Origin of the sequence: Cryobacterium sp. TMT1-2-2 (assembly GCF_004403505.1) — a bacterium.
GTDB lineage: Bacteria > Actinomycetota > Actinomycetes > Actinomycetales > Microbacteriaceae > Cryobacterium > Cryobacterium flavum.
On record NZ_SOGS01000026.1, the window covers coordinates 227085 to 284755 of the forward strand.

The 57671-nt window shown below is 64.6% G+C and carries 48 protein-coding genes and 1 riboswitch (2 of these 49 cut by a window edge); of the genes, 27 read left to right on the plus strand and 21 right to left on the minus strand.

The genetic code is table 11. The features are described from left to right. The 3 genes in view from E3T35_RS17635 to E3T35_RS17645 are tightly spaced (at most 53 nt apart) and all read right to left on the minus strand, a layout consistent with a single transcriptional unit that may run on beyond the window. On the minus strand, positions 1 to 1454 hold the 5' portion of the coding sequence (locus E3T35_RS17635; RefSeq protein ID WP_134380343.1) for a hydantoinase/oxoprolinase family protein. Its footprint begins 673 nt before the window's first position; the window shows 1454 of its 2127 coding nt (coding positions 1–1454); it begins with the start codon at positions 1452 to 1454; its stop codon lies beyond the left edge, outside the window. Positions 1455 to 1456: 2 nt separating this feature from the next. After that, positions 1457 to 1900: an acetone carboxylase subunit gamma gene (locus tag E3T35_RS17640; protein ID WP_241988900.1), complete on the minus strand. Its 444-nt coding sequence runs from the start codon at positions 1898 to 1900 to the stop codon at positions 1457 to 1459. A 53-nt stretch (positions 1901 to 1953) separates the two neighbouring features. Beyond that, the gene (locus E3T35_RS17645; protein WP_134380347.1) at positions 1954 to 3810 is read right to left on the minus strand and encodes a hydantoinase/oxoprolinase family protein; all 1857 of its coding nucleotides are present in this window, start codon (positions 3808 to 3810) and stop codon (positions 1954 to 1956) included. 168 nt (positions 3811 to 3978) lie between these two features. Here E3T35_RS17645 and E3T35_RS17650 point away from each other — a divergent pair, with 168 nt between their 5' ends. Beyond that, on the plus strand, positions 3979 to 5835 hold the full coding sequence (locus tag E3T35_RS17650; protein ID WP_134346304.1) for a sigma-54-dependent Fis family transcriptional regulator: 1857 nt from the start codon (positions 3979 to 3981) through the stop codon (positions 5833 to 5835). On the opposite strand, the gene E3T35_RS17655 is transcribed toward E3T35_RS17650, so the two are convergent. Further along, positions 5822 to 7099 (minus strand): MFS transporter, encoded by a 1278-nt coding sequence (locus E3T35_RS17655; protein ID WP_166790003.1) that lies wholly within the window; start codon positions 7097 to 7099, stop codon positions 5822 to 5824. The two genes, E3T35_RS17650 and E3T35_RS17655, sit on opposite strands and share 14 nt — an antisense overlap. A 204-nt stretch (positions 7100 to 7303) precedes the next feature. Here E3T35_RS17655 and E3T35_RS17660 point away from each other — a divergent pair, with 204 nt between their 5' ends. Next, a complete protein-coding gene (locus E3T35_RS17660; RefSeq protein ID WP_134380350.1) occupies positions 7304 to 8968 on the plus strand; it encodes an ABC-F family ATP-binding cassette domain-containing protein in 1665 nt (554 codons plus the stop codon). A gap of 18 nt (positions 8969 to 8986) precedes the next feature. Here the strand turns inward: E3T35_RS17660 and E3T35_RS17665 are convergent, their stop codons facing one another. After that, positions 8987 to 9928, minus strand: a complete 942-nt coding sequence (locus E3T35_RS17665; RefSeq protein ID WP_134380353.1) for a Brp/Blh family beta-carotene 15,15'-dioxygenase — start codon at positions 9926 to 9928, stop codon at positions 8987 to 8989. Beyond that, a complete protein-coding gene (locus tag E3T35_RS17670) occupies positions 9925 to 11133 on the minus strand; it encodes a lycopene cyclase family protein (protein WP_134380356.1) in 1209 nt (402 codons plus the stop codon). Before E3T35_RS17670 ends, E3T35_RS17665 begins: the two co-directional genes overlap by 4 nt. A gap of 234 nt (positions 11134 to 11367) precedes the next feature. On the opposite strand from E3T35_RS17670, the gene E3T35_RS17675 reads away from it, so the two are divergent. Further along, positions 11368 to 12186: a bacteriorhodopsin-like gene (locus E3T35_RS17675; protein ID WP_241988901.1), complete on the plus strand. Its 819-nt coding sequence runs from the start codon at positions 11368 to 11370 to the stop codon at positions 12184 to 12186. A 98-nt stretch (positions 12187 to 12284) separates the two neighbouring features. Here E3T35_RS17675 and E3T35_RS17680 read toward each other — a convergent pair whose 3' ends face one another. Next, complete coding sequence (locus tag E3T35_RS17680) at positions 12285 to 12647, minus strand: LysR family transcriptional regulator (protein ID WP_134380362.1); 363 nt, start codon at positions 12645 to 12647, stop codon at positions 12285 to 12287. A 191-nt stretch (positions 12648 to 12838) separates the two neighbouring features. Here E3T35_RS17680 and E3T35_RS17685 point away from each other — a divergent pair, with 191 nt between their 5' ends. Further along, on the plus strand, positions 12839 to 13441 hold the full coding sequence (locus E3T35_RS17685; protein WP_134380365.1) for an LON peptidase substrate-binding domain-containing protein: 603 nt from the start codon (positions 12839 to 12841) through the stop codon (positions 13439 to 13441). A gap of 72 nt (positions 13442 to 13513) precedes the next feature. Here E3T35_RS17685 and E3T35_RS17690 read toward each other — a convergent pair whose 3' ends face one another. Next, positions 13514 to 14347, minus strand: coding sequence for an ABC transporter permease subunit (locus E3T35_RS17690; RefSeq protein WP_134380368.1), 834 nt, complete (start codon positions 14345 to 14347; stop codon positions 13514 to 13516). After that, positions 14344 to 15315 carry an ABC transporter ATP-binding protein gene (locus E3T35_RS17695; RefSeq protein ID WP_370449353.1) on the minus strand — a complete coding sequence of 324 codons (972 nt, stop codon included), beginning with the start codon at positions 15313 to 15315 and terminating at the stop codon, positions 14344 to 14346. The genes E3T35_RS17690 and E3T35_RS17695 overlap by 4 nt, the downstream gene beginning before the upstream one ends. 77 nt (positions 15316 to 15392) lie before the next feature. Between E3T35_RS17695 and E3T35_RS17700 the strand changes: the two genes are divergently transcribed. From E3T35_RS17700 to gcvP, 4 genes are all read left to right on the plus strand, one after another. Continuing rightward, complete coding sequence (locus tag E3T35_RS17700) at positions 15393 to 16019, plus strand: DNA-3-methyladenine glycosylase I (protein ID WP_134380371.1); 627 nt, start codon at positions 15393 to 15395, stop codon at positions 16017 to 16019. A gap of 31 nt (positions 16020 to 16050) precedes the next feature. Further along, positions 16051 to 16146, plus strand: a riboswitch (glycine riboswitch). A 170-nt stretch (positions 16147 to 16316) separates the two neighbouring features. After that, positions 16317 to 17465 (plus strand): glycine cleavage system aminomethyltransferase GcvT, encoded by a 1149-nt coding sequence (gene gcvT / locus E3T35_RS17705; RefSeq protein ID WP_092340727.1) that lies wholly within the window; start codon positions 16317 to 16319, stop codon positions 17463 to 17465. A 54-nt stretch (positions 17466 to 17519) separates the two neighbouring features. After that, entirely contained in the window at positions 17520 to 17891 is a 372-nt protein-coding gene (gcvH, locus tag E3T35_RS17710; protein WP_134380374.1) for a glycine cleavage system protein GcvH, read from the plus strand. Positions 17892 to 17897: 6 nt separating this feature from the next. Then, positions 17898 to 20798, plus strand: coding sequence for an aminomethyl-transferring glycine dehydrogenase (gene gcvP, locus E3T35_RS17715; protein ID WP_134380376.1), 2901 nt, complete (start codon positions 17898 to 17900; stop codon positions 20796 to 20798). Positions 20799 to 20806: 8 nt separating this feature from the next. Here gcvP and E3T35_RS17720 read toward each other — a convergent pair whose 3' ends face one another. After that, positions 20807 to 21598, minus strand: a complete 792-nt coding sequence (locus E3T35_RS17720; protein WP_134380378.1) for a CPBP family intramembrane glutamic endopeptidase — start codon at positions 21596 to 21598, stop codon at positions 20807 to 20809. A gap of 323 nt (positions 21599 to 21921) precedes the next feature. On the opposite strand from E3T35_RS17720, the gene E3T35_RS17725 reads away from it, so the two are divergent. The 7 genes from E3T35_RS17725 to E3T35_RS17755 all read left to right on the plus strand — a co-directional run bounded on the left by E3T35_RS17725 (position 21922) and on the right by E3T35_RS17755 (position 32160). After that, complete coding sequence (locus tag E3T35_RS17725) at positions 21922 to 23580, plus strand: ABC transporter substrate-binding protein (protein WP_241988902.1); 1659 nt, start codon at positions 21922 to 21924, stop codon at positions 23578 to 23580. Between the two features lie 143 nt (positions 23581 to 23723). Continuing rightward, entirely contained in the window at positions 23724 to 24653 is a 930-nt protein-coding gene (locus E3T35_RS17730) for an ABC transporter permease (protein WP_134380384.1), read from the plus strand. Continuing rightward, complete coding sequence (locus E3T35_RS17735) at positions 24643 to 25590, plus strand: ABC transporter permease (RefSeq protein ID WP_134380387.1); 948 nt, start codon at positions 24643 to 24645, stop codon at positions 25588 to 25590. The genes E3T35_RS17730 and E3T35_RS17735 overlap by 11 nt, the downstream gene beginning before the upstream one ends. Then, positions 25587 to 27335: an ABC transporter ATP-binding protein gene (locus tag E3T35_RS17740; protein ID WP_134380390.1), complete on the plus strand. Its 1749-nt coding sequence runs from the start codon at positions 25587 to 25589 to the stop codon at positions 27333 to 27335. The genes E3T35_RS17735 and E3T35_RS17740 overlap by 4 nt, the downstream gene beginning before the upstream one ends. Before the next feature lie 326 nt (positions 27336 to 27661). Then, positions 27662 to 29449 carry an ABC transporter family substrate-binding protein gene (locus tag E3T35_RS17745; RefSeq protein ID WP_134380393.1) on the plus strand — a complete coding sequence of 596 codons (1788 nt, stop codon included), beginning with the start codon at positions 27662 to 27664 and terminating at the stop codon, positions 29447 to 29449. Positions 29450 to 29586: 137 nt separating this feature from the next. After that, positions 29587 to 31119, plus strand: coding sequence for an ABC transporter permease (locus E3T35_RS17750; RefSeq protein ID WP_134380395.1), 1533 nt, complete (start codon positions 29587 to 29589; stop codon positions 31117 to 31119). Beyond that, positions 31120 to 32160 (plus strand): ABC transporter permease, encoded by a 1041-nt coding sequence (locus E3T35_RS17755; protein ID WP_104089293.1) that lies wholly within the window; start codon positions 31120 to 31122, stop codon positions 32158 to 32160. Between the two features lie 20 nt (positions 32161 to 32180). Here E3T35_RS17755 and E3T35_RS17760 read toward each other — a convergent pair whose 3' ends face one another. Next, complete coding sequence (locus E3T35_RS17760; protein WP_134380397.1) at positions 32181 to 32789, minus strand: PH domain-containing protein; 609 nt, start codon at positions 32787 to 32789, stop codon at positions 32181 to 32183. Positions 32790 to 32839: 50 nt separating this feature from the next. Between E3T35_RS17760 and E3T35_RS17765 the strand changes: the two genes are divergently transcribed. From E3T35_RS17765 to E3T35_RS17780, 4 genes are all read left to right on the plus strand, one after another. Beyond that, positions 32840 to 34627, plus strand: a complete 1788-nt coding sequence (locus tag E3T35_RS17765; protein WP_134380400.1) for an ABC transporter ATP-binding protein — start codon at positions 32840 to 32842, stop codon at positions 34625 to 34627. Positions 34628 to 34975: 348 nt separating this feature from the next. Further along, positions 34976 to 36778, plus strand: coding sequence for an ABC transporter family substrate-binding protein (locus tag E3T35_RS17770; RefSeq protein WP_134380403.1), 1803 nt, complete (start codon positions 34976 to 34978; stop codon positions 36776 to 36778). A 97-nt stretch (positions 36779 to 36875) separates the two neighbouring features. Next, complete coding sequence (locus E3T35_RS17775; protein ID WP_134380406.1) at positions 36876 to 38408, plus strand: ABC transporter permease; 1533 nt, start codon at positions 36876 to 36878, stop codon at positions 38406 to 38408. After that, complete coding sequence (locus tag E3T35_RS17780; RefSeq protein WP_092340742.1) at positions 38408 to 39472, plus strand: ABC transporter permease; 1065 nt, start codon at positions 38408 to 38410, stop codon at positions 39470 to 39472. The genes E3T35_RS17775 and E3T35_RS17780 overlap by 1 nt, the downstream gene beginning before the upstream one ends. A 17-nt stretch (positions 39473 to 39489) precedes the next feature. Here the strand turns inward: E3T35_RS17780 and E3T35_RS17785 are convergent, their stop codons facing one another. Beyond that, positions 39490 to 40098, minus strand: a complete 609-nt coding sequence (locus E3T35_RS17785; RefSeq protein ID WP_134380409.1) for a PH domain-containing protein — start codon at positions 40096 to 40098, stop codon at positions 39490 to 39492. Positions 40099 to 40148: 50 nt separating this feature from the next. On the opposite strand from E3T35_RS17785, the gene E3T35_RS17790 reads away from it, so the two are divergent. From E3T35_RS17790 to E3T35_RS17800, 3 genes are all read left to right on the plus strand, one after another. Beyond that, complete coding sequence (locus tag E3T35_RS17790; RefSeq protein WP_134380412.1) at positions 40149 to 41855, plus strand: ABC transporter ATP-binding protein; 1707 nt, start codon at positions 40149 to 40151, stop codon at positions 41853 to 41855. Positions 41856 to 42000: 145 nt separating this feature from the next. Continuing rightward, complete coding sequence (gene typA / locus E3T35_RS17795) at positions 42001 to 43911, plus strand: translational GTPase TypA (protein ID WP_134346280.1); 1911 nt, start codon at positions 42001 to 42003, stop codon at positions 43909 to 43911. A gap of 93 nt (positions 43912 to 44004) precedes the next feature. Beyond that, the gene (locus E3T35_RS17800; protein WP_092340746.1) at positions 44005 to 44463 is read left to right on the plus strand and encodes a hypothetical protein; all 459 of its coding nucleotides are present in this window, start codon (positions 44005 to 44007) and stop codon (positions 44461 to 44463) included. 7 nt (positions 44464 to 44470) lie between these two features. Here E3T35_RS17800 and efeB read toward each other — a convergent pair whose 3' ends face one another. From efeB to efeU, 3 genes are read right to left on the minus strand one after another with little or no spacing between them, the layout of a single operon-like run. Then, a complete protein-coding gene (gene efeB, locus E3T35_RS17805) occupies positions 44471 to 45778 on the minus strand; it encodes an iron uptake transporter deferrochelatase/peroxidase subunit (RefSeq protein WP_134380415.1) in 1308 nt (435 codons plus the stop codon). Positions 45779 to 45798: 20 nt separating this feature from the next. Beyond that, positions 45799 to 46968, minus strand: coding sequence for an iron uptake system protein EfeO (gene efeO, locus E3T35_RS17810; protein WP_134346278.1), 1170 nt, complete (start codon positions 46966 to 46968; stop codon positions 45799 to 45801). A gap of 28 nt (positions 46969 to 46996) precedes the next feature. Beyond that, entirely contained in the window at positions 46997 to 47866 is an 870-nt protein-coding gene (gene efeU, locus E3T35_RS17815; protein ID WP_134380418.1) for an iron uptake transporter permease EfeU, read from the minus strand. A gap of 162 nt (positions 47867 to 48028) precedes the next feature. Here efeU and E3T35_RS17820 point away from each other — a divergent pair, with 162 nt between their 5' ends. From E3T35_RS17820 to E3T35_RS17835, 4 genes are all read left to right on the plus strand, one after another. Next, a complete protein-coding gene (locus E3T35_RS17820) occupies positions 48029 to 49042 on the plus strand; it encodes a PIG-L deacetylase family protein (RefSeq protein ID WP_134346276.1) in 1014 nt (337 codons plus the stop codon). A gap of 59 nt (positions 49043 to 49101) precedes the next feature. Continuing rightward, on the plus strand, positions 49102 to 49425 hold the full coding sequence (gene fdxA / locus E3T35_RS17825) for a ferredoxin (protein ID WP_134380421.1): 324 nt from the start codon (positions 49102 to 49104) through the stop codon (positions 49423 to 49425). A 9-nt stretch (positions 49426 to 49434) separates the two neighbouring features. Next, entirely contained in the window at positions 49435 to 50535 is a 1101-nt protein-coding gene (gene dapC / locus E3T35_RS17830) for a succinyldiaminopimelate transaminase (RefSeq protein WP_304997037.1), read from the plus strand. A gap of 232 nt (positions 50536 to 50767) precedes the next feature. Then, the gene (locus tag E3T35_RS17835) at positions 50768 to 52054 is read left to right on the plus strand and encodes a citrate synthase (RefSeq protein ID WP_092340800.1); all 1287 of its coding nucleotides are present in this window, start codon (positions 50768 to 50770) and stop codon (positions 52052 to 52054) included. A 25-nt stretch (positions 52055 to 52079) separates the two neighbouring features. Here E3T35_RS17835 and E3T35_RS17840 read toward each other — a convergent pair whose 3' ends face one another. From E3T35_RS17840 to E3T35_RS17865, 6 genes are all read right to left on the minus strand, one after another. Beyond that, on the minus strand, positions 52080 to 52388 hold the full coding sequence (locus E3T35_RS17840; RefSeq protein WP_134380424.1) for a hypothetical protein: 309 nt from the start codon (positions 52386 to 52388) through the stop codon (positions 52080 to 52082). Positions 52389 to 52510: 122 nt separating this feature from the next. Next, positions 52511 to 52840 carry a metal-sensitive transcriptional regulator gene (locus E3T35_RS17845; protein ID WP_134346273.1) on the minus strand — a complete coding sequence of 110 codons (330 nt, stop codon included), beginning with the start codon at positions 52838 to 52840 and terminating at the stop codon, positions 52511 to 52513. A 245-nt stretch (positions 52841 to 53085) separates the two neighbouring features. Next, a complete protein-coding gene (locus tag E3T35_RS17850) occupies positions 53086 to 53289 on the minus strand; it encodes a YHS domain-containing protein (protein WP_134346272.1) in 204 nt (67 codons plus the stop codon). A 53-nt stretch (positions 53290 to 53342) separates the two neighbouring features. Beyond that, positions 53343 to 55661 carry a cation-translocating P-type ATPase gene (locus E3T35_RS17855; protein WP_134380427.1) on the minus strand — a complete coding sequence of 773 codons (2319 nt, stop codon included), beginning with the start codon at positions 55659 to 55661 and terminating at the stop codon, positions 53343 to 53345. A 64-nt stretch (positions 55662 to 55725) separates the two neighbouring features. Then, positions 55726 to 56520, minus strand: a complete 795-nt coding sequence (locus tag E3T35_RS17860) for a hypothetical protein (RefSeq protein ID WP_241987831.1) — start codon at positions 56518 to 56520, stop codon at positions 55726 to 55728. 131 nt (positions 56521 to 56651) lie between these two features. Further along, on the minus strand, positions 56652 to 56864 hold the full coding sequence (locus E3T35_RS17865) for a heavy-metal-associated domain-containing protein (RefSeq protein WP_134346269.1): 213 nt from the start codon (positions 56862 to 56864) through the stop codon (positions 56652 to 56654). Between the two features lie 155 nt (positions 56865 to 57019). Here E3T35_RS17865 and E3T35_RS17870 point away from each other — a divergent pair, with 155 nt between their 5' ends. Continuing rightward, positions 57020 to 57671, plus strand: partial view of an MFS transporter gene (locus E3T35_RS17870; RefSeq protein WP_134380430.1) — the 5' end (the start) only. It continues 788 nt past the right edge of the window; the window shows 652 of its 1440 coding nt (coding positions 1–652); the start codon lies at positions 57020 to 57022; its stop codon lies off the right edge, out of view.

Here is a 57671-nt window from a genome sequence, read left to right on the forward strand (position 1 = left end):
GGAAACAGGATGCGGCTGATACCGGCGCTCGCCGCGATACCGCAGGCGTGCAGCGGGCCGTTGCCGCCATAAGCCAGCATCGTGTAGTCCTCGATGAGGCCGCCGCGCGAGCGCAGCTCTTTCTCGATACCGATCGCCATCTGCTCGTCGACGGTCTTCTTGATCACCTTGGCCACCTCGACGGCGTCGAGGTCGAGCTCGTCGCTGAGCGTCTCGTCGATCACATAGATCGATCGCTTCTTGTTGAGCTTGATGTGCCCGTTGGCGTAGTTGTCGGGGTCGAGGTAGCCGAGCACTAGGTCGGCATCGGTGACCGTTGGACGCAAACCGCCACGGTCGTAGCAGGCCGGTCCGGGGTCGCTTCCGGCCGATTCGGGCCCGATCTGGATCGCGTGGTGAATGCGGTTGTAGGCGGCGATCGAGCCGCCACCAGCACCGAGGGTGTTGAGGTGGATCATCGGTGCCGAGACCATCCAACGCCCGATGGTGGGTTGGAAGTCGTAGTGCCGTACCCCTCCCTCGGGTACCAGCCCGATGTCGAACGAGGTACCACCCATGTCCATCGACACGACGTCGCCGAGCCCGGTCGATTCGGACAGGTGCTGGGCCGCGCCGACGCCGGCGATCGGTCCGGAGTGAATCGTCTGCAGGGCATCCGTTGAATTGGGCTGCGCCATGCCGCCCGAATTGTGGATGACGAGCATCGGCTTCTCATAACCGGAGTCACGCAGGTTGTTGGAGAGTTGGTTGAGCGCGTGAAACATGGTCTGGTGCAGAAAGGCATCGACAATGGTGGCCATGGCCCGCACGTATTCGCCCTTACGGCCAGATACCTGGCTGCTCAGCAGCACGGGAATCGACCCAAGCTCGTGCGTGGGGTACTCGTCAAGGATGATCTCCAGAATGCGATCCTCGTGTACCGAGTTCTCGGTGGCGTTGGTCAGCGCAATGACGATGGCTTCGGCACCGTTGTCGACGAGTTCGCGTACCTGGGTGCGCACGTCGTCGTACATCAGCGGCACGAGCACCTCACCGACCGAGTCGATGCGTTCTTTCACAGAGCGGATGAGCCGGCGCGGCACGAGCGGGTCGGGCCTCTGGGCATCGGGCATATCGCCCTGCTTGACCCCGTCGAGTCCCTCGCCGTAGCCGCGGCCGCGGGAGAGTGGGATGGTGTCTTCGAAGCCGTGGGTGACGATGGCCGCGACCCGTGGCCCCTTGCCCTCGATCAGGGCGTTGGTGCCGAGGGTAGTGGCGTAACGCACCGAGTCGACCTCTTTGAGCGCGGTCTCGCGGCTGATGCCGGCCCGATCGCAGGCCCGGTCGAGGGCTTCGTTGAAGCCGAGAGCGAGGTTGTGGTGGGTGGTCAGCGCCTTCGACTCGATGTAGACGTCATCCCAGACGAAGAAACAGTCGCTGAAGGTGCCGCCAATGTCCACGGATATGCGTTTCACGGTCAGCGCCCTTCGGTGCGGTGCGAGTGGGAGTGTGCGGACACGGAATCGAACCGAGCGCTGAGGTCGGTCTCAGCGTTTTCGCCCGGACCATAGTTGACGACCTCTTCGGGGTTACCACCGTGGGCCTCCCACTTTTCACGCAGCGAATCGATGTCCCAGAGCATGTCGACGGTCGGCGGGTGCCCTGGCGGCAGGTATTCCGCCTCGATCTGCGTGCCGCAGGTGGGGCAGTAAAACTCCAGAATGCGGCAGAAGGTGGGGTCGGGCGAGAAAGTGAACTCGTACTTTTCCGGGTCAATCACCGGGGGGTGAATTTCCCGGGGGTCCCGGTCGTAGACGAGGGTGCCTTCCTTGTAGTTGCCGCGGGCGTCGCCGAAGTCGTGGGCGCAGACGCGGCAGATCCACCGCTCCGTGTCGAGGTCGATGAGCAGGTATTCGGTCATGGGAACGCGCATTGTGTTTGTACCTTCCTTGGGAAACACGAGTGGGTTGAGGGTCAGAGCGTGTCGGCGAGTTGCAGATCGCCGGCGGTGGAGACCGTGAGAGTCCAGCCGAGCGGCACGCGCGCGGTGAAGAACGGTCCCTCGACAATGGCCGGTCCGGCCGCCGTGGCACCGGGCTTCTGGTCGTCGAGTTGGTAGACGGCAACGCTGTCGATCTGAGTGGAAGTCGAGCGCACCTGCCGGGTTCCGGCGGCGACGGCGGCGCTCGCCGCAGCGGGCACCCCGCTGGCGATCGTCGGGTGCGGCAGCCGGAAGGTGGCCTTGAGCGTCAGGATCTCTTCTTCATCTTCGACGATCGTCGACCAGTCGAGTTCGCACTCACTCAAATCGTGCCCCTCCTGGAACATGTCCTTTCCGGCATCCGCTTGCATTGACATGCGCACCGCAGCGACCTCGGCAGCGGAGAAACCCGTCACGCTGGTTTCGTAGGACTGCGCGATGTCGGAAAAGCTGATGCCGTAGGCGGAAAACACCGCGGCGAGCCTCGGCACAAGCACCCGGTGTGCCCCGGCAATGCGTGCGGCGCTGCAGGCGTTCATCGGTCCGCCACCGCCGAACGCGGCGACGGTCGTCTCGCCGGTTGGGCTGACCAAGTCGGCGAAGGACCGGGCCAGATGGCTGGAGTAGCTGGCCTCCATGCGAATCAGCGCTCCCTCGAGACTGATTCCGAGCGGATCGGCAACGGTCTTCGCGATGACCGCCCGCGATCGTGCGGCGTCGAGGGCCATCTCACCATTCAGGTAGGTGGCCGGGTCGAGCACGCCGAGCAACAGGTTGACATCGGTGATCGTGGCCGACGTTCCGCCGAAACCGAAGCAGGCCGGCCCCGGCGCGGCGCCGACACTCTCCGGTCCGACGGTGATCTCGCCGTCGTGCACGGCGATGATCGAGCTGCCGCCGACGCCGGTTGAACGCACATCGCTCATCTCATAGGAGATGTCGACTCCCTGGATCGATCCGCGCCGGTCGACGGCGATAGTGGAATTGGCGACGGCGCCGACATCCGTTGTGGTCCCGCCGACGTCGATCATGAGCACGTTGTCGAGCCCGTAGGCCTCGGCGAGGGCGCGCGTGCCCTCGAGTCCGCCGCGTGGTCCGGAGGAATAGGTCTTGAGGGCGACCGACTTGGCCACGCGGGAGGAGGCACCGTCGTTGCGGTAGATCAGCAGCGGGTTCTTCACCTTGTAGGCGCGCAGCCGGTGTTCGGCGCTGTACAGAAAACGCTCGACCGTCGGGTGCAAGAAGGAGTTGAGAATGCCCGACCAGACCTGGCGCTGGCGGGAGGTGTCCGAAGCAAACTCACGCGAGAACAGAATCGGCACCGAACCGAGCAGGTGGCGGGGAAAATTCTTGAGCATGGTGCGCTTGAACAGGTGCTCGCGCTCGGCGCTCAAGCCGGCGACGACGAGCCGCTCAGCGCCGGCAGTGGTCAGCCGGTTGATCTCGGCGACGAATTGCTGGGCGAGGTCCTCCGGAGCGCCTTCGGCGGCGATAATACCGACGCGGGCGCCGATCAGATCCAGAAACAGCCCCGCCGTGTCAACCGACGTGCCGAGCGCGCCCGGCAGGGAAGGATCGTCGGTGATCAGCCCGATCATCGGGCCCTTGCGCTGCACGAGCGCATTCGTGCCCTGTGTCGACGAATAGCGGATGTGCTGGGTCGAGTGCAGCAGTTCGGCCAGGTTTGCGTCGCCGAACAGCTGAGCGGATGCCTTGGTCATCGCGTCGAACAGACACTGCGACAGGTCGACCGGGGTGGTGAGGGTCTTGGTGAACGTGAAATCCGTGCCGCTGGCGACGACAATGTCGGTGAGGGTTCCACCGTTGTCGATGTTGATCAATCGTTCCATGAGCGCTCCTTTGCGATGCAGTTGTGAGTGTCCGATGCTCCCTGGGGAGTCACTCCAGCAAGAATGACCCCGCAGTCACAACGTGGCGTGTCCCACATTGGGACACCGCACCGCTAGCGCTCGGGGGGTCGCAGAGGGCATGCTTGCAGAGTCCACAAGGGAGTAGATATGCATAGAGTCGCCGATCGGCGAATCAAGATTGCCGCTGCTCGCGCCAATTTTCTGCGCTTCGGCCATGCCGAAACCCAATCGGTTCCCGGCCCGGTGGCAGCTTCCTGGCAGCGATCCGTCTCGGCCGGCGTTGATGCTGCCTCGTCGCACGCGGTGTTTCACAGCGACCTCGATCTCACCGGTCGGCTCATGCGCTGCTCGGCCCCGGTCATTGCGCGACTGAGTGACGAGATGGCAGAGATGCCGCTGTCGATCGTGCTGACAGACTACAAAGCGAGAATTCTGAGTCGTTCCGAAACCGACAAGACCATCGGAACCCTGCTCGACGAGGTGTCGCTTGCGCCGGGTTTCAACTATGCCGAGGCCAGCGTGGGCACGAACGGCATCGGCACCGTGCTCGAGTCGGGTCAGTCGCTGTACATAGTGGGACCTGAACATTTTCTGGAGCACCTGCAGCCGTTCGCGTGCGCCGGCAGCCCCATTCGGGACCCGCTCACCGGCCGCGTCGAGGGGGTGCTTGACATCAGCTGTCTGAGCGAAGATTCCAGTCCGCTCATGCATTCCCTGGTACGGTCCGCCGCGCGTGAGATCGAGCGCAACCTGCTCGTCGACCGCAGCCAACGGCAGCAGGCACTGTTCGAGGCATATGTGCGAGTCGATGCCCGCACCCGCGGAGCCGTCATGGCGATCGGTGGAACCGTGGTGATGGGCAACGCCGTAGCGCAGAGCCTATTCTCTCCCGACGAACAGTGGACCATTCACGAGCATGCCCGGTACTTGATGATCGCCCCGGGGCAGCCGGTCGACCAGATCGAACTCTCATCGGGCAAGGTCGTGCAGATTCGGGGCAAGCGCGTCGTGGTGGGACCTGACGTTGCCGGCGTCGTCGTCGTCGTCGACATCCTGTCCGAGCCGGCGCCGGTACCCGCATCCAGGCTCACGCTGCCGCAGCTGCGTGAGCAGCGGGTGACCGAACCGGCGCCTGGCGGCGTTGCCGCGTCATCGGCGATCCTCCGCGATGTAGCTTCCTTGCTCGGCAAACGCGCCTCGAGCAGCATAGTTACTGCGATCACCGCTGGCGCCGCGCTGCTTGTTCTGGGTGAAGCTGGCGGCGGCAAGGTATCGCTGCTCGCCGAACTCTACGGCCAGATCGTTCCGCTGGGCCGTAAAGTCGTGTTCCGCGCTGACGAGCTCAACGAGCGCGGCCTGCACTCGATCATGGACACCGACCTGGCCACTGGCGACGCCCGGCCGACGCTGTACATCTTTCGCAATTTCGACCGCTTGAGCGAGTCGGTCGCTGCGGAACTGGACGCATTTCTGGTCATTCGAGAGGCGACGGCCGCCTCGGGCGGCATCGCCGCTACGGTGTCCCAGCCAGACCTGCAGGCAGATCTGGCTGCTGCCCGCCCCTACACGACCCTGCTGCACCATTTTGAGACTTCCGTCACGGTCGCGCCGCTTCGGCATCGCATCGAAGACCTGCCCGACATTGTCACCCGGGTGCTCGCGCGGCGGGCCGGACTTCGCCCCGCCACCGTGAGCGCGGGCGCGATGCGGGTGATCTCCCGCTATCCCTGGCCGGGCAACATTCGTCAGCTCGAAGAGGCGCTCGACACCGCCCTGCGAACACGCCCGGTAGGTGCCATCCAGGCCGAAGACCTGCCCGCCTACTGCCACGGCGGCGCACCCCGGCTGTTGTCGGCGCTCGAAGCGGGGGAGCGCGACCTGATCGTCGGCGCTCTGCACAAAGCCGACGGCAACCGGATGCGCGCCGCCGAGTCACTGGGAATCGCCCGGTCGTCCCTCTACCGCAAGCTCAAAAGCTTCGGCATCAGGGTCACCGACTCGTAGTCGCGGCTGGCCGCATCCGCTTGATCGACCAGACCACCACGACGGCGACGAGCGCCATCGCGAAGAGGCCGAGAGTGGAATACCCGGCCAGCGCCAAGATTGGCCCGGCGATCGCGCCGCCGAGCGCGCCGGCCGCGTTCATGGACAGGTCGGAGAATCCCTGCAGCGAGGAGCGATCCTCAATGTCGACGGCCTCCGACACGAGCGCCGAACCCGCCACAACGGATGCCGACCAGCCCAGTCCCAGAAAGATGAGGCTTACGGTCATGGTGCTCTGCGATCCGTCGCTGAGCCAGGCCACAGTGAGGGCCACGAGCAGCAGGGTTTGTCCGGCGAGAATGACCGGCAGGCGACCGAGCCGGTCGGAGAGCGCGCCGAATACGGGGGAGAGGGCATACATTCCGGCCACGTGCAGGCTGATGGTCAGCCCCACGATCGTGAGGGTGGCGCCGTGGTCACGCAGGTGCACCGGCGCCATCGACATCAGGGCCACCATCGTGGCGTGACTGAGGGCAATGACCAGCACCGCATAGCGGGCCGCCGCGTTGCTCCGCAGAATAGCCAGGCCGCCACTGGCCCGGCGGATTCCCGCGCTCGTCGTGCGCGCTGCCAGCGCCGTCAGCAGGGGGTCGGGTCGCAGGCCGAGAGCGTAGACGAAGGCGGCGGCGACCGTGGCCGCGAGGGAAAACGCGAACGCGCCCGTCATGGCCGGAAGACCGAGGGCGGCGCCGAGCGCTTCGCCCGGTCCGAACAAGTTGGGGCCGAGCACGGCACCGATCGTCGTGGACCAGACCACGACGGAGAGATCCCGCGCTCGAAAGCGCGAGGTCGCGAGGTCGGTGGCGGCGAAGCGGGCCTGCAGGTTGGTGGCTGAGCCGGCGCCGAGCAGCATCAGAGCCAGCAGGAGCAGCGGAAAGATGTCGATGGACACCGAGAGGATGGCGAGTATCGCGCCGGTTCCCGCAATGAGCGAACCCGTTGCGAGCGACACGCGGCGCCCGCGCGCTTGCGCCAGGCGGGCCAGTGGTACGGCCACGATGGCCGCGCCGAGGGTGCTCATGGTGGCAGCCATACCCGACCAGGCGCTCGATCCCGACAACTGCGCGGCGAGGAGCGCGCCGAGCGACAGCGTTGCTCCCATTCCGATGCCCCCGAGAATCTGGCCCGTGATGAGTACCCGCACGACGCGCTTCTGCAGGGCGGTGTGCCCCACTGGAAGCGGTAGCGGTGCCGTCGATTCGGCGGGCGTCGTGTCCTGTGTCATCGTCTGCTCCCCCTGGTACGGCATCGGAAGGCCCGCGTTGCCGTGCACCTGAGGTTCACTCTATCGAGCAGCCCGCGTAGCCCGGTTTGCATCATCGCAGTATACCTCCTAGGGTATAAGCGATTCCGGCCGGTGAGCAGCGCACCTGCCGCTAGCCTCGCGCATTCGGCAATGGGAACCTGCGGTCAATGAGACTATGGAGCAATGACCGGAACACTCGTGGCCAAGGGCCTGGCCGGCGGCTACGCGCACCGCACCCTCTTTGAATCGCTCGACCTCACCGTCGCCCCCGGCGACGTCATCGGCGTGGTCGGTGCTAACGGGGCCGGCAAGTCCACGCTGCTGAACCTGCTGGCGGGGCTCGGCGAGCCGCAGGCCGGCACCATCACGCTCAGCCCAGCGGATGCCTTCGTCGGCGCGCTCCCGCAGGAACACGAACGTGTGTTCGGCGAAACGATCGCCGGCTACATCGCCCGGCGCACCGGCTGCGCCGAAGCGACGCTTGAGCTGGATACCGCGGCATCCGCTCTCGGAGACGGGCAGCCGCGCGCTGACGGAATCGACCCGGCCGACACCTATTCGACCGCGCTCGGGCGCTGGCTGGCCAGCGGCGCCGCCGACCTCGACGAGCGGCTGCCCATCATGCTCGCCGATCTCGGTCTCGCCCTCGGCGAGAACCTCAGCGCAGGCAGCCTGATGACCGCGCTTTCTGGCGGACAGGCCGCGCGCGTCGGGCTCGCGGCCCTTCTGCTCTCCCGTTTCGATATCGTGCTGCTCGACGAGCCCACCAACGACCTCGATCTTGACGGACTCGAACGCCTCGAAGCCTTCGTCACTGGCCTTCGCGGCGGCGTCGTGCTGGTCAGTCACGACCGCGAATTTCTCGCCCGCTGCGTCACACGGGTGCTCGAACTCGACCTCGCGCAGGGCGCGAACAAGGTGTTCGGCGGCGGCTACGACTCCTACCTCGAGGAACGCGAAACGGCCAGGCGGCACAACCGGGAGAACTACGACGAGTTCGCCGCCAAGAAGGCCGACCTCGTCGGACGAGCCAGAACCCAGCGCGAGTGGTCGAGCCAGGGCGTGCGCAACGCCATCAAGAAGGCGCCGGACAACGACAAAATCCGGCGCAAAGCCTCCGTCGAGTCGAGCGAGAAGCAGGCGCAGAAGGTGCGCCAGATGGAAAGTCGCATCGCGCGCCTCGACGAGGTCGAGGAACCCCGCAAGGAGTGGCAGCTCGAGTTCACCATCGGTTCAGCCCCGCGCTCGAGCGCGGTCGTGGCTACCCTGAACAACGCCGAGTTTCGGCAGGGCGACTTCGTGCTCGGCCCCGTCTCCTTGCAGGTCAACGGCGGCGAACGCATCGGCATCACTGGTCCCAACGGCGCCGGCAAATCCACCCTGCTGCGCGCCCTGCTCGGCCGTCAACAAGCGGATACCGGCAGCGCCCTCCTCGGTGCCAGCGTTGCGATCGGAGAAATTGACCAGGCCCGGGCGCTTCTGGTCGGGACACGGCCCCTCGCCGCGAGTTTTGAAGTTCTTGTGCCCGAGCTCTCGCCCGCGGAGGTGCGCACCCTGCTGGCCAAGTTCGGCCTGAAAGCCGACCATGTGAACCGCCCGGTCGACGACCTGTCGCCGGGGGAGCGCACGCGGGCCGGACTGGCGCTGCTGCAGGCGCGTGGTGTGAACCTGCTCGTGCTCGACGAACCGACCAACCACCTCGACCTCGCGGCGATTGAGCAACTGGAACAGGCGCTCGAGCGCTATGAAGGCACGCTGCTGCTGGTCACCCACGACCGGCGCATGCTGGCCAACGTGCGCACCGACCGGCACTGGAATGTCGACGCGGGCCGGGTTCTCGAAGTCTGACGGTCACGTCCTGACAGCTCACCGGGGCAGGGCCATCAACTTCTTTTGGTGCCGTTTTTCGTGGGTAACCACGATCATGTGCGGTACTGTGAGGCCGGCCAGGCCGATGAACAGCACCTGCAGAATCTGTTCCGGTATATCGCCGCTGGGGCCGATGACGAACAGCAAAGCACCGACCGCGAGGATTGGCACCACGGTGTACACCGCCACGATCAGGGTGGGTAGTCGCCCGCCGCCACGTTCCTCGGCAAACCCCGCCCTCAAATGCCGAAAGCTGTGCAGAGCACAGAAATACACCAAAAAGAACACCAGCGGTTCGCAGGCCAATGCGAGCACCGATGCCAGCACGATTTCCACGCTCTCATGCGGCCGATGCCGCACTGCGGCGACGGCCGCCACCAGCAGCCCGGCCAGAGCGAGCGGTGCCAGCCCTGCCTGCACGCCCGACACCATCGCGCCGCCAGCACCGGCAAGTACCACGTAGGCAGCGCCCACCTGATCCGGATGTGAGAAGGCCGGTACGCTCAGCAGCCCGAATCCGGCGAGAAAGCGTAGCCACACGCCACGATCAGCGTTCCAATCAGACCCGAAATGCAGCGCCGACACGATCAGGAACGCAACCAAGCTCAGCACCGGGGCGACCAGCCAGAGCAGCACGACACCGACCACAATCACGATGTATACCGTGTTGAACGCGGCAAAACCCAGCGGGGTTCGCCAGAGCCCGGCGCGACGCGCGATCAGTGGATCGAGGGCACCGTGCGGCAGACCCAGCACGGCGACGAGCACGCCGAGAAGTACGACCTGAAGCATAGGTGAGGGCATCGGCAGGCCGAACGCGAGCAGGGCCAGCGTGGTCAGTGCCAGACCGGAGAACACCATCGTTTCGATGGGGACGTGGCGGAGCCGGGCCGTTGCGCGGGCGGTACCGACTCGGGGCGCGGCGACCTGCTCCATCATTGCGTCTCGCCCGAGCCTGTGGTCGCAGTGGGCGTGGCGACCGGTATGGCCTGTGCAGCCGATGCAGAGGTGAAGACTGTGGGTGCGGCAACCTGGGCGATGAACGGGCTCCAGGGCAGGCTTAATATGATTTTGGCATAGTCACTGGCCCGGGCGCCGTCGCTGAGGAAACGCACCAGGGTAGCCGGCGGCACACCGCGGGCCAGAGCGAGAAAATACTCTGCAGTGCGTTCCGGGTGCGCGCGAACGGCCTGGAGAAAGATGCGGTCGAAGGTGCGTCGTAGCCATGGTTCTTCGGGATGCCCCACCGCTTCCTGCCCCGCCAGGAGACGATCCGTGCACATTTGCGCCCACCGTTGAATACGCAAGAATCCATAGCCTGAGGCGGCTCGCAAAGCGCCGCCCGCATTGCCGGCAAGCACCACCCCGGGTATCTCCGGCACGGTCTGGCGGCCCAGTCCCATGGCCAGTACCCCACCCTCGGTGCGCGCCCGACGAACGTCATTTAGACCCAAGCCCGATAAAACGTGGTCCAACTCACCGGCCAGAAGTTCCCGTTTGATCGGCGCTGTGCCGAAGCGGGTCCACTCCACGATGGCCCGGTTCGGACCCAATGGCAGCGCGTACACGAAGCTCAGGCCTTGCTCGTCGGTGGCAAGCGACCCCATCAACGTCACCTCGGTCGGGTCGAACGGATGCTGCCCGCCACACTCGAATTCAACGCCCACAAAACTCTGATAAAGCATCGCCGCAGCGGGCCGTGGTCGCGTATCGATCACCTGACGGGCCAGCAGCGTGCCGGCGCTGGTTTCGACCCGCACACCGTCCGGCACGGCACTTACCATTTCGGCGCGCACGCCGAGACGCAGGTCTACACGCGGCGACTGAGCGATGTCGGCCTGCGCGCTGGCATAGAAGTCGATGCCACGAATGTACTGGTAGAACAATTCCGGAACCTGGTGCCGAACCGCGCTACCTGCGGCATCAGAAAAGCTCCACGTCGTCCAGCGATGTGAAACCAGGTGCGAGAGTTCATGTTGTTCTGGCTGCCAAAAGCACCAGCTGCGGTCATCCTGGTACGCGGTGCGCGGTTCGACGACGACCACGCGCGGGCCGGATGGCGCGCGCGCCAGCCGGGCCGCCAAGCTGAGCCCCGCCAGTCCCGCACCGAGCACCACAACGTCAGCGTCTTCGACAGAGTTCATTTGTGCTCTATTTCTCTTAACCACATGCTGAGGTGGGGTGAAACTGTTGCACGATCGAGTCGGCTGCGACAGCTGAAGAAATCTACGGATGAATAGCTACTACCTATGGAGGAGGATTTGGAGTAGGTTTCCTAATATACCTAGCTAGGTTACCTAATTAGGTGCTTTATCTCCGTTACAATCAGCGATTCTCGAGCATCAGAGGCCATTTTGATACCTGATTCACTAACCCAAGTGCAGTACGACACCATCTACAACATCTTCTCCCTCGTGATTGCCTCGCAGCTTTTCACCTCCATCTTTCTGGTCATCAGCCTGCCGCGCGTATTGCCGCGATACCGTCAGGCACTGACTGTCGCGGCGATCGTTTGTGGTATCGCGGCATATCACTACTTCCGCATCTTCAATTCCTTCACCGAAGCATTCGTGACCGAGGCCGTCGGCGGCCGCGGTGATTATGTTCAGGTCGCCGGAGCGTCATTCAACGAGGGATACCGCTACGTCGACTGGCTGCTGACGGTTCCCTTGCTTCTTCTTGAACTCGTGGCCGTTCTGGCCCTGGCCCGCAAGGTGCAGAGCAGCCTGCTCACGCGACTCATTCCTGCTGCTGCCCTTATGATCGCTCTCGGCTACCCCGGCGAAATGGCGTCGGACAACCTCACCCGCGGCATCTTCGGTCTGCTCTCTTCGCTTCCCTTCGCGTATATCCTCTACGTGCTCTTCGTTGAACTGACCAAGTCGCTCGACCGCCAACCCGCCACGGTGCGTAAGACCATCAGCCTGCTGCGACTGCTCTTGCTGGCAACGTGGGGCGTCTACCCGATTGCCTACCTGCTGCCCGGACTTGGTATCGACGGGTCCGACGCATGGGTCGGCCTCCAGATCGGCTACTCCGTAGCAGATATCCTGGCCAAGTGCATCTACGGCCTGATCATCTTCCGGATCGCGCGGATGAAGTCCTTCTCAGATGACCAAGCCTTTGCCGAGGTCGAACTGACTCTGGAGGAGGCGACGAGCCTCAAGCAGCCTATCGTTCAGAATCGGCGGAAATAGCCGCGAACCCTTCGATACGAACGGGGCCTGCTAGACCGGTAATCGGTCCTGCAGGCCCCTTTTGGGCGCCACGTGCATCGCCAAACGATCGTCTCTGATCAGCGCGACTGGCGCTTCTTGCCGAGCTTCGGCTGTCCCTTCACCGCGGGGGCGCGGCCCTTGCCCTTGTTGGCCTTGGCTTTGCCGCCGCCACCTGAACCACCTGAACCGCCGCCAGCCTGCGGGCCTCGACCGGCAGCTTGCGCCAGCTCGAGCCGCGCGTCGTCCAGAAAGGCGACCCCGATCTCGGTGAGGGTCGTGCTCTCGGCGGCACGGTCGAACAGGGCATAGCCGAGTTCGGCCTCGACCCGCTTCACCGAGGCGCTGAGGGTGTCGCGGGAGACACCGAGTGTCTGCGCGGCGCGGGCGAAATCGGGCGCCTCAGCGGCCGCCACGACATGTGCCAGCAGGGTGATGTCCACGTGAAGCCTCTCGTCGGTTGCGCGGGTTGCGCGCAGCCCTTCTAGGCTACGCGCCGAAACCGGCCGAACCCACCGCTGCCCCACGGATGTCCGCACCCGGTGGAATCACGGATGCCAGCATCCGGCGATTCGTAACCGCGAACACGGGCCGGGGGCTAGGCGCGGCGCCGTCAACGTGGTTCGCTGGGAGCATGACGACCCTGCCGATGTTCCCCTTGGGATCCGTGCTGTTCCCTTATATGCCGTTGCAACTGCGGGTGTTCGAGGAACGCTACCTCGTCATGCTCGCGCGCGTGCTCGATTCCCCGCCGGCTGAGTTCGGCATCGTGCTGATCGAGCGCGGCCAGGAGGTTGGTGGCGGCGAACGTCGCTTCAGCATCGGTACCGTAGCCCGCGTCACCCAGCTGGAGGCGCCGGAGGGGTACCTCGGCTTGGTCGTGCAGGGCGAGCGCCGAATCGAGGTGACCGAGTGGATGCCGGAGGACCCGCATCCGCTTGCCACGGTGCGTGAGCTGCCCGACCTGGAATGGGACGATGCCTTGTTGCCGCGGCGGGAACAGGCGGAGCAACTCGTGCGCCGAACCCTTTCGCTGGCGAGCGAATTCGCCGACCAGGAGTGGTCGCCCGAGGTGGAGCTCTCGCACGATCCGACCGCGGCCGCCTGGCAGCTCGCCGCGATCGCCCCGGTGGGACCGCTCGACCAGATCGCTCTGCTGCGCTCTGACAGCATGGCCAGCCTGCTCGACAACATCATCGAGCTGACCGAGGCTGCGGCCGAATCCCTGGCCTGGTGACGGTCACCGAGGTGTGAGTTTCGCGCCGAAAAGTCGAGGAATTTGCCCCGAACTCACACCTCGGCGGCGAACCTAGACGCCGATGTCGCGCTGGCGCAGCGCTAGCGCGGCGGAAGCGGCCAGCACGAGCGAGATCGCGTAGAACACGACAATCGTCGTGACGCTCGCGCCCGTACTGAGCGGGCTGGTGCCGAACGCCCAGTAGTACGGGCTCAGGTTGTGCAGCCATTCCAGGCTCGCGCTCTGGCTGCCGAGGGCGTTGAATACGTAGCCGAGCACGGCCACAGCGGCACCGGCAGCGATGCCGCCGATGCGTCGCCCGGTCAGCGCTCCGCCGAGCAGCGCGGCGGATGCCGTCAGCAGATTCACCCCGCCGAACAATAGGCACATGCCGAGCAGGTTTCCCACTTCAATCTGCAGTTTCGACGAATCGTTGAGCAGCAGCACGACCAGGAACAGCAGCGCGGAGAGCGCGAGGATCTTTACCGCGATGGCGCAGAACCGGGCCACGGCTACCCGTACCCGGGTGACCCCGTGCGCGAGGGTGAGCTCGAGCCGCCCGGATTCCTCGTCGCCGCCGAGAGCGCCCGCGCCCCAGCTGGTCGCCGCAATGCTCAGGAGCAGAAACCCGATCAGCCCAAACAGGGTCGCCTGGGTATAACCGGCGCCGGTGCCGATCTGGTCATAGTTGAGCGTTTTCACCAGTTCCGGCGGCAGCTGGTCGATGAGGGCCTGCATGCCGGAGGCACCGCTCATGCTCGGGTAGAGCGGAAGATACAGAAAAGCGGCCGCAGCCAAGCCCGCACCCCAGCCCAGCAGGCCACGCCACGAATCGGTGAACACCTTGCCGAACAGCGGCAGCGGCGCCCGGCGCACGTTCAGCGGGCGGTCCTGCACGATGCTCATTTCGCCACCGCAGCAGGCGCTGAGTAGAGCTTCAACACGGATTCCTCCAGATCGGGTGCCTCGAGTACGAGGTCCCGCAGGTACAGGGTGGAGATCGCCTGCACGAACGGCGCGATCTCACCGCTCAGGGTGGCGACGGCTTCGGCGTCCCCGGTTGGCGTGAGGGTGCAATCGAGCGTGGTGACGCCGTCCAAACCGCCGAGTACGGCAGCCAAATCGGTGGGGCGAATGCCGCCAGCGACCAGGCGCAGGTGGCGGATGGCCGTGGCTCGCAACTCCTCCACACTGTTGATCGTGACGATGCTGCCGCCCCGCAGAATGGCGACCTCGTCGGCCGCCTGCTGAATTTCACTGATCACGTGCGAGGAGAGAAAGACGGTCTGGCCGCGGTCACGGGCTTCGCGCACCAGCCGAAGGAATTCCTGCTGCATCAGCGGGTCGAGGCCGCTCGTGGGTTCGTCGAGCACGAGCAGCTCGGGCTGGTGCATGAACGCCTGCACGATGCCGAGCTTCTGCTTGTTGCCCTTCGACAGCTTTCGTACCGGGCGGTCCAGGTCAAGCCGAAGCCGTTCGGCCAGCTCCTGCACGTGACCGGCGGCAACTGGCCCCGAGATATCGGCGTAGTGCGCCAGCAGGCGGCGCCCGCTCGTGCGCCCCTCCAGAATCAGCTCGCCCGGCAGATACCCGATGCGGCGCCGCAGTTCCGGCCCCGCATTGCGCGAGCGGGTACCGAGCACGGTCGCCTGCCCCGACGTCGGCCGAATAATGTCGAGGAGCGCCCGCATGATCGTGGTCTTGCCGGCCCCGTTGGGCCCGATCACCCCGAACACCGTGCCGCGCGGCACCTGAAAGGTCACCCCGTTTAGCGCCCGATTGTGGCCGAAGTGCTTGACGAGGTCGACCACGTCGATTGCGGCGCCCGGTGGGGTGACTCCATCGCGAACGTGCGTGGACCGACCGAGTGCAATGTGGCTCACGAAGACTCCTTGGCTCTCGCTGCGAATTTAGTCCTCGACCGTGAGGCGGGCAGTGTCTAATGGTTTAGATGATAGAAACTTCACCAGCGGATGCCCCACCGTCCGCTTCCGGCGCGATCATCGGCCCCGACGGCCTCAGACGCCCGGCCTGGGCCGCGGTCGACCCGATGCTGCGCGACTACTACGACACGGAGTGGGGCGTTCCGGTACGCAGCGAACACGCCCTGTTCGAGCGCATCAGCCTTGAGGCGTTCCAGTCTGGGCTGTCCTGGGCCATCATTCTGCGCAAGCGCCCCGGGTTTCGCGCGGCCTTCGCCGACTTCGACCCCGATCGCATCGCCGCCTTCGACGACGACGACGTGGCCCGGCTGCTGAACGACGAGAAGATCGTGCGCAACCGCCTGAAGATTCGCGCCACCATCACCAACGCCCAGGCCACCATCGCCCTCCGTGAGCAGGGCGGTCTGGTCGACTTCGTCTGGTCGTTCCAACCCGACGAAATCCCCGAGCCGGCAACGCAGGCCGACGTACCGACTCGCTCCGCGGCATCCGCTGCCCTGTCGAAGGCCCTGAAGAAGGTCGGCTTCGTCTTCGTCGGACCGACCACCATGTTTGCGCTGATGGAGGCGATCGGCATGATCGATACCCACCTGCAGGGCAGCCACCGTCGCGGCAGCAGCGGGGTGTGGGGCTAGGCTGGGCGCTACCAACTGAATATCGGGCCGAATGGTCGATGCGGGAGAGTTCGGCGCGAGCGCGTACGAACACCGAAGGAGCAATCCTCCCCGACAATCTCTCAGGTACTCGTACCGCATCGAACTGGCCACTCTGAAAAGAAGACCGGGCGCTTACCGGTCTCGCCCACGGTGAAAGTCAGCGTCCGCGCTGGTGAAGCTCTCAGGCACGAGCGACAGAGGGGGAGTTCCCACGCGGCTCAATCGAGTCGCGAACACCGCCGCGGCCGGCTCTCGGCCCTGTCACCCGGAGAACTCATGACCTCGGCCGATTCCAGCACCCCCGCACCGATCGAGCGGTTCTCGCCCCTGCACCAGGCGCACGTCGATGCCGGCGCCAGCTTCACCGACTTCGCCGGCTGGCAGATGCCGGTGCGCTACTCGAGCGACCTTGCCGAGCACCACGCTGTGCGCACCGCGGCCGGCCTGTTCGACCTGTCGCACATGGCCGAGATTCTGATCGAAGGACCGGATGCCGCCGCCTACCTCGACTACGCGCTGGCGGGCAAGCTTTCGATGATCGAACTCTGGCAGGCCAAATACAGTCTGCTCCTGGCCGAGAATGGCGGCATCATCGACGACCTGGTCGTCTATCGTCTGGGCGACACCAAGTTTTTGGTCGTAGCCAACGCCGGCAACCGGTTCGCCGCCTTCGAGGCGCTCGCGGAGCGAGCCACAGACTTCGACGTCGCCGTGGTCGACCAGAGCGATGACTACGCGCTCATCGCTGTGCAGGGCCCGAACGCCCTCGCCATTCTGGACGCGACCGTGGGCGTCACCGACCTGGGCACCGACCTGCACTTCATGAAGTATTACCGCATCACGGATGCCTTCTTCCGCGGCCACCCCCTGCTGGTCGCCCGCACCGGTTACACCGGTGAAGACGGCTTCGAGCTCTACCTCGCTGCCGAGCACGCCCGCGAACTGTGGGACGCACTGGTCGTAGCGGGCGCCGACCAGGGACTCGTTCCGGCCGGGCTCGCCAGCCGCGACACCCTCCGGCTGGAGGCCGGCATGCCGCTGTACGGTCACGAGCTGACGCTCACGACCTTCCCGGCCCAGGCCGGCCTCGGCCGCGTCGTCAACCTGAACAAAGAGAACGATTTCGTCGGCCGGGCCGCGAGCGTTGCGGGGCCGGAGGGTGGGGCATCCGTTTTGGTGGGCCTGATCGCCGCCGGCAAGCGCGCCGGTCGCGCCGACTACGAGATCTTCCGCAGCCTCGATGCAGCGCACAGCGACGGCGTCATCACGAGCGGCGCGCTCTCGCCGACACTTGGCTACCCGATCGCCATGGCCTACGTCACCCCCGACCTGGCCCGCCTCGGCACCGAGGTGTACGTCGACGTGCGCGGTACCCGCCTCCCAGCAACCGTCACCTCGCTTCCCTTCTATAAGCGCGTCAAATAACTCTTCCCTGTTGAACCAATTCTGAAATCCGTGCAACCTGCGAAAGGCAACACCATGACAGACACATCGAAATTGCAGTACACCGCCGAGCACGAGTGGGTTCTGGTCGAGGGAAACGTCGCGACCGTCGGCATCACCGCCTACGCCGCGGAGAAGCTCGGCGACGTCGTCTTCGTTGAACTGCCCGACGTGGGCAGCACCGTCGCCGGCGGCACGGTCGTCGGCGAGATCGAGTCGACCAAGTCGGTCGGGGAACTCTTCGCACCGGTGAACGGCACCGTCACGGCCACCAACGACGCCGTGGTGGATAGCCCCGAGCTCGTCAACAGCGACCCGTTCGGCGAGGGCTGGCTGATCAGGGTGGAGTTCGAGACCCTTCCCACCCTGCTCACCTTTGCCGAGTATTCAGCCCTGATCGGAGAGTAATCAGAGATGAGCCACGCTTTCGCGCAGCGTCACATCGGAACGGATGTTGACGCCCAGTCCCACATGCTCGCCACGCTCGGCTACGCCTCGGTCGACGACCTCGTCTCCGCGGCCATGCCGGCGTCGATCCACGCCGACCTGTTCCGCCAGGACGGCGACAGCACCCTGCCGCCCGCCGCGACCGAGAACGAGGCCGTTGCCGAACTGCGCGCCCTCGCCGGCCGCAACACGGTCAAGCGCTCCATGATCGGCCAGGGCTATTACGACACGTTCACGCCCGCCGTGATCAAGCGCAACGTGTTCGAGAACCCCAGCTGGTACACCGCCTACACGCCCTATCAGCCCGAGATCTCGCAGGGCCGGCTCGAAGCGCTCATCAACTTTCAGACCATGATCGCCGATCTCACCGGGCTGACCACGGCCAATGCGTCGATGCTCGACGAGTCCACCGCGGTCGTCGAGGGCATGCTCCTCGCTCTGCGCGCCTCCAAATCCGGGTCGCGTCGATTTATCGTCGACACGGATGCCTTTCCCCAGACCCACGCGCTGCTCGTCAATCGCGCCGCCACCCTCGGCATCGAACTCGCTCAGGTCGCACTGACAGAGCGGACCACCGCCGAGGACCTCGGCGACTACTTCGGTGTCTTCGTGCAGTACCCGGCGGCCTCCGGTCGCGTCTGGAACCCATCCACCGTCATCGCCCTCGCCCACGAACATAAGGCGCTCGCCGTTGTGGCCGCGGACCTGCTCGCTCTCACCCTGCTGAAATCGCCCGGCGACCTCGGCGCCGATGTGGCCGTCGGCACCAGCCAGCGTTTCGGCGTGCCGATGGGCTTCGGCGGACCGCACGCCGGCTACATGGCTGTTCGCAAGGGACTCGAACGCCAACTGCCTGGCCGCCTGGTCGGGGTGAGCGTCGACGCAGCCGGCCACCCGGCCTACCGCCTCGCCCTGCAGGTGCGCGAACAGCACATTCGCCGCGACAAGGCCACCTCCAACATCTGCACCGCCCAGGTGCTGCTCGCCGTCATGGCCGGCATGTACGCGGTCTACCACGGACCCCAGGGCCTGAAAGCGATCGCCACCCGGGTGCACGAGCGGGCCGGCGCCCTCGTTGCCGCCCTGCGCGCCATCGACGTCGACGTACTAACCGACGCCTTCTTCGACACCATCCAGGTCAACGTGCCGGCCGGCGCCGCCGAGGTCGTCGCGAAAGCCGCCGCCAGTGGCTACAACCTGCGCCAGGTCGATGAGAACACGATCAGCGTGTCGGTCGACGAGACCACCACTCTCGCCGACCTGTCTTATGTCGTCGGCGCGTTCGGTGGCCGCTCGGCGTTCGGCCACGTGGACTTCGACGCCGTGCAGCACGGGCTGCCAGCGGAGCTTGATCGGACGAGCGATTTTCTCACCCACCCGGTGTTCAACACGCACCGGTCGGAAACCAGCATGATGCGCTACCTCAAGCGCCTCGCCGACTACGACTACGCGCTCGACCGCGGCATGATCCCGCTCGGATCCTGCACCATGAAGCTCAACGCGGCGAGCGAGATGGAAGCCGTCAGCTGGCCCGAATTCGCCGGAATCCACCCGTTCGCTCCCAAAGCGGATGTCGAGGGTTACCTTCACCTCGTGCGCCAACTCGAAACCTGGCTCACCGATGTCACCGGCTACGACTCCGTATCGCTGCAGCCGAACGCCGGCAGCCAGGGCGAACTGGCCGGCCTGCTCGCCATTCGCGGGTTCCACCAGTCGAACGGTGAAACCGGTCGCACGGTCTGCCTGATCCCGTCGAGCGCACACGGCACCAACGCGGCATCCGCTGCACTGGCCGGCATGCGCGTTGTGGTCGTGGCCTGCGACGACCTCGGCAACGTCGACCTCGACGACCTCCACGCCAAGATCGCCGAGCACGCCGAGAACCTTGCTGCCCTCATGATCACCTATCCGTCGACCCACGGGGTCTACGAGCACGAGGTCGCGACGATCTGCAAGGCAGTGCACGACGCCGGCGGCCAGGTCTACGTCGACGGCGCCAACCTCAATGCGCTGCTTGGTTTCGCCCGCTACGGCGATTTCGGCGGCGACGTCTCGCACCTGAACCTGCACAAGACGTTCTGCATTCCGCACGGTGGCGGCGGTCCCGGTGTCGGACCGGTCGCGGCCAAGGCGCACCTCGCGGCGTTCCTGCCGGGACATCCGCTCGCCCAGAGCGACGAGCACTACCTGCTCGGTGCTGCTGGAGCCACCGCCACCGTCGTGCACGGCGGTGGGCCGGTCTCGGCGGCGCCCTACGGCAGCCCGAGCATTCTGCCCATCTCCTGGGCCTACGTGCGCATGATGGGAATCGACGGCCTCAAACAGGCCACCGCCGCCGCCGTGCTGGCCGCCAACTACGTCGCCAAGCGCCTGGAGAACAGCTACCCGCTGCTCTACTCGGGCGAAAACGGCCTGGTCGCGCACGAGTGCATTCTCGACCTGCGGCCGCTCACCGCGGCCACCGGCGTGAGCGTCGACGACGTGGCCAAACGCCTCATCGACTACGGCTTCCACTCGCCGACCATGAGCTTTCCGGTGGCCGGCACGCTCATGGTCGAACCCACCGAGAGTGAAGACCTCGGCGAGATTGACCGCTTCATCGACGCCATGATCGCGATCAAGGCCGAAGCGGATGCCGTCGCCGCCGGCCGCTGGCCCGCCGACGACAATCCGCTGCACAACGCCCCGCACACCGCTCAGTCCGTGATCGAGGGGGAGTGGGAGCATCCGTATGACCGGGCCACCGCTGTCTACCCGCTCGCGTCCCTGGTGCGGAACAAGTACTGGTCGCCGGTGCGCCGCATCGACAACGCCTACGGGGACCGCAACCTGGTCTGCGCCTGCCCGCCGCCCGAGGCCTTCGAGTAGGGGGTATCTCAGCTGGCCGGGGCGAGCAGCCCCGGCCACCAGGCCAGCGCGAGCGGATAGCCGACGAAGGAGAGAATGTCGAGCAGCCAGTGTGTCACCACGAGCGGCATGGTGCGCCCCCAGCGGGTGTAGCACCAGCCGAACACGACGCCCATGGCCACGTTGCCAAAGAATGGTCCGACACCCTGGTAGAGGTGGTAGCTGCCGCGCAGCACGGCCGAGCTCACAATGATGGTCCAGGTCGACCAGCCGAGCTCGCGCAGCCGCGTGAACAGGTAGCCCACCACGATGAGTTCCTCGAGCAGCGCTGCCTTGAGGGCGGCGAACACCAGAATCGGAATGGTCCACCAAAAGGTATCGAGCGGCGAGGGCACCACGGCCACTGTAAAGCCGAAGGCGCGGCCGGCCAGGTAGAGCGCGAGCCCCGGGATGCCGATAACAAGCAGCAGCCCGAACCCGCCGAGCAGATCCTTGCCCGGTCGGGTGAAGTCGAAGCCGAGGCGGGTGAACGGGCTCTGGCCGGGCCGCCACAGCAGAAACAGCACCAGCGCTACAGCGGCGAGGCCGAACGCAATGCCGAGAAATTGGTAGGTGAAGTCGAGCCACTCTCGTGGCGACTGCGACCCGTTGAGCGTTGCCGACTGGTCGGCGAGGGGGGTCGTATCGGTCAGGCGGGCCACGATCGACACGATCGAGTACACGGCGGATGCCCCGAGCGAGAGCCCGAGCACGATGCCAATCTCCCAATACAACGGTGAATTACCGAGCCGGGAACGGTGCGGGGCGGATGCTGGCGGCATGGCCCTATCTTGCCACCCCGGCATCCGCAGACGCTCGCGTCGCGATCGCGGGGGAAGCATCCGTTCGAAACCCGCCTCGCAACATATGTGCAAAATGACAGTGTGTGACGCTCAATAGTTGTCAGATAGATCGCGCGTCTGTAACATTTTTCGCTGTATTGCCCAATCTGGGTAAGTAACAAACTAGGGTCGTAACAACCCCCCAACGTTGAGCCGGGTTTTTTGCGGCCAAAATTGGGTTGACTCTACTGGCGCGTGACACGGTCAAGAGCTGTGTCAGGCGCCCTTTTGTGCATTGGAGCAAAAAATTGAAAATCAGGAGAATGGGCATTGTCGCCATCGCTCTCGCCTCGACCGGAGCTCTCATGCTCTCGGGCTGCGCGGGCGGCGCAGAGACCTCCGCTGAAGGCAGCGCGATCATCACCACGAACGGCACCGAGCCGCAGATGTCGCTGATCCCCACCAACACCACCGAGGTCGGCGGCGGAAAGATCATCACGTCGATCTTTGCCGGCCTGGTCTCCTACTCGGCCAGCGGTGAAATTCAAAATGAGGTCGCCAAATCGATCGAGTCCGACGACGCCACCAACTGGACCGTCACGCTCAACGATGACTGGACTTTCACCAACGACGAGCCGGTCACCGCGCAGTCGTTCGTCGACGCCTGGAACTATGGTGCCCTCTTCGATAACGCACAGGGGTCCTCTTACTTCTTCGACAACATCGTCGGTTTCTCCGACGTGCAAAACTCCATGGACGACCCCTCCGGCGCGGTCGGCGAAGATGGAGCCCCGCTGCAGGTTGGCGATCCGCTAACCGACGGCATGTCCGGCTTGAAGGTCGTTGACGACACCACGTTCACCGTGGAACTCGCTGGCACCGAGGCCGACTGGCCGCTGCGCCTCGGCTACTCCGCCTACTCGCCGCTGCCCTCCGTGGCCTTCGAGGATATGGACGCCTTCGGTCAGAACCCGATCGGTAACGGCCCGTACATGCTCGCCAGCGCGGATGCCTGGCAGCACGACGTGCAGATCGACCTCGTCACCAACCCGAATTACGCGGGCGTGCGCACCCCGAAGAATGACGGTTTGACCATCATCTTCTTCGCCTCTTTCGACGCCGGCTACGCTGCCGTGCAGGGCGGCGACCTCGACGTGCTCGACCAGATCCCCGAATCCGCACTGGCGAGCTACGAATCCGATTTTCCGGACACGTTCGTAAACGAGCCGGCCGCGGTTTTCCAGGCGTTCAACATGCCGTACTACCTCGAGCACTGGTCCGGCGAGGAGGGCAAGCTGCGTCGTGCAGCCCTCTCTATGGCAATTGACCGCGCCGAGATCACCGATGTCGTCTTCCAGGGCACCCGCACCCCGGCCACCGACTTCACCTCCCCGGTCATCGCCGGCTACTCCGACTCCCTCAAGGGTTCCGAAGTACTCGAGTACAACCCGGAAGAGGCCGTCGCACTCTGGGCTGAGGCCGACGCGATCTCTCCCTACACCGGCACCTTCGACATCGCCTACAATTCCGACGGGCCGCACCAGGCCTGGGTCGACGCAGTCGTGAACAGCGTCAAGAACACGCTCGGCATCGACGCGGTTGGCAAGCCCTACCCGACCTTCGCGGCCGCAATCGATGACCGCGACACCCAGGCGTTGACCGGCGGCACCCGCGCCGGCTGGCAGGCCGACTACCCGTCGCTGTACAACTTCCTCGCGCCGCTGTACAAGACCGGTGCCGGCTCGAACTACGAGGGCTACAGCAGCGAGGCATTCGACACGCTCCTCACCGAGGGCGCCGCGGCGTCGAGTGTTGAAGAGGCCACGGCCAAGTACGTCGAAGCACAGGAAGTTCTGCTGCAGGACCTCCCGACCATCCCGCTGTGGTACCAGAACACCTCCGGCGTTTGGTCTGACACGGTGAGCAACGTTGAGTTCGGTTGGGATTCTGTGCCGCTCTACCACGAGATCACCAAGAACTAACCATTCGTTCCTAGTACGTCGTTACGAGAGGCCCGGGGTCATGCCCGGGCCTCTCGAGTTCCACTTAATGATTGCGACTTTTTCATGCACTCGACTTCTCCCGTGCCGACCAGCACCGTGTCAACTGCGCCGACGGGTAGCTGATGCTCTGGTATACCGGCAAGCGCCTGCTCCAGATGATCCCCGTGTTCTTCGGCGCCACTTTCTTGATCTACTTCATGGTGTTCTCCCTGCCCGGAGACCCCATCGCTGCCCTCTATGGCGAGCGGCCCCCGTCGCCCGCCGTCATTGCACAGATTCGTTCCGAATACAACCTCGACAAGCCGTTCATCATGCAGTACCTGCTCTACATCGGTAACTTCTTTCAGGGTGACCTCGGCACCACGTACTCCGGTCGCTCCGTCTCGGACGTCATGGCTTCTGCCTTTCCGATCACGGCACGACTGGCCATGCTCGCCCTCGCCTTCGAAGCCTTCTTCGGCATCCTGGTCGGCCTCGTGGCAGGTCTCCGCAAGGGCAAACTGTTTGACGCGAGCGCCCTCGTGGTGAGCCTGCTGCTGATCAGCGTGCCGACCTTTGTGATCGGCTTCGTGCTGCAATTCGTGTTCGGTGTTCAGCTCGGCTGGGCTCGCACCACGGTGAGTGGGGCGGCACCGCTCGACGAACTGATTTTGCCAGCGCTGGTGCTGGCATCCGTTTCGTTTGCCTATATTGTGCGGCTCACCCGGGCGAGCGTGTCGGACAACCTCAACGCCGACTTTGTGCGCACCGCTACGGCCAAGGGCCTCTCCCGACCCCGCGTCGTTACCGTGCATGTGCTACGCAACTCGCTGGTTCCCGTGGTGACCTTTCTCGGCGTTGACATCGGCTCGCTCATGGTCGGTGCCATCGTCACAGAGGGCATCTTCAATATCAACGGGGTCGGTGGCACCGTCTTTAAGGCCATTCGCCTCGGCGAAGGACCGACAGTGGTGTCGTTCATCGCCGTGATGGTCGTGATCTTCGTACTCGCCAACCTGCTCGTCGATCTGCTGTACGCAGCTCTGGACCCAAGGATCCGTTATGCCAAGTAAGAATCAGGGCGCGCAGCCGCACTTTGTTGCAGCGCTCGAAGACACCCCCCTCGTGGCCATCGACCGCCTCGATGAGACCGCGAAAGCGCGCAGTACTTGGGCGGATGCCTGGGACGCGATGCGACGCCGGCCCAGCTTCTGGATCTCCTCCGGCCTCATCCTCCTGATCGTTCTGGTGGCGCTGTTTCCCACCTGGTTCGCCTCGGTATCGCCGACGCAGTGCCAGTTGTCGGACAGTAACGGGGTGCCGCAGTCTGGGCATCCGCTCGGATTTACCTTTCAGGGCTGCGATGTCTACGCGCGGATTATTTTCGGCACGAGTGCCTCGGTGACCGTCGGCATGCTGGCTGCCGCCATCGTTACACTGTTCGGTCTCATCGTCGGTGCCCTCGCTGGCTACTACGGCGGTTTCCTCGACGCCGTCGTCTCGCGCATCGGCGACATTTTCTTCGCCGTTCCGACCGTGCTCGGCGCCATCGTGCTGCTCTCGGTATTGCCAGACCGCACCCCGGTCGTGATCGCCCTCGTCATCTCGATCTTCGCCTGGCCGCAGGTCGCCCGCATCATGCGCGGCGCCGTGTTGACCGCGCGAAACTCGGACTATGTCGTGGCCTCGGTCGCGCTCGGTGTCTCGAAGTTCAAGATTTTGCTGCGCCACGTCGTTCCCAACGCCATCGCCCCCGTGATCGTCATCGCGACGGTCTCCCTCGGCACGTTCATCGTTGCGGAGGCCACGCTTTCGTTCCTGGGCATCGGCCTCGGCCCCGGCACCATGTCGTGGGGCCGCGATATCGGCGAAGCACAGACGACCATCCGCACGAGCCCGCAGGTTCTGCTGTACCCCTCGATCGCGCTGTCTCTAACCGTGCTGGCTTTTCTCATGCTCGGTGACGTGCTGCGCGACGCGCTCGACCCCCAGGCGAGGGCACGCCGATGACTCAGTTAGCGACCGAAACCGTGAACCAGATTCCGTCCACCGACTCAGCACCCCTCCTGGAGATCAAGAACCTCGAGGTCGGGTTCCGTACCCAGCGCGGCATCGTGCCCGCCGTGCGCGGCGTGAGCCTCACTCTCTTCCCCGGCCAGACCCTCGCGATCGTGGGGGAGTCCGGCTCGGGCAAGACCACTACCGCCCAAGCCATCATCAAGCTGCTGGCCGGCACCGGCCAGGTGACCGGCGGACAGATTTTGTTTGAGGGCCGGGACCTGACCACCCTGAACGCCGCCGAGATGCAGGCCGTGCGCGGTCGTCAAATCGGTTACGTTCCGCAGGACCCGATGAGCAACCTCAACCCGGTCTGGAACATTGGGTTTCAGGTGTCCGAAGCCATCAAGGCTAATAGCGGCCTCCGTGGCAAGCCACTGAAGGCGCGCACCATCGAAGTGTTGCAGGAGGCCGGCCTGGCGGATGCCGCCGACCGGCTCAAGCAGTACCCGCACCAGTTCTCCGGCGGCATGCGTCAGCGCGTGCTCATCGGCATTGGGCTCTCGGCCCGGCCGAAGCTGCTCATCGCCGACGAGCCCACGAGCGCGCTCGATGTCACCGTGCAGCGTCAGATTCTCGATCACCTCGCGACCCTCACCCGGGATTACGGCACGAGCGTGCTGTTCATTACGCACGACCTCGGTCTCGCCGCCGAGCGGGCCGAACAGCTCGTGGTGATGTACAAGGGCAAGGTCGTCGAATCGGGGCCGTCGCAAGAGATTCTGGCCAACCCGCAGCACCCGTACACCCAACGCCTCGTCGCTGCGGCTCCCAGCCTCGCCTCACGACGCATTCAGGCCAAGAAGAATCAGGATGCCCCGACGTCCGAAATCTTCTCGGCCGGCGGTACCGATACGGCGCTGATCGCCCGCGCCACCGAACGGGAGCTGGCGGCGACCGGCAAGGACCTCATCTCGGTCGAGGGCATCACCAAGATGTACCGCATCCGTAAGTCGGGGCTGAAATATGACGAACTCCTCGCCGTGAACGACGTGTCGTTCGGGGTCAAGAAGGGCACCACCACGGCGATCGTGGGGGAGTCCGGGTCGGGCAAGTCCACCGTGGCCAAGCTCATTCTGCAGCTGGAAAGCCTCACCAGCGGGCGGATTGAATTCGATGGACGCGACGTTGCCGGGCTCAAGGGCCGCCGGTTGCTGAACTTTCGCCGCCGGGTACAGCCGGTGTTCCAGGATCCGTACGGCTCACTCGACCCGCAGCACAACGTGGGGAACACCATTGCGGAGCCGCTGCTGGCGCACAAGGTCGGCACCAAAAAGGAACGCCAGAAGCGCGTGCTGGAGCTGCTCGACCAGGTCTCGCTGCCGGCCTCGACCCAGTTTCGCTACCCGAGCGAGCTCTCCGGCGGCCAACGCCAGCGCATTGCCATTGCGCGGGCCCTGGCGCTCAAGCCCGATGTACTCGTGCTCGACGAGGCCGTCTCCGCGCTTGACGTGCTCGTGCAGGGGCAGATCCTGAACCTGCTCACCGAACTGCAGACCGAGCTGGGGCTGACCTACCTGTTCATCACCCACGACCTCGCGGTGGTGCGTCTCGTTGCCGACAACGTCTGCGTCATGCAGAAGGGGCGCATCGTTGAGGCGGCGTCGACCGATGACGTGTTCGACAGCCCCCGCGAGCTGTACACGCAGGAGTTGCTTGCTGCCATTCCCGGTGGCGACTTCGAGTTCGGTCGCTAACCGTAGGATCCATCTCCTGAAGGCCCGACCGGCATGACCGGTCGGGCCTTCATTGTCGTGCCCAGCGCCCGGAGCCGCACGTGGTTGGGCTGACAGGTGGTGATATTTGTGGCTGGGCTCGGTCAAACGGCTCCCCTGCCGCGCGCGTGCCGCGCAGACGCAGGTTTTGTGCAGAATGCCGGTCTCTGACGAAAAAATGGACCTATTTGATAACAGTTCCAGCATTTGCTTGTCACTGCTGAGGACTTCTCTCTATTGTCATAGCTAACCACGCTCGACCCGCGGCCTCACGCCGGGAGTCGACGAACATTCGCCCAGGAGGAATCTTGTCCATCAGAGGAAAACTGTTCAGGAAGAGTCTCAGTGGGGTCGCCGTTCTTGGCGTCGCCGCCCTTGCCCTGACCGCATGCACCACATCCGGCAGCACCGGCACGAATACGGATACCGCGGCCACCGGCGGCACGGTCACGGTCGCGGTGGTCAACGACTTCACGTCGTTCAATAACCAGACCCCCCAGTCGAACCTCGACACCAACGGCCAGGTCGGTTACCTCATGGGTAACTACGGCTCCGCCTTCTCCTACATCGATAAAGACTTCAAGATCGTGCACGAAGACAAGTTCGGCACCTTCGAAAAAACCAGCGACGACCCGCAGACGGTCACCTATACGCTGAATCCCGGCAACAAGTGGTCGGACGGTGAGCCCGTCACGGCCGACGACATGGTTCTGGCCTGGGCGACCGGTGCCGGCTATTACAACAGCTCAACCACCGACCCCGACAGCGGCGACGTGGTCTCTGGCACCCAATACTTCGAGATCGCCGCGAGCACCGCGGGCCTCGACACGACCGCCTTCCCCACGGTGAGCGATGACAACCTGTCGATGACCCTGGTCTACGGCACCCCCTACGTGGACTGGGAGCTGGTCAACCCGATCGGCCAGCCGGCCCACATCGTGGCCAAGAAGGCCGGACTCAGCTCCGCCGCCGACCTGACCGCCCTGATGAAGAGCCTGCCCAAGGGCGACCCGGCCAACCCTGCTGCGGTCGACCCCACGCTGAAGGCCGCCGCCGACTTCGTGAACACCGGCTACGACGTGACCGCGTTCCCGACCGACCCCGACCTGCTCGTCTCGAGCGGCCCGATGGTGCCGACCGGCTGGACCCCCGGCCAGTCCTTCACCATGGAGCGCAACAAGTACTACGTGGGTGGCATGATTCCCAAGATCGACAAGATGATCCTTCGCGTCATTCCGGACGCCAACGCCCAGGTCACCGCCCTGCAAAACGGCGAGGTCGACATCATCAACCCGCAGGCATCCGCTGATACGCTCACCGCTCTGGAGAATACCGGAGCCGACGTACTGACCGGAGACCAGGTGTCGTATGACCACCTCGACCTGCGCTTCGACCAGCCGGTCTTCGCCGACATCAAGGTGCGCCAGGCGTTCCTGAAGACCATCCCGCGTCAGCAGATCCTCGATTCCATTGTGACGCCGGTCAACCCCGACGCCAAGGTGCTCAACTCGCAGATCTGGGTTCCCGCCAACGAACCGTACGCAGATTCCGTCGCCAACAACGGCTCGAAGGACTATGCCGATGTGGACATCGAGGGTGCCAAGGCCCTGCTGGCCGGCGCCACCCCCTCGGTGCGTATTTTGTACAACACCAACAACCCGAACCGGGTCGATGAGTTCCAGGCCATCCAGGAATCGGCCGCCAAGGCCGGCATCACCGTCGTTGACGCTGGGTCTCCGGACTGGAGCAGCCTGCTCTCGGGCGGCGACTATGACGCTTCACTATTCGGCTGGATCAGCCCCGGTGTCGGCTCGGCCGGCATCTCGCAGATCTTCTCGACCGACGGTGGTGGAAACTACAACCACTACACGGGAACGAATGACGACGCGATTGCGACCCAGACCACTCTGGATCCCGACAAGTTGATCACCCTGGAAAAGAAGATGGACAAGCAGATGTTCGCGGACGCTTACGGCCTGCCGCTCTTCCAGCTGCCCGGTGTGTTCGGTGTCGCCAAGCGCGTGAGCGGTGTGGAGTACATGGGTAACCAGACCGGTCCGTTCTGGAACTTCTGGCAGTGGTCCGTCAGTAAGTAGCACGACCGAGATAGCTCGTTCGATCGCGCCGTTGGGCTCCTGGGTTCGCCCAGGAGCCCAACTGGCGGGTCGGGCGGCATCCGTTTTCTTGTCGTACCCGAGGTACGAACCAACTCCTACAGTGAGGTAGCCACGGCATGGTGAGCTTCATCCTGAGACGAATTCTCGTTTCCATACTCATCCTGATCGCCGCATCGTTTCTGATGTACGTCATGGTGGGCTACTCGGCCGATCCGCTTCAGGACCTCACGAGCAGTAATTCGCCCAATAAGCAGCAACTCATCAATGCCCGCGTCTCGCTCCTCGACCTTGACGTTCCGCCGCCCCTGCGCTGGGTGCTCTGGCTCGGGGGCGTGGCCAAGTGTGCCATTCCCTTCGCCAACGCCTGCGACCTCGGCTCGACCGTCTCCAAGGCGCAGGTCGTCGATATTCTGCCCAACGCCCTGGCCGCAACGGTGCAGCTCGTGACGTTCGCGCTCGTGCTGGCCATTCTGCTCGGCGTCACGATCGGCATCATCACCGCCCTCCGCCAATACAGCGGCCTCGACAATACGGTCACCTTCGTCAGCTTCTTTCTGTACTCGCTACCCGCCTTTCTGGTGGCCGTGCTCCTAAAAGAATTCGTCGCCATCGGCTTCAATGACTTTCTGCGCGACCCGGTGATCGGTAGCGTCGCGCTCGTGGTCATCGGCCTCGTCATCGGCGCCATCTGGCAGTCGCTCCTCGGCGGTGACGGGCGGCGTCGCCTCGTGGTGTTCCTCGTGTCAGGTCTGGCGACCAGCGGTGTTCTGCTGCTGATGAGTGCGACCGGGTGGTTCATGCACCCCGGGCTCGGAGCGATCCCGATCATTGTGCTGGTCGCCGCGATCGCCCTCGGCTCGGCCACTCTGCTGGCCGGGCTGCGTAACCGTCGGGCCCTCATCACGGCGGGGATCAACGCCGCGATCGCCATTGTGGCGTACTTCACCCTGCAGCCCCTGTTCGACATCTCGAGCGCCGGCACGCTGTTCATCCTCGCGCTCGCCACCGCTGCCGTGGGCCTGGTCAGTGGTTTCCTCGCCGGCGGCTACGACCGCGGCCAGAACATGCGCGTCGGCCTCATCACGGCCCTGCTCTCGGGCGCCGTCGTGCTAATGGACCGGTTCATGCAGTCCTGGGGCGATCTGCTCACCGCCACCAACGGACGCCCGATCGCGACGGTGGGCTCGAAGACCCCGGGGTTGAGCGGCGATGTCTGGCTGGGCGGGCTTGACGCCTTCGCCCACCTCACCCTGCCGACCATCGCGCTGCTGCTGATCTCCTTCGCCGGGTACACCCGGTATTCCCGCGCCGGCATGCTCGAGGTGCTCAGCCTCGATTACATTCGCACCGCCCGCGCCAAGGGGCTGCCCGAGCGCACCGTGATCGTGCGCCACGCCTTTCGCAACATGCTCATTCCGCTCACCACCCTGGTGGCCTTCGACGTCGGCGCCCTGCTCGGTGGCGCGATCATCACCGAGAAGGTCTTCGCCATCCCCGGGATGGGCAGCCTGTTCAATGCGGGACTCCAGCGCGGTGACCTCAACCCGGTAATGGGCTATTTCCTGATCGTGGCCGCCATGGCGATCACCTTCAATTTTCTGGCCGACATGGCCTATGCCGGGCTCGACCCCAGAGTGAGGATCCGCTAGATGTCCACACCAATTGGCTTGGGGCCGACCCCGCCCGAGATCCCCGCCGACGAACTCGCCGTCGCGAGCGCGATCCCCGAAAGTCAGGGACGCCTGATCTGGCGTCGCTTCGTCGGCAACAAGGTGGCCGTCGCCTCCGTCATCATCCTCCTGCTCATCATCCTGTTTTCCTTCTCCGCCATCGGCATCGGCCCGATCCCCGGCTGGTGGCAGTACGGGTACAAAGCGCTCAACCCGCAGGTGAACGGCGGCAACCCCACCCTCTCGCTGGTGCCACAGTTTCTCGGCGGCAACGGTATCTCGCTGGGCGAGCATCCGTTCGGCCAGGACCGTATCGGCAAGGACTACTTCGCCATGACCATGCGCGGCATTCAGAACTCCGCGCTGGTCATGGTGGTTCTCGGCCTCATCGCGACCGTCGTGGGCGTGGTGGTCGGGGCCATCGCCGGCTACTACCGCGGCACCGTCGACGCCATTCTCATGCGGGTCACCGACGTCTTCATCGTGATTCCCGCCCTCGTGATCGGCTCCGTCGTGGGCCACTGGTTCGGCGCTCTCGGCGCCCCGGTACTGGCGATCATGCTCGGCTTCTTCTCCTGGATGGGCATCGCCCGCCTGGTGCGCGGCGAATTCCTGTCGCTGCGGGAACGCGAGTTCGTCGAGGCCGCCCGGGTCGCCGGGGCGAGCGACATGCGCATCATCTTCAAGCACATCCTGCCCAACGCCATGGGTGTCGTCATCGTGTCGGCGACGCTCATCATGGCCTCGGCCATTCTGCTCGAGACGGCGCTGAGTTATCTCGGCTACGGCATTCGCTCTCCCGATGTGTCGCTGGGTCTGCTGATCAGCTCGAATCAGTCGGCGTTCCAGACCCGGCCGTGGCTGTTCTGGTGGCCCGGCGCGTTCATCGTGTCGCTCGCGCTGCTGGTGAACTTCGTCGGCGACGGCCTGCGCGACGCCTTCGACCCGCGTCACCGCCGGTTCAAGCTCAGCAAAATGCGCGAAACCCGGCCCGAACCGGAGCTGGAGGCGCAGCCGTGACCCCGCTAGGCCAGCAGGCCTTAGGCCAGCAGAATTGCGACAACGGATGCCACGGCGCCCGCCGCCAGCACGCCAGCGCGACTCCAGGCCCACACGACCACAACGGGCGTCTGCGCGGCGAGCCCGCCGTCGATCAGACCGCTTCGCTGCAGGGCGTCCCAGCGTGCGCGCACCAGTTGCGCCGCCTCGCCGGACTCACTCCCCGGCAGGTCGCCGGGGCGTGGGGAGCCGCTGACGTAGGGCACCGGGTCTGTGCTCTTGCGGCGCCCGGAGCTGGTCAGGCTGCGGCCGGGGGCCGGAGCGCAGTACACCGCGAACTTGCGCCCCGGCGTGTAGAGCGTGAGCGCGAACTTGGTGTCGACGTGCACGAGCGCCGCCCACGGCACCACGATGGTGCGCAGCGGATTGCGAATGGTCACGGCCGTGTCGCTGACGCGCAGGTCGGGGCGCCACAGTACCTCCCAGACGAACAGAACCACGAACAGTGCCGGAACGACCAGCCACCGGTTCGACAAAGTCGGGAGCAGAAACACGCTCACCGCGCTAGCGGCGGCAACGCTCGCGAACACGGCGGCGATGATGCGGTTGAACCGCGAGTAGAAGAGATTCGGGTCGGCAGCGACGGGCATGCAGCCATGCTGCCAGAAATTGAACTCACCCACAGCGAAAGCAGGACTTCATGACCGACCAGGTGACGACCACATTCTCCGGCCCCGTACTGCAGGTCACCGACCTCACCGTGCACTTCGGCGTCGATAACGTCTGGGTACCGGCCGCCCTCAAACTGAACTATTCGATCGAGCGGGGCAAGGTGCTCGCCATCGTCGGCGAGTCCGGCTCTGGCAAGAGCGCGAGCTCCATGGCCATCCTCGATCTGCTCCCCGACAACAGCCGCATTTCCGGAAGCGTCAAGCTCAGCGGCCGGGAACTCATGGGCCTGAAGCCGGCGCAGATGCACAAGGTGCGCGGCGGCCAGATCGCCATGATCTTCCAGGAGCCGATGACGGCACTCAACCCGGTCTACACGATCGGGTTCCAGATCATCGAGACCCTGCGCGCCCACTTCGGCATGTCACCCTCGCAGGCCAAGACGCGCGCCCTCGAACTGCTCGACATGGTCGAGCTGCCCGATCCGCTCAAGGCCTTCAACTCCTACCCGCACCAGCTGAGCGGCGGCCAACGCCAGCGCGCCATGATCGCGCAATCCATCTCCTGCGACCCGCAGCTGCTCATCGCCGACGAACCAACCACCGCCCTCGACGTGACGGTGCAGGCCGAGATCCTCGACCTGCTGCGGAGCCTGCGCGACCGACTCGACAGCGCCATCCTCTTGATCACCCACGATATGGGCGTGGTCGCCGACCTCGCCGATGACATCGCCGTCATGCGCCGCGGTGTCATCGTGGAGCGCGGCGCGGTCGACCAGATCTTCAACGAACCCACTCACCCCTACACGATCGCCCTGCTGCAGGCGGTTCCGCACCTGGGCCAGCGTGGTGACGAAGCGATCGACATGACCGCGGCGCTCGCCATCGGCACCGACATCGTGGTGGATGCCGTGCTCGCCGCCCGTATCGAGGTCAACGAGCGACTGGCGAATGAGGCGGCCAGTGCTGCCCGCAACGACAGCCGCGAAGTGGTCGTCAAATTCGACGATGTGGTCATCGATTACCCCAAACACGGTCGCGTCGCGGCATTCCGCGCCGTCGACAAGGTCAACCTCTACGTACGGCAGGGCGAGGTACTCGGGCTCGTGGGGGAGTCCGGCTCCGGCAAGACCACCCTCGGACGCGCCGCCATCGCACTGCTGCCGATCACCGAGGGCTCATTACACGTGGCCGGCCATGACATCTCCAAGGCCAGCCGGGAGGAGATCCACCGGCTGCACAAGAGCGTCGGCATCGTCTTCCAAGACCCGTCCTCCTCGCTCAACCCACGGATGCCCATCGGTGAGAGTATCGGGGAACCCCTCAAGCTCGCGAAGGGGCTGAAGGGGGCCGGACTCAGCGCCGAAGTGGAACGGTTGCTCGACAGCGTCGAGCTGCCACGCGCCTACCGCAGCCGCTTTCCGCACGAACTGTCCGGCGGGCAGAAACAGCGCGTCGGGATCGCCCGCGCTCTCTCGCTCGAACCGAAGGTGCTCATCGCCGACGAGCCCACCAGTGCGCTCGACGTCTCGGTGCAGGCCCGAGTTCTGGAGCTGATTCAGTCGCTGCAGAAGCAGATGAACTTCGCCTGCCTGTTCATCACCCACGACCTCGCCGTCATCGATGTGCTCGCCGACCGCATCGCGGTCATGCACCACGGTCGCATCGTGGAAACCGGCACGCGGGATGAGATTCTTCGCTATCCGAAAGACCCCTATACCCAGCGTCTGCTGGCCGCCGTGCCGATCCCCGACCCCACCGAACAGCGTGCCCGCCGCGAGCTGCGCCGCGAATTGTTGGCCGCCGGTATCGACGAATAGGCGAATTACCGAGCCATCCCAGATTCTGCGACAGATTCCCGTCTTGTTGCAGAGCCTGCAACATAGCGCGTGCCGCTCGTCGATGTCGACGAGCTGCGCGCTAAACGTGCGCCCATCATAGCTGAGCACGTCTAATTTCGGGCTGCACTTTTGAGCAATATGCGGCTAATTAACCCCTATATTGAGCAATACTCATGCTATTTGGGCAATTGCGTTACCAGTGTGTAACGTTTGGCGACTTTACCGTCAGGCGTCCTTCCCCCGACCTAGGGTCGAATCACCACCATGGCGGCGGCGTGACAAGAAATTACGCCGTCGCCATTTGCACACGATCGCACAGGAGGAACAATGAGATTCAGACGTATCGGGGCAGTAATTGCCGCGGTTGGCGCCGCAACGCTCGTCTTATCCGGCTGCTCGGCCCCCACGGCCGAGTCCGGGCTCGATGAGGGAACGAGTGTCGACGTCGCGTGGAACCAGCCGTTCTTCTCGTACAACGGCTTGACGTCGTTCGGCAACGCCACAGCGAACAACAACATCACGTACATGACGAACGACTGGTTCAACTACTACGACAACACGCCGGAGTTGAAGCAGAACGAGTCGTACGGCAGCTATGAGCTGGTGTCGGAAGACCCTCTCACTGTCAAGTACACCCTCGCTGACGACGTTAAGTGGTCAGATGGAACCGCAGTGGATGCGTCCGACCTTCTCCTGAGCTGGGCCGCCAACTCACGCGCGCTCGACACCCCAAACTTCGACTCCAATGATTTCGTCGACCCAGACACCGGTGAGTTCACCGACGCGTTCCCGGACGACGTCGTCTACTTCGACTCCGGTGCCCAGGCCGACTCCGGCCTCGGACTCGTGCACGACGTGCCAGAGATCAGCGACGACAACCGCTCGATGACCATGGTCTACTCGGCGCCCTACGTCGACTGGGAACTCGCCCTCTACGCCCCGCTCCCGGCGCACGTGGTCGCGAAGAACGCCCTCGGCCTCGACGACAATGAGAAAGCCAAGACCGCTCTCGTCACTGCCATTCAGGACAACGACACCGCGTCGCTCGCCAAGATCTCTTCCTTCTGGAACTCCGGCTTCAACTTCACCTCGCTGCCGGACGACCCCGAACTGTATGTGGGGACCGGCCCGTACACGATCTCAGCTTTCGTGGCCGATCAGTACATCACTATGAAGGCCAACCCGGAATACACCGGCGAGAACAAGCCGTCGATCGAAGAGGTCACCGTGCGCTTCATCACGGACCCGCTCGCATCCGTTCAGGCTCTCGAAAACGGTGACGTCGATGTCATCTCTCCCCAGTCCACCTCTGACCTCGTCACCGCGCTCGACGCGCTTGACAAGGTCACCGTGCTCAAGGGTGCAGAAGGCACGTACGAGCACATCGACCTGCAGTTCGACCAGGGCAAGAGCGGCGTCTTCAATGACCCGCTGGTGCGCGAAGCGTTCATGAAGGTCGTTCCCCGGCAGGAGATCCTCGACAAGCTGATCAAGCCCATCGTCGGTGACGACGCAACCCTGCGCGGTTCACAGATGATCGTTCCCGGTGCCGAAGGCTACGACGATTCCATCGCCGGCAACAGCTCGGACGACTACGCCGACGTCGATGTGGAGGGTGCCAAGGCACTGATCGCCCAGTCCGGTGCGACCAACCTCGACGTGACGCTGCTCTACGCATCGACCAACCCGCGTCGTGTCAATGAGTTCGCGCTGATTCAGGCCAGTGCGGCCCTGGCTGGCTTCAATGTGCTCGACGGCGGCAGCGCCGAGTGGGGCGGAATTCTTGGCACCCCCGGTGCCTACGATGCTTCCCTGTTCGGATGGCAGTCGACCAGTCTCGGCGTCTCGAGCGCCGGACCGAACTTCGAAACCGGTGGCATCAACAACCACAACTTCTTCTCCAACGCCGAAGCCGACGCTGTGATCAAGAAGCTCAACGTTGAGTTCGACCCCGCAACGCAGATCGAGCTGCAGCAGGAGATCGACAAGATCCTCTGGGAGAATTTCTACGGTGTGACCATCTTCCAGTTCCCCGGAGTGACGGCATTCAATGACAGCGTCACGGGCATCGACCCGTCGATTCTGGCGCCGACTATCTTCTGGAACATCTGGGATTGGAAGCTCGCCTAACCACGAGAATTTCTCGTTGGTTTGACGTGCTTTTGAGGCGCTGGGACCACTCGGTCCCAGCGCCTTCCACCCGACTATAGGCAGGTAGCCACCGCTCATGGCTTCATTTGTATTCCGGCGCCTCATTGCCGCCGTCATCGTTCTTCTCGCAGCCACTTTTTTGATGTACATGTTGGTCGCCCTCTCTGGCGACCCGCTCAAGGAACTCCGCGAGAGCAGCGCACCCAACAAGCTCGAACTGATGGCGTCGTTGAGCCAGAGGCTCAACCTCGACGTCCCCCCCTTCTTTCGCTACTTCTTGTGGCTCGGCGGCGTTGGTCAATGTTTTGTCGGTGCCTGTGATTTCGGCGTCAACGTTCAAGGCCTTCCCGTCGTAGTCCTGCTTCAGCAGGCCATGGGATCAACACTGCAGTTGGTCACCGGCGCCCAGATCATCGCCATCATCGTCGGTCTGATCGTTGGTATCACCACGGCGCTCCGCCAGTACAGCGGCTACGACTACACCATCACCTTTGCTTCGTTCCTGTTCTTCTCCCTGCCCATCTTTTGGGTGGCAGTGCTGCTCAAGCAATACATCGCCATCGGGTTCAATAACTGGTTGGCCGATCCCCTCATCGGAATACCGGTCATGATCGGCATGTCGATCGTGTCGGGACTGCTCTGGATGTCGCTCCTCGGCGGTGCCGCGCGGCGCCGCTGGATCACCCTCGGGGTAGCGACCGCCTCGACCCTGGCATTGCTGGCCTACTTCGAGATGTCCGACTGGTTCACGACGCCGAGCGTGGGCATCGTCGGTGTTTCGGTTACCGCCATCGCCGCAGCCCTCGGCGTCACGGCCGTCTCGGTCGGCCTCAAAGACAAGAATGCCCTGCGTGGCGCTCTCGTCACCGCCGCCCTGGGAATCGCCCTGTACTACCCGATGACCTATTTCGTTTTCAGGAGCATGTCACTTCCGCTGTTCTTCGCCCTCGCTCTCGGCGCGGTCGTTGCCGGCGGTGCCATTGGCTACTTCCTTGGCGGCCGCGATCGCTGGCAGTCCGCGCGCACCTCGGCCATCGTCGCCGTAATCATCGGTGCGGTGATCGCCATCGACGGCCATCTGCTGTATTGGAACGACTACATCAATTCCAGCCGGGTCAACGGCCGGCCGGTGGCGACCATCGGCTCCGTCACGCCGAACCTCGGCGGAAATTTCTGGATTCAGGGCATCGACACCTTCACCCACTTGCTGTTGCCGACCATCGCGATTATTCTGATCTCCTTCGCCAGCCTTACCCGCTACACGCGGGCGAGCATGCTCGAGGTGATGAACCAGGACTATATCCGCACGGCCAGGTCCAAGGGACTCACCCAGCGCACCGTCGTGGTGCGCCACGCCCTGCGCAACGCCCTCATTCCGATCGCGACGGTGATCGCACTTGATATCGGAGCACTCATCGGCGGAGCGGTGATCACCGAGTCCGTGTTCGGATGGAGCGGCATGGGCCGACTGTTCCAAAACGGTATCGACCACGTTGATCCGAACCCGGTGATGGCGTTCTTCGTCGTGACCGGTCTCCTCGCCGTGATCTTCAACCTGCTCGCCGACCTGCTGTATGCGTCCCTCGACCCGAGAATCAGGGTGTCCTAATGACCGATTCCACGCCCTCCCTGCACGTGCAGCCAGGCCCGCCCGACGAGACCTCGATTGAGCAACGCGAAACGGTCGGGCTCAGCCAGGGCCAGATCGTTCGCAAACGCTTCTTTCACCACAAGGGTGCCGTTGTCTCGATCTTCGTTCTCGCCTTTGTGATCGTGCTCGCGTTCAGCTCGGTCGGCCTCCACGTCTGGGGTCTGAACACGGCCGGCTGGTGGCCCTGGCACTGGAACGCCACGCCGCCGCTGGTCAACCGTGGATTTCCGACCCTGAACCTGATCCCGGGTCCCGGTTTCGGCATCGGGCCGCACCCCTTCGGCCAGGACGAGATCGGCAAGGATATCTTTGCCCTCGTCATGCGCGGCACGCAGCAATCCATCATGATCATGGTGCTGGTCGGACTGGTCGGAACCGGAATGGGCGTTCTGATCGGCTCCCTGGCCGGCTTCTACCGCGGAATCGGCGATGCCCTCCTCATGCGCTTCACCGACGTGATCATCACCATCCCGTTCATCGTGGTGGGTGCGGTGATCGGCCGCTCGGTCGGAGCTGCCGGTCTCGGCGCTGCCATTCTGGGCCTTGCCCTGGGCCTCTTCGCCTGGACCGGGCTCGCCCGGCTGGTGCGTGGGGAATTCTTGTCCCTGCGCGAACGCGAGTTCATCGACGCGGCCAGGGTCTCCGGGGCGAGTGACGCCCGCATCATCTTCAAGCACATCCTGCCCAACGCGGTCGGTGTGATCATCGTGAGCGCCACCCTGCTCATGGCCGGAGCCATCCTCGCTGAAACCGCGCTGAGCTTTCTGGGCTACGGCGTGCGTAATCCCGACACGTCGCTCGGCCTGATCGTGGCCCAGAACGTGGCCGCGTTCGCGACCCGCCCCTGGCTGTTCTGGTGGCCGGGTGTGTTCATCATCGTCATCGCCCTCACCGTGAACTTCATCGGTGACGGTCTGCGCGACGCCTTCGACCCGCGTCAGAAGAAGATGCCGTCCGCGAAGGCGCTGCTGAAAGCGGATGCCCGTCGGGCGCGCGCCGCGCGCGCCTCCAGCACGGTCTAGCGCTCATGTTTCGGGTTCTACAGAACGAGACCGAGCACCGAGGCGGCGAGCAGTACGGTGAGTACCGCGATGGTGACCCGGTGGGTGGTCACGCGGAGGGCATCCGGATCGATGGCGGTTCCATCCAGGTGTCCGGCGTCCCGCAGCTGTTCCCATCGTTGCCGCAACACAAACGCGACCTGCCCGGATGCGGTCGTCACAGAGTCTCCCGGCCGAACACTTCGGCCGGCCCCATAGGCGGAATCGCCGAGGTTCTTCACATCGGAGCGCTCGATCGCGATCGCACCGCGGATGCCGGGGCTCGGCGCCGCCCAGACCGGAATTCGCCGCTCGGCGGTGAACAGGGTCAGGGTGTAGCGGGTGTCGATTCGCTGCACGTGCGGCCACGGCACGAAAAATGTGCGGAACACGTTGACGACCGTGATGCCGTGTTGCGCAATCACAATGTGCGGCTGCCAGAACAAAGCTCCGGCTGCTGCGGCGAAGAACAGCAGCAGCGGCACGGTGCGTACCAGATTCTCCAGGTCGTTCGCCAACACCAGGCCGATGCACCCCGCCAGGCACAGCACGGCAACAACGCCGGCCAGAACGCGGCCAAAAACAGGACGAAATGTGAAGATCGACATAGGTCCATTTTCACAGACGACGCGCTCGACACAGACAGGACCCCCCTTTCATGAGTAACGAAGCAACCATTTCAACCGGCGACGGCTCTACTTCTCGGCCCGTCACCGAGGCCGTACTCGAGGTCGCCGACCTCAATGTGGATTTCTGGGTCGAGGGGGAGCTCTACCCGGCGGCCATCAACATGAATTACCAGGTGCGCCGCGGCGAGGTGCTCGCCATCGTGGGGGAGTCGGGCTCGGGCAAGAGCACCGGGACCATGGCGCTGCTCGGACTCCTGCCGCAAAACGCACGCACGACCGGGTCGATCAAACTCCTCGGTAAAGAGATCTGCGGCATCCCCGAGTCGGAAATTCGCAAGGTGCGCGGCAACGACGTCGCAACCATCTTTCAGGAGCCGATGACGGCCCTCAACCCGGTCTACACGGTGGGCTTCCAGATTGTAGAAGCCCTGCGTTCGCACTTCGACCTCTCTCCGCACGAGGCCAAAGCTCGCGCCATCGAACTGCTGACGCTCGTCGAAATGCCCAACCCCACACTGTCGTTCGACAAGTATCCGCACCAGCTGTCGGGCGGACAACGGCAGCGGGCCATGATCGCCCAGTCGATTTCGTGTGACCCGGTCTTACTAGTTGCCGACGAGCCGACGACCGCGCTCGACGTCACCGTGCAGGCCGAAATTCTCGACCTGCTGCGCAATCTGCATACGCGGCTCGACAGCGCCATCATCCTGATCACCCACGACATGGGCGTTGTTGCCGATCTGGCCGACTGGGTCATGGTCATGAAGAACGGGCTCACGGTCGAGGCCGGGCCCATCGACGACATCTTCAATCGTCCCCAGCATCCGTACACGCAGCAATTGCTCGCCGCGGTGCCGCACCTCGGTCGCGGCATAGAAACGGTCGCCCGGGAACAGGTGGCTCACCCGGTCGGGGTCAAACCGGTCCTCGATTTTCAGAATGTCTCCATCGACTATCCAAAGCGTGGGCGTATTCCCGCGTTCCGGGCCGCCGATTCCATCGACTTTCAAATTTTCCCCGGGGAGATCGTCGGCCTGGTCGGCGAGTCTGGTTCGGGCAAGACAACGCTCGGACGCGCCGCCGTCGGACTGCTCCCAATCGCCGACGGCACGCTCATCTCCTGCGGGATCGACATCTCGCACGCGAAAATGCGCGACCTGCGACCCCTGCGCCGCAAGGCGGGCATCGTCTTTCAGGACCCGGCGTCATCGCTGAACCCGCGGATGCCGATTGGAGAATCGATCGGGGAACCCCTCTATCTGTCCGGCGAGGCGCGTGGCCTCGACCTCGACAAGCGTGTTCAAACGCTCCTGGAACAGGTGGAACTCCCGACGAGCTACCGCAACCGCTTTCCGCACGAGTTGTCCGGGGGGCAGAAACAGCGGGTCGGCATTGCGCGCGCGCTCGCCCTGCATCCGGACCTGTTGGTTGCCGACGAACCGACCAGTGCGCTGGACGTCTCGGTGCAGGCTCGTTTTCTCGATCTGTTGCACGAGCTTCAGGAACGGCTCGGCTTCGCCTGCCTGTTCATCAGTCACGACCTCGCGGTGGTCGACGCGCTCGCCCACCGGATTGCGGTGATGCACACCGGCAAGCTGGTGGAGCAGGGCACGAGCGATGAGATCCTGCGTGCGCCGAAGGATCCGTACACGCAGCGACTGATCAGCGCGGTTCCGGTGCCGGACCCGGTGGAACAGCGCATCCGCCGGGAGGCTCGTCAGGCCGCCAAGGGGTAAGAGGAACGGGACGCGCGCCACTCCCACCGATCCGGTGGCGTGGATACGGTAGGATAGTACTTTGGGTCACATTATGACCCCTGGTATCCATTCTTCGTCGCGCGCGAGACTCTGCGGCACTCATTCTTCGTAAGGATCTATTTTTATGGCGATTGCTACACGCAATAACCTCCGAAATGTTGCAATCGTTGCTCACGTTGACCACGGTAAGACGACGCTGGTTGACGCGATGCTCAAGCAGACCGACTCCTTCGCTGACCACTCTCACGTTGAAGAGCGCGCGATGGACTCGAACGAACTCGAGCGCGAAAAAGGCATCACGATTCTCGCCAAGAACACGGCGGTTTCGTACAAGGGCATCCACGCCACCGACGGTCCCATCACCATCAACGTGATCGACACCCCGGGCCACGCTGACTTCGGTGGCGAGGTCGAGCGCGGACTGTCCATGGTTGACGGCGTTGTTCTCCTCGTTGACGCATCAGAGGGCCCGCTGCCGCAGACCCGTTTCGTGCTCCGCAAGGCGCTCGAAGCCAAGCTCCCCGTCATCCTGCTGGTCAACAAGACCGACCGTCCCGACGCGCGCATCGACGAGGTTGTGGCCGAGAGCCAGGACCTGCTCATCGGCCTCGCGAGCGACATGGCCGACGACTTTCCCGACCTCGACCTCGACGCCGTGCTCGACGTGCCCGTCGTCTACGCGTCCGGCCGTAACGGTGCCGCCAGCTGGAACAAGCCCGAAGACGGCACGCTGCCCGACAACGACGACCTCGAGCCGCTGTTCGACGCCATCCTCAAGCACATCCCGGCACCGACCTACGATGACACGCACCCGCTTCAGGCGCACGTCACCAACCTCGACGCCTCGCCGTTCCTCGGCCGCCTCGCGCTGCTGCGCATCTTCCAGGGCACCATCAAGAAGGGCCAGACCGTGGCCTGGGTGCAGCAGGACGGCACCGTCAGCAACGTGAAGATCACCGAGCTGCTGATCACCAAGGCGCTGGACCGCTACCCGACCGAGAGCGCCGGCCCCGGCGACATCGTTGCCGTTGCCGGTATCGAGAACATCACCATCGGTGAGACCCTCGCCGACCCCGACGACGTTCGCCCGTTGCCGACCATCACGGTCGACGACCCGGCCATCTCGATGACCATCGGCACCAACACCTCGCCGCTCATGGGCAAGGTCAAGGGCCACAAGCTCACCGCCCGCATGGTCAAGGACCGCCTCGACCGTGAGCTGGTCGGTAACGTCTCGCTCAAGGTCGTCGACATCGGACGCCCGGATGCTTGGGAGGTGCAGGGTCGTGGAGAACTGGCCCTCGCCATCCTGGTCGAGCAGATGCGCCGCGAAGGCTTCGAACTCACCGTCGGCAAGCCGCAGGTAGTTGTGAAGCGCATTGACGGCAAGGTGCACGAGCCGTTCGAGCACCTCACCATTGACGCGCCCGAGGAATACCTCGGCGCCATCACGCAGCTGCTCGCCGCTCGCAAGGGTCGCATGGAGAACATGGCCAACCACGGCACCGGCTGGGTTCGCATGGAATTCATCGTTCCGTCGCGCGGCCTGATCGGCTTCCGCACGCAGTTCCTCACCGACACGCGCGGTACCGGTATCGCCAACGCGATCCTGCACGGCTACGAGCCCTGGGCCGGCACCATCAACACCCGTACGAACGGTTCCATCGTGGCCGACCGAAGCGGCGCGGTCACCCCGTTCGCGATCATCAACCTGCAGGAGCGCATGTCGTTCTTCGTGCAGCCGACCAGCGAGGTGTACGAAGGCATGGTCATCGGCGAGAACTCGCGCGCCGACGACATGGACGTGAACATCACCAAGGAAAAGAAACTGACCAACATGCGTCAGTCCAGCTCCGACACGTTCGAGTCGATGACACCGCCCAAGCAGCTGTCGCTCGAGCAGTGCCTCGAATTCGCCCGTGAAGACGAGTGCGTCGAGGTCACCCCGGCCGCCGTGCGTATTCGCAAGGTAGAGCTGACGGCATCCGCTCGCTCGCGTCAGGTTTCGCGCGTGAAGAAGATGGACGCGAACTAGCCCTTCGCACCACGATGCCCTCTCGGTTCGCCGAGGGGGCATTGTTGCGTGCGGAGGCCGCATTAGAATTCAGACGAACCTGAAGGACTTGACATGACTATTTCCTCCCGTAGCCGCCGCCTCGTGCTTGCGCTCATGATCGCCGCCACTCTGCCCGCGCTGGCGGCCTGTTCGATCGGCGACACCGTGCAGCAGACCGTGAACGGGGTCGTGCAGGATGCGACCGGGGGCGACGTCAGCCTCGATGGCTCGCTCCCGAAAGACTGGCCGGCCGAAGTGCCGCTCATCGACGGCGAGGTTCTGTTCGCCACCGGCGGCATCGGCGAGGGCGAGGTCGGTGGTTGGGTCGTCACGATCAAGGCAACGTCGGCCACGCCGATCGAGGATGCCCGGGCGCAGCTTCTCGCTGCCGGGTTCAGCGTGGCTGTAGGTGTTCCGGGTGCCGACTCCGAAGTGGTGACCGTGACGAACGCGACCTACGGCGTCGTGGTCGCGGGGAACGCCGATGGCATTTTGTACACGGTGACGCCGCTGCCTGACGCGCTGAAGTAATCGCGCGTTACGCGAAGAGGGCGGACCCGACGTAGGCTCCGTCGGCGGCTCCGGCCGGAACCACGAACAACGCACTCCCGACGTGGCGAATGTACTCGTTGAGCGCATCGTGCTTGGCGAGGTTCAGCTGCACGGTCGTGAACTGGGCCGGCGAACGCTGGAAGCTGATGAAGAACAGCCCGGCCTCGAGGCGGCCGAGGTCATCGTTGCCGTCGACGAAGTTGTAGCCCCGGCGCAGCAGCTTCATACCCTTGTTCTGCGTGGGATGCGCGAGCCGCATGTGGGCAGCGGCGCCGATGAGTGGCTGGTTTTCCCGACCGGCGATCGTGAAATCGGGCTCGCTGAACTCGGTTCCACCGGAGAGCGGTGCGCCGGCACCTTTGGTGCGGCCGAACACCGTTTCCTGCTCACTGAGAATGGTGCGATCCCAGGTTTCAATGGTCATGCGGATGCGCCGCGCCACCAGGTAGGAGCCGCCGGCCAGCCAGGCCGGCCCATCGGAGGACGACACCCAGACCTGGCCGTTGACCACGTCGGGCTGCTCGGCCTTGATGTTGGCGGTGCCGTCCTTGAATCCGAACAGGTTGCGCGGGGTGGCCTGGGTCGTCGAGGTCGACGAGGTGCGCCCGAAGCCGAGCTGCGACCAGCGCAGGGCTGCCCGCCCGAAGGCGATGCGGGACAGGTTGCGAATGGCGTGCACGGCCACCTGCGGGTCATTGGAGCAGGCCTGGATGCACAGGTCACCATCACTGCGGCCGGTATCGAGGTCGTCGCCGGGAAAGTGCGGCAGCGACGTGAGGTCTGCGGGGCGGCGGGCGGCAATGCCGAAGCGATCGACGCCATCCGCTGTTTCAAACAGGGTCGGGCCGAAGCCGAACGTGATGGTGAGGCCAGCCGTGGGCAGTCCCTGGGCCTCGCCGGTGTCTTCGGGCGGGGCGTCGTAGGGGCCGCTGACGGCGCCGTACTCACCGATATCCTGGCCGGCGGTCATGGCGGCGGCGGCGATGGTCCAGTCCTGCAGCAGCTCGATCAGCTCCGCCCGCGTCGTGCCGGCCGAGACGTCGAACGCGGCGAAGTGCAGGCGATCCTGCGCGGGCGTGACGATGCCGGCCTGATGGCTGCCGTAAAACGGGTAGACCGCCGAAGCGGATGCCGCCCCCGGCGACGCAGACGCCGCCAGCGCCACCCGGTCCCCGGCTACCCCCAGCCCGATGCCGGCCACGCTGGCCCCGGCGAGGCCGAGCAGACCGCGCCGGGACAGGCCGCGGGCTGGCACGGCCAGATCGGTGGACCCGGTGCGCTTATCGCGCTTCACGGAGCGCTTCGCGGAGCGACTCACAACACGAGCGCTGCGGTGAGCTGGTTCAGCGGCTCGCCAAGCGCGTTGACCTGGTCGGCGAGGGCGCGAATCTCGGCCGGAGTGAGGTCGGTGTAGAGCGTGAAGCCGTCGCCGACCCGCTGGGCGTCGAGCAGTGCCTGCAGCGAGCCGAACTCGGTGTCGAGCGACGCGGCCAGGTCGGCATCCGTTTTCAGCAAAATGGGACGCACCCCGTCGTAGAGAACTTTGGCGCCGTCAACGTTGGCCTGGAAGTCCCAGAGGTCGGTGTGCGACCAGATTTCTTCCTCGCCGGTGACCTTTCCGGTGGCGACCTCGTCGAGTAGGCCGATGGCCCCGTTGGTCTGCTGCGACAGGGTGAAGGTGAGTCCCTCGATCTTCTCGTGCAGGGTCGCGGTGTCAGCGACGAGTTGTTCGGTGAGTGCCGCACGCTGGTCGGCGGTGTAGGCAACGAAGCCGGCCTCAGCGTCCTGCGGCCAGAGGTCCTTCTCGATGGCGTGCCAGCCGGTCCAGTTTTGGCCTTCTTCGAGGTCGGCCTCGCGCAGGTCGAGCTTGGGGTCGAGGTCGCCGAACGATTCTGCGATGGTCTCCACGCGCTCCCAGTGCACCCGGGTGGAGGCGTACAGGCTGCGTGCGGTGCCATCGTCCCCGGCGGAATAGGCTGCGGCGAACGCGTCGGTGCCGGTGACGAGCTGGTCGATCTGGTCGCTCACGTAGGAGCCGTAGTTGGTGTTGGCGGTGACGATCTGGGCGGCGAGGTCAACGTCGACGGTGGCGGCGGCATCCGTTTTGGTGGCGGTGAACTCGGCCTTGCCGACACCGTCGCCGGTCATGCCCGGCTTGCACGCGGTGAAGTAGCTGCCGGCATCGAGCTGTACCACCAGGTCGCGGCTGAGGCCGGGGCCGATATTCTCGGCCTCACCGACGATGCGCAGGCCGTCCTCGGCCAGCAGGTAGAACTCGGTCACCTGGTCACCGGAATTGGTGACCGAAAAACGGATGCTGCCGGCCGGCGCCTCGTTCGCGCTCACCGCGCAGTCGGTCGCGCTGCTGTCCACGGTGAGGGCCGTGTGGGTGGCTGCCGGGTTGTTGGCGACACAGCCGCTCAGGAGGCCGATTCCGAGAACACCGAGGCCGAGCAGGCTGGCGGAACGTAAGACACGGGGCATGGAGATCCTTTGAACTGGGCGAGAAAAGTCAGTGCGCGGCGACGGGCGTGGGCGCCGGCGCGGTTGGTGCTGCCGGGGCTGGGCGGGCGCTCGTGCGGCCGTGACGGCTCTTTCTGATGAAGACCGTCAGGGTGGGCACGGCATAGGCCAGCCAGGCGAACATCTCCAGCCAGGTGGTGGCGGGGGAGAAGTTCAGGGTGCCCTTGAGGAGGGTGCCGTACCAGCTGTCCGGCGGCACGGCGGCGCTCACGTTGAAGGCGAGGGCGTTCAGCCCGGGCAGGAGACCGGCCTCCTGCAGGTCGTGCACACCGTAGGAGAGCACGCCAGCGGCCACAACGATGAGGATGGCACCCGTGTAGGTGAAGAACTTCGACAGGTTGATCTTGAGCATGCCGGCGTAGATCAGAACGCCCAAGCCGATCGCCGTCAGGATGCCGAGGGCAGCGCCGAGCAGCGGCATGGTCGTTGCGCCGGTCGCCTGCACTGCGGCCCAGATGAACAGGGCCGTTTCAATGCCCTCCCGGCCGACGGCGAGGAAGGCCACGAGTACGAGCCCTAGGCCGGCACCGACGAGGTGCTTGTCGATGTTGCCCTGCAGGTGGCCTTTGAGGTCGCGTGCGGTGCGCAGCATCCAGAACACCATCCAGGTCACCAGGCCGGTCGCAACGATCGACAGCACGCCGCCGATGGTCTCCTGGGCGGTGAACGACAGCCCATAGGTGCCGAAGGTGAGCAGCGCGCCGATGCCGAGGGCGAGCAGCACGGCCAGGGCCACACCGAGCCAGATGCGCGGCAGCACGTCACGTCGACCGATTTTCACGACGTAGGCGATAAGAATCGTCACGATCAGTGCGGCCTCAAGGCCTTCGCGCAGGCCGATCAGATAGTTTGCGAGCACAGGGTCCCTCGAACAATTCGGGCAATGGTTTTGGGCGAAAAAATTTGGTAAGGCTAACCTTACCGAAGATGACTCTAGTCCGAACCGCGCGATCGTGTCTAGTTATGATTTGATTCGGGCACAGCTATTACCCAGCAACGAACAGCCCGCAGAGCAGAAACGGTGCGTACGCCCATGGTCATGTCCGGCAGCGGCGAGCGAATCCTGTTCGTGCATGCCCGGCCTGGCGATGAATCCGCCCTGACCGGCGGCACGATCGCACGGCTCCGCGCCGAGGGGGCGCGGGTGGTCGTGCTCTACGCCGCCGCGCCGGCCGAAACGGATGCCGCCGCGCTGGCCGCTGCCCCGACCGCCGCGTGGGTCGCAACCGATGATGCCGCTGTCTCCGGCGCGCTGGCCGAACTGGGAGCGCGTAGCTGGCACCGCCTGCCGCCAGAGCCCGACCTCACCGAGGCGTTGCACACTGCGATTGACGAGCTCGGTGCGACGGCCGTGGTCGTAGGAACTGTCACGGATGCACTGCGCGAGATGGCGACGACCGCCGCACACGAGGCCGGGCTGCCGGTGTTCCTTGCCCGCACGGTGCGGCAGGCGCCCGGCCAGCGCCTCATCGCGATCGACGTGGGAGACCACCTCGACCAGAAGCTGCGCGCGCTCGCCCACTTTTCCGCGCGCTGGGGCGTGACCGAGCGCACGCGCACCCTCGCCGACGGCAGCACCGACCTGATCACCGACACGGAAACCTTCCTCAGAACGGATGCCCCGCGCCGCGCCCTGCCGCCGCCCCCGCCCCGCCCCGCTCGCCTCACCATCGCGAACCGGTCGCTGGCCGGTCTCGGGGGCTTGGCTGCGGGCATCCTCTTTGGCGTGCTGGGTACCATCGCGCACCAGGCCACCCTGACAGTGTTCGGCGCGGAGCTGCCGATCGGCCTGGCCATCGCGTTCGTCGGCATCGGCGCGCTGCTGCTCGGGCTGCGCCTCGTGGTGGGGGACCGCTTCGTGGTCGGACTGGCCGCGGCTGGGCTGCTCCTGACCATTTTCGTGCTGTCCCTTCGCGGCTCAGGCGGATCGGTGCTCGTGCCGGCTGGCCTGCCGGGAACCCTGTGGACTGTCGTTCCGGCGCTCATCGCGGCGTTCGTGCTGGCCTGGCCGAAACTGCCACCGCGCCGCCGATAAGGGGCGCCGACCGAGGGGCGTAGAATCAGGAGTCCGCTCTCGAAGGGAATCCCCAGCCTGTGACGTATGTGATCGCTCTTCCGTGCGTCGATGTGAAAGATCGTGCCTGCATCGACGAATGCCCGGTGGACTGCATTTATGAGGGCGAACGCTCCCTTTATATCCATCCAGACGAGTGCGTCGACTGCGGAGCCTGCGAACCGGTCTGCCCGGTCGAGGCCATCTACTACGAAGACGACCTGCCCGAACAGTGGGCCGACTACTACAAGGCCAACGTCGAATTCTTCGACGACCTCGGCTCCCCGGGCGGCGCCGCCAAGGTCGGCGTGCTCGCCAAGGACCACCCGGTAATCTCCGCACTGCCGCCGCAAGTTCAGCACTAAGCGATCTTCGTGCTGAAGCCGCTGCCGGATTACCCCTGGGATCAGATGGTCCCTTTTGCCGCTCAGGCCCGGCAGCACCAGGGCGAAATTGTCGACCTGTCGATCGGTTCGCCGGTCGACGCCACGCCCGACGTGGTGCAGCAGGCGCTTCGGGTGGCAACGGATGCGCACGCCTACCCGCAAACCGTCGGTACGCCCGCTCTGCAGCAGGCGATCATCGCCTGGTATGCCCGGCGCCGCGGCGTCACCGGGCTTCAGCCGAAGAACGTGCTGCCCACGATCGGTTCCAAGGAACTCGTTGCGCTCATGCCGTTCATGCTCGGCCTCGGCGAGGGCGACACGATCGTGCACCCGCGAGCCGCCTACCCGACCTATGCGATCGGCGCCGCCATTGCCGGCGCCACTGCCCTGGCCTCCGACGATCCCGCCGAGTGGCCGGAGTCGACCCAGCTGATCTGGCTGAACAGCCCCGGCAATCCGGACGGCCGGGTGCTGTCCGTCGACGACCTGCGGGCCGCCGTTGCCCGCGCCCGAGAACTCGATGCCGTCATCGTGAGTGACGAGTGTTATGCCGAGCTCGGCTGGGACGCCCCCTGGGATTCCGAGCCGATCCCGAGCATCCTCGACCCGCGAGTGATCGAGGGAGACCGCCGCAACATCGTGGCGATCTATTCGCTCAGCAAGCAGTCCAACATGGCCGGATATCGCGCGGCCTTCGCGGCGGGCTGTGGCGGCGTGCTCGGGCGGCTGCTCACCGTGCGCAAGCACGCCGGACTCATGCTCCCGGCGCCGCTGCAGGCGGCCATGATCGCCGCCCTCGGTGACGACGAGCATGTCGCCGTGCAGAAGGAGCGCTATCGTGCGCGCCGCGCTGTGCTGCGCCCCGCCCTCGAACAGGCCGGCTTTCGCATCGATCGGAGCGAAGCCGGGCTCTACCTCTGGGCAACCGAGGGACGACCCGCGTGGGAATCCATTGAACGGCTGGCGGCACTCGGCATTCTGGCCGGCCCGGGGCCGTTCTACGGCGATGTTTACCCGGAACACGTGCGGTTCTCGCTGACCGCGACGGATGAGCGCATCGCTGCTGCCGCATCGCGCCTTCTGGCCTGAAAAAGCCCCCATCTGGGGAGGACCTCTGTGGACTATCACCAACGAACCGCCCGAACTCTTAGCTGATGCAACAGTAGGCGGTCAGGCCGATTAGGCTGTAATCGCGACAGAATCGACCACAGCAGTTTCACCACTGGCCGATTCAGTGACGCGTCGCCACATTTCATCCGGCAGTGATACCCGAGGAGGCTCCGTGACCAACGTCGCGCAGCAGACAACATCCGGCGAACCGATGAGCGCTGACCCCAACAAGGTCACCCTCACTTTCCCCGGCGGGAGCGCAGAATTCCCGATCCTGACCAGCGTGGACGGTGTGTCGAGCATCGACATCTCCACCCTGACCAAGAAGACCGGCCTCACCACGCTGGACTACGGTTTCGTCAACACCGCGGCCACCCGCTCCGCGATCACCTACATCGACGGCGACGCGGGCATCCTGCGCTATCGCGGGTATCCGATCGAACAGATCGCCCAGAACTCGAACTTTCTCGAGACGGCCTGGCTGTTGATCTACGGCGAGCTTCCCAGCGCAAGCGAACTGGCCAACTTTGACGATCGCATCCGTCACCACACGCTTCTGCACGAAGACATGCGCCGCTTCTTCGACTCCCTGCCGCACAAGGCGCACCCGATGAGCGTGCTCGCCTCCGGCGTATCGGCCCTGTCGACCTTCTATCAGGACTCGCTCGACCCGAAGGACCCGGAGCAGGTCGAGATTTCGACCATCCGCCTGCTCGCGAAGCTGCCGGTCATGGCCGCCTACGCCCACAAGAAGAGCGTCGGCCAGGCTTTTCTCTACCCCGACAATTCGCTGAGCTTCGTTGACAACTTTCTCAAGCTCAACTTCGGCAACATGGCCGAGCCGTACGAGATCAACCCGGTCGTCAGCAAGGCGCTCGAACGCCTGCTTATGCTGCACGAAGACCACGAGCAGAACGCGTCCACCTCCACGGTTCGACTGGTCGGTTCGACCGAGGCCAATCTGTTCGCATCGGTGTCCTCGGGCATCAACGCTCTGTTCGGCCCGCTGCACGGCGGTGCCAACGAAGCTGTGCTGTCGATGCTCGGGGAGATCCAAGCATCCGGTCAGGGCGTCGAAAAGTACGTCGAACGTGTGAAGAACAAAGAGCAGGGCGTGAAGCTCATGGGCTTCGGCCACCGGGTCTACAAGAACTACGACCCGCGGGCTACCCTGGTCAAGGAGAGCGCCCACGAGGTGCTCGCCGCTCTCGGAGTGAAGGACGACCTGCTCGACATCGCGCAGGAACTCGAGCACATCGCGCTGAGCGACGACTACTTCAAGGAACGTCGTCTGTACCCCAACGTCGACTTCTACACCGGCGTCATCTATAAGGCCATGGGCTTTCCGACGCGTATGTTTACCGTGCTCTTCGCGATCGGCCGTCTGCCCGGCTGGGTCGCTCACTGGCGTGAGATGAACGAGGATCCGGCCACCAAGATCGGCCGCCCGCAGCAGCTCTATGTGGGCTCCGCGGCCCGCGACTACCCGCGCCGGTAGACAGGCTCGTTAGTCGCGGCACCCATTACAGATGAGGGGTAGGGGTGCCCTCATCTCTAACCGGCTCCTCGAAGTGCGCAGCGACGTCAGCAGCCGGGGACGTGGGCTCGGCGTTGCAGTCTTGGGCGACGAGCACCGTGGATTCTTTGGCGACGACGGTGAACGGAGCTGACGGCACGGAGACGATTCCCTCGATGGGTCGCCAGCCTTGGTCGCCGAAGCTGTAGTCGGCTCGGCAATCGACGGTGAGGGTGACCGTGTAGGCGCCCTTGAATGTGTATATGTGGCTGGTGGGACTCGATTTAGAGCTGCCGTCGATGATGAGTAGTTCCACCAGCCAACAGGGTGGCCACCCCGTGCTGGGGCTGACTCATCAGTCCTGGGGTGTCTCTCCGCACGAGGGGCTGCGCCCGTCCACGGGTCTGCGCGTTCCTGCGTGAATTCAGCTGGCAGCCGTCAAGAGCGAACGAGGCGGGCTATGGCGTCGGAGGCTTCCTTGATCTTGATGTCTGCCTGCTCGCCGCCGAGCTTGGCGGCGTCGACGACGCAGTGCTTGAGGTGGTCATCGAGGAGTCCGAGTGCAACGCCTTCCAGTGCTTTGGTGAGGGCCGAGATCTGGGTGAGGATGTCGATGCAGTATGTTTCCTCGTCGACCATGCGGTGGATGCCACGGGCCTGGCCTTCGATGCGTTTTAGGCGAGCGAGGTATTGGCTTTTGTCACCGATGTAGCCGTGCGTGGTGTGGCACGGCTCTGTGGTGGCCCCGGTGGGAGTGATTTTTTCCATGTCGTTGTCCTTTGTTCTTTGTTCTTTGTTCTTCGTTCTTCGTTCTTCGTTCTTCGCGACGGTACCGTCATGGTGATGGGTATGCGGGCCCGGACCCGCGGGGCCCAGGGTCATCCGTGGTCCCCGTGTTCCGGGTACTCGCTCATAGTCTCTACCCTCTGGGTGGCCTGGGTTCGGGTCGGTATGGATCTCTGACAAAAATGGTTGGGGTGGTGCCGGGTCCGGCCGGCACCACCCCAAGATACTCAAGTCGCCGTGGCGTATTTTGCGGGAGTGGCGTCGAACAGGGGGCCGCAGCCTGCGCAGCAAAACCAATAGCGGATACCCTCGTAGTCGCGGAAGAGACCTGTGGATTCCGCGTTTGCCTTCACGACCTGGCTTCCGGTCATGACGGGGCACTCGGCGAGGGCATTGTTGTCGGCGGTGGCACTGCAACAGCTGTTACTCATTGAAGGGTTTCCTTTCGATGGAACGGGGAGTGTTTCCTTTTGGGCGGGGACAGTCAGACGCCCTGCAGTTGCCGCACGGGAGTGTGCAGTGCTGAGGTGGACGCCGTGGTGTTCGCCTTGGACTTGAAGGACCGGAGGCGAAGGCTGTTGCTGACCACGAATACGCTCGAGAGCGCCATAGCGGCGCCGGCGAGCATCGGGTTCAGCAGTCCGAACGCGGCCAGCGGAATGGCCGCGACGTTGTAGGCGAAGGCCCAGAACAGGTTTGTCTTGATGGTGCCCAGGGTCTTGCGGGACAGGCGGATGGCATCGGCGGCGGAGCGGAGGTCCCCGCGCACCAGTGTGATGTCCGCGGCTTCAATCGAGACGTCCGACCCGGTTCCCATCGCCAGGCCCAGGTCGGCCTGGGCTAGGGCCGCGGCGTCGTTCACGCCGTCGCCGACCATCGCCACGACTTTCCCTTCGGACTGCAAGCGGGTGATGACGTCGACCTTGTCTTGGGGCATCACCTCGGCAATGACCTCGGTTATTCCGACCTCCGCTGCGACGTGCTCGGCGACCACCTTATTGTCTCCGGTCAGGAGCACGGGGTTCAGCCCGAGTGCTTTGAACTGGGCGATCGCCTCGGCGCTGGTGGCCTTGACGGCATCGGCGACGACCAAAACCGCACGGGCCTGACCGTCCCAGGCGACAGCGACCGCGGTCTTGCCCTGAGATTCCGCGGTGGCCTTTGCGAGGGCGAGCGTCGTGGGAAGGTGAAGGGACCAGTCCGCCAGTAGGCTCTCGCGCCCGACGAGCACGGCATGGCCATTCACAGTGCCCTGCACGCCCTTGCCTTCGACGTTCGTAAACGATTCCGGTACCGGAAGTGAGCCGATCTGCTGGGTTGCGCTTTTGGCGATGGCCTGGGCGATCGGGTGTTCGGAGGCGTCCTCCAATGCGCCAGCCAGCCTCAGAACGTCCTCCCGGGTGGTTCCGTCGATGGTGAACACGTCAATCAGCGTCATCTTGCCCGTAGTGACCGTTCCTGTCTTGTCGAGGACGATCGTGTCGACCTTGTGGGTGGACTCGAGTACTTCCGGGCCTTTGATGAGGATGCCCAGCTGGGCGCCCCGTCCGGTGCCGACTAGTAGCGCGGTTGGGGTTGCGAGTCCGAGGGCACAGGGGCAGGCGATAATCAGGACCGCGACGGCGGCCGTGAAGGCGGCGCTGAGCGGGAAGCCGGCACCGATCCAAGCGCCGAGCACCCCGATGGCCACGGCGATGACGATCGGTACGACGATTCCGGAGACCTTATCAGCGAGGCGTTGGACCTCGGCTTTGCCCGACTGGGCGTCCTCGACGAGCCTGGCCATCTGTGCCAGCTGGGTGTCCGAGCCAATCCTGGTGGCACTCACGACCAGACGGCCGCCGAAGTTGACGGTTGAGCCGGTCACGGCGTCGCCCACACCGACTTCGACTGGGATCGACTCGCCGGTGAGCATGCTCGCATCCACCGCCGAGGTACCCGCGACTATCACCCCGTCCGTGGCGATCTTTTCACCCGGTCGTATGACGAACTCATCGCCCACCGACAACTGCTCGACGGGGATCCGTGTTTCGACCCCGTCCCGAACAACCGCGACATCCTTGGCCCCCAGCCCGAGCAGCGTGCGCAGGGCAGCCCCCGCCTGGCGCTTGGACCTCTTCTCGAAGTATCGCCCGGCCAGGATGAACATGGTCACTCCGGCACCGACCTCCAGGTAGATGTTCCCGGCGCCGTCGGAGGGGTTGATCGTGAACGAGAACCCATGGGTCATGCCCGGCAGTCCGGCTGTTCCGAAGAACAGTGCGAAGAGTGACCACAGCAACGCAGCGGACGTGCCGACCGAGACCAGCGTGTCCATCGTGGCCGCGCCGTGGCGCAGGTTGGTCCACGCTGCCTTGTGAAAGGGCCAGGCCGCCCACACGATCACGGGAGCGGCCAGCGTCAGGGACGCCCACTGCCAGTAATTGAACTGCAGCGCCGGAACCATGGCCATCATGATGACCGGCAACGACAGCACTATCGACGCGATCAGCCTGTTCCGCAGCGATGTCAGCTCAGGGTCGGGCTGCTCCGCATCGTCGCTCGCCCGGTGGGCCGTTGTCGGTGTGCGGAGCGCCGCCGTATAGCCGGTCTTTTCGACCTCGGCGATCAGCGCCAATGGGTCCAGGCCGGCGGGGGCGGTGACCTTCGCCTTTTCGGTGGCGTAGTTGACGGTCGCGATCACGCCGTCGAGCTTGTTCAGTTTCTTCTCGATTCGCATCGCGCAAGAGGCGCAGGTCATCCCCCCGATCTCTAGCTCGATGGTGTTGCCCAGCGTTTGCGGCTGGGTCGATGTTTCGGACATGGGTCCTCCTCGGTGGTGCGCTTCCTGATCACGGGATGGGCCAGGCGCGCGGTGTCTATGGTGGTCAGTGCCCGGAATGTTCGGCAGGTTCGCCCGGATCCGCGGACTGGGCGGGCCCGGTGGCGGTTAGGACAAATTGGGCCGTGTGGACCTGTTCGTCGACTTGGAAGTCCAGGTAGAGCAGGTAGCGTCCCGGGGTCGGGGCCTCGGTCATGAATGTCACGTCCGGGCCGGAGACGGCGCCGGGCCGGGGTGCTTCGCCCTCGGGGTGGACGTGGAGGTAAGCCAGGTCCCCTTCGCGCAGGGCGACAAGGTGTCCGTAAGAACCCAGGTACGGCTGCAGTGTTGTGACCGGTTCTCCATCACGGGAAACCGAGACAGTGAGCATGGCCTGTTCGCTGGTGCTCAGCGTACCGACCAGGTCCACGTCGTAGCCATCGACCGTATCCGCGGCCGAAAGTGGAGCCGGCGTGGCGGGGGTGAATTCTCCGGCCGCCTGGACCGTTCGGGTCAGAGTGATGTTCTGTCCCGTTGCTGTCGGGACGATGTCCGCGTAGACCCGGTAGCTGCCGGCGGCGTTCCACTTCCAGGGCAGTGACCATAAGCCATGGGCATCCATGGTTGGGTGCACGTGGCGGAACTGGGTCCCGTCCGTGCGCACGATGATCAGATGGAGTTTCTTGTCATGGGAGGCCTCGAAGTCGGTGACCGGCGTTCCTGTGGCGTTGGAGATCGTGAACGCGAGTGTTCCCTCCTGATCTGCCAGGCCGGGGGACGAGATCTCCCCCAGGAGGAACCCGTCCTGTTCCATCGACAGGCCCTTCACTGATGCGGCCAGCTGTGTGTCGTTGCTGTCCATGACATGTTCTTCCGTTGGCTGCGTCCAGGCCGCCGTGGTTTGGGAGGGAACCACTGCGCCTGCGGTAGCAAATGAAGCGGTAAATAGGGCCGCGAGTCCCACTCCAAAGAGTCCGAGCTTTAGGGGAACCTTCATGGGACGCGCACCGCCCCGTAGCCGGCTTCCGCGACCGCTGCGAGGACGGCTGTGTCGTCTAGCTCGGCCTGGCTGGTCACGACAAGCTTTCCGGTCTTCGCGCTCACGTCGATCGACTGGATGCCTACTATCTGGCTGACCTCTTCCCGGATCGTCGTCTCGCAATGACCGCAGGTCATCCCGGTCACCTGATATTCGCGCATTGTCATAGAACTCTCCTCTGCTGAATCGAACACATACCCCTAGGGGGTACTAACATGCACAACGATATACCCACTGGGGGTATTCCTGTTACCATACCCCCGTAGGGTATAAATCTGAATTGTGGAATCGCCGGCTACGGCGAAAACGAAGGGAAACTGGAATGTCTCAATCAATACCGGGACGGGGAAAGAAGAGGCTCGCGCTTTTCCTCATCGCACTCGCGCAGTTCGTCGTGATCATGGATACCTCAATCGTGGGCGTGGCGTTGCCCCGCATGCAGGAGGAACTGGGCTTCAGCCCGGAGAATCTCTCCTGGGTTTTCAACGCCTACGTCATCACATTCGGGGGGCTCCTCTTGCTCGGCGGGCGTCTTGGGGATGTCTTCGGCGCCCGACGAATGTTCACCACGGGCTGGGTCGTACTGCTCGTCGGCTCCGCCGTCGCGGGGCTTGCCGGAAACGTCGTGTTGGAGTTGATTGGACGCGGCGTACAGGGAGCCGGTGCGGCACTCATCGCACCCGCGGCACTCACGCTGCTGATGAAGACGTTCGGGTCGAGCCCGAAGGAGCTCGGTGGCGCGCTGGCCCTCTATGGTGCGGCCGCACCGGCAGGGGGAACGGCAGGCGTGTTCCTCGGCGGGGTCATCACCGAGTACATGTCGTGGCCCTGGGTCTTCTTCATTAATATCCCGCTCGCCCTCGTGGTCATCGCCCTCGTCGCCACGGCGCTCCCGGCAGACGGACCGCGGATTCGCGGCTCCATCGACACCGCCGGCGCCCTATTGGTCACCGCTGGACTTGCCCTCGGTGTCT

Excerpts from the sequence above, each read along its gene's own strand:
- gcvP (WP_134380376.1), top strand. The coding sequence starts at position 17,898 with ATGAGCCACGCTTTCGCGCAGCGTCACATCGGAACGGATGTTGACGCC.
- E3T35_RS17640 (WP_241988900.1), bottom strand. The coding sequence starts at position 1,900 with ATGACCGAATACCTGCTCATCGACCTCGACACGGAGCGGTGGATCTGC.
- E3T35_RS17670 (WP_134380356.1), bottom strand. The coding sequence starts at position 11,133 with ATGAACTCTGTCGAAGACGCTGACGTTGTGGTGCTCGGTGCGGGACTG.
- E3T35_RS17755 (WP_104089293.1), top strand. The coding sequence starts at position 31,120 with ATGTCCACACCAATTGGCTTGGGGCCGACCCCGCCCGAGATCCCCGCC.
- gcvT (WP_092340727.1), top strand. The coding sequence starts at position 16,317 with ATGACCTCGGCCGATTCCAGCACCCCCGCACCGATCGAGCGGTTCTCG.
- E3T35_RS17770 (WP_134380403.1), top strand. The coding sequence starts at position 34,976 with ATGAGATTCAGACGTATCGGGGCAGTAATTGCCGCGGTTGGCGCCGCA.
- E3T35_RS17685 (WP_134380365.1), top strand. The coding sequence starts at position 12,839 with ATGACGACCCTGCCGATGTTCCCCTTGGGATCCGTGCTGTTCCCTTAT.
- E3T35_RS17740 (WP_134380390.1), top strand. The coding sequence starts at position 25,587 with ATGACTCAGTTAGCGACCGAAACCGTGAACCAGATTCCGTCCACCGAC.
- E3T35_RS17785 (WP_134380409.1), bottom strand. The coding sequence starts at position 40,098 with ATGTCGATCTTCACATTTCGTCCTGTTTTTGGCCGCGTTCTGGCCGGC.
- typA (WP_134346280.1), top strand. The coding sequence starts at position 42,001 with ATGGCGATTGCTACACGCAATAACCTCCGAAATGTTGCAATCGTTGCT.
- E3T35_RS17845 (WP_134346273.1), bottom strand. The coding sequence starts at position 52,840 with ATGGAAAAAATCACTCCCACCGGGGCCACCACAGAGCCGTGCCACACC.
- E3T35_RS17855 (WP_134380427.1), bottom strand. The coding sequence starts at position 55,661 with ATGTCCGAAACATCGACCCAGCCGCAAACGCTGGGCAACACCATCGAG.
- E3T35_RS17700 (WP_134380371.1), top strand. The coding sequence starts at position 15,393 with ATGATAGAAACTTCACCAGCGGATGCCCCACCGTCCGCTTCCGGCGCG.
- E3T35_RS17780 (WP_092340742.1), top strand. The coding sequence starts at position 38,408 with ATGACCGATTCCACGCCCTCCCTGCACGTGCAGCCAGGCCCGCCCGAC.
- E3T35_RS17650 (WP_134346304.1), top strand. The coding sequence starts at position 3,979 with ATGCATAGAGTCGCCGATCGGCGAATCAAGATTGCCGCTGCTCGCGCC.
- E3T35_RS17665 (WP_134380353.1), bottom strand. The coding sequence starts at position 9,928 with ATGATGGAGCAGGTCGCCGCGCCCCGAGTCGGTACCGCCCGCGCAACG.
- E3T35_RS17835 (WP_092340800.1), top strand. The coding sequence starts at position 50,768 with ATGAGCGCTGACCCCAACAAGGTCACCCTCACTTTCCCCGGCGGGAGC.
- E3T35_RS17765 (WP_134380400.1), top strand. The coding sequence starts at position 32,840 with ATGACCGACCAGGTGACGACCACATTCTCCGGCCCCGTACTGCAGGTC.
- E3T35_RS17735 (WP_134380387.1), top strand. The coding sequence starts at position 24,643 with ATGCCAAGTAAGAATCAGGGCGCGCAGCCGCACTTTGTTGCAGCGCTC.
- E3T35_RS17860 (WP_241987831.1), bottom strand. The coding sequence starts at position 56,520 with ATGGACAGCAACGACACACAGCTGGCCGCATCAGTGAAGGGCCTGTCG.
- E3T35_RS17850 (WP_134346272.1), bottom strand. The coding sequence starts at position 53,289 with ATGAGTAACAGCTGTTGCAGTGCCACCGCCGACAACAATGCCCTCGCC.
- E3T35_RS17730 (WP_134380384.1), top strand. The coding sequence starts at position 23,724 with ATGCTCTGGTATACCGGCAAGCGCCTGCTCCAGATGATCCCCGTGTTC.
- E3T35_RS17790 (WP_134380412.1), top strand. The coding sequence starts at position 40,149 with ATGAGTAACGAAGCAACCATTTCAACCGGCGACGGCTCTACTTCTCGG.
- E3T35_RS17865 (WP_134346269.1), bottom strand. The coding sequence starts at position 56,864 with ATGACAATGCGCGAATATCAGGTGACCGGGATGACCTGCGGTCATTGC.
- gcvH (WP_134380374.1), top strand. The coding sequence starts at position 17,520 with ATGACAGACACATCGAAATTGCAGTACACCGCCGAGCACGAGTGGGTT.
- E3T35_RS17750 (WP_134380395.1), top strand. The coding sequence starts at position 29,587 with ATGGTGAGCTTCATCCTGAGACGAATTCTCGTTTCCATACTCATCCTG.
- E3T35_RS17660 (WP_134380350.1), top strand. The coding sequence starts at position 7,304 with ATGACCGGAACACTCGTGGCCAAGGGCCTGGCCGGCGGCTACGCGCAC.
- E3T35_RS17690 (WP_134380368.1), bottom strand. The coding sequence starts at position 14,347 with ATGAGCATCGTGCAGGACCGCCCGCTGAACGTGCGCCGGGCGCCGCTG.
- E3T35_RS17655 (WP_166790003.1), bottom strand. The coding sequence starts at position 7,099 with ATGACACAGGACACGACGCCCGCCGAATCGACGGCACCGCTACCGCTT.
- E3T35_RS17775 (WP_134380406.1), top strand. The coding sequence starts at position 36,876 with ATGGCTTCATTTGTATTCCGGCGCCTCATTGCCGCCGTCATCGTTCTT.
- E3T35_RS17760 (WP_134380397.1), bottom strand. The coding sequence starts at position 32,789 with ATGCCCGTCGCTGCCGACCCGAATCTCTTCTACTCGCGGTTCAACCGC.
- efeO (WP_134346278.1), bottom strand. The coding sequence starts at position 46,968 with ATGCCCCGTGTCTTACGTTCCGCCAGCCTGCTCGGCCTCGGTGTTCTC.
- E3T35_RS17645 (WP_134380347.1), bottom strand. The coding sequence starts at position 3,810 with ATGGAACGATTGATCAACATCGACAACGGTGGAACCCTCACCGACATT.
- E3T35_RS17800 (WP_092340746.1), top strand. The coding sequence starts at position 44,005 with ATGACTATTTCCTCCCGTAGCCGCCGCCTCGTGCTTGCGCTCATGATC.
- E3T35_RS17720 (WP_134380378.1), bottom strand. The coding sequence starts at position 21,598 with ATGCCGCCAGCATCCGCCCCGCACCGTTCCCGGCTCGGTAATTCACCG.
- E3T35_RS17725 (WP_241988902.1), top strand. The coding sequence starts at position 21,922 with ATGGGCATTGTCGCCATCGCTCTCGCCTCGACCGGAGCTCTCATGCTC.